At 28.6% G+C, this 41,684-nt stretch carries 38 protein-coding genes; 31 read left to right on the plus strand and 7 right to left on the minus strand.

The genetic code is table 11. The annotated features are described in order from the left end of the window. Positions 1-150 precede the first annotated feature (150 nt). The 5 genes from pyrB (at position 151) to Q1J78_RS05685 (ending at position 3,576) form a co-directional block, all read left to right on the plus strand. A complete protein-coding gene (pyrB, locus tag Q1J78_RS05665; protein ID WP_300276392.1) occupies positions 151-1,074 on the plus strand; it encodes an aspartate carbamoyltransferase in 924 nt (307 codons plus the stop codon). Positions 1,075-1,103: 29 nt separating this feature from the next. Beyond that, the gene (locus Q1J78_RS05670; RefSeq protein WP_300276394.1) at positions 1,104-1,790 is read left to right on the plus strand and encodes a dihydroorotate dehydrogenase electron transfer subunit; all 687 of its coding nucleotides are present in this window, start codon (positions 1,104-1,106) and stop codon (positions 1,788-1,790) included. Then, positions 1,790-2,692, plus strand: coding sequence for a dihydroorotate dehydrogenase (locus Q1J78_RS05675; RefSeq protein WP_300276396.1), 903 nt, complete (start codon positions 1,790-1,792; stop codon positions 2,690-2,692). The genes Q1J78_RS05670 and Q1J78_RS05675 overlap by 1 nt, the downstream gene beginning before the upstream one ends. 70 nt (positions 2,693-2,762) lie before the next feature. Continuing rightward, positions 2,763-3,347, plus strand: a complete 585-nt coding sequence (gene pyrE / locus Q1J78_RS05680; RefSeq protein ID WP_300276398.1) for an orotate phosphoribosyltransferase — start codon at positions 2,763-2,765, stop codon at positions 3,345-3,347. 4 nt (positions 3,348-3,351) lie between these two features. Beyond that, on the plus strand, positions 3,352-3,576 hold the full coding sequence (locus Q1J78_RS05685) for a hypothetical protein (protein WP_300276400.1): 225 nt from the start codon (positions 3,352-3,354) through the stop codon (positions 3,574-3,576). A 129-nt stretch (positions 3,577-3,705) separates the two neighbouring features. On the opposite strand, the gene Q1J78_RS05690 is transcribed toward Q1J78_RS05685, so the two are convergent. Further along, positions 3,706-4,596, minus strand: coding sequence for a LysR substrate-binding domain-containing protein (locus Q1J78_RS05690; RefSeq protein ID WP_300276402.1), 891 nt, complete (start codon positions 4,594-4,596; stop codon positions 3,706-3,708). A gap of 176 nt (positions 4,597-4,772) precedes the next feature. On the opposite strand from Q1J78_RS05690, the gene Q1J78_RS05695 reads away from it, so the two are divergent. The 5 genes from Q1J78_RS05695 to guaA all read left to right on the plus strand — a co-directional run bounded on the left by Q1J78_RS05695 (position 4,773) and on the right by guaA (position 10,193). Then, positions 4,773-5,648, plus strand: a complete 876-nt coding sequence (locus Q1J78_RS05695) for a DNA-3-methyladenine glycosylase family protein (protein ID WP_300276404.1) — start codon at positions 4,773-4,775, stop codon at positions 5,646-5,648. Between the two features lie 172 nt (positions 5,649-5,820). Beyond that, positions 5,821-6,105 (plus strand): co-chaperone GroES, encoded by a 285-nt coding sequence (locus tag Q1J78_RS05700; protein WP_300276406.1) that lies wholly within the window; start codon positions 5,821-5,823, stop codon positions 6,103-6,105. Positions 6,106-6,248: 143 nt separating this feature from the next. Continuing rightward, complete coding sequence (groL, locus tag Q1J78_RS05705; RefSeq protein ID WP_300276408.1) at positions 6,249-7,868, plus strand: chaperonin GroEL; 1,620 nt, start codon at positions 6,249-6,251, stop codon at positions 7,866-7,868. A gap of 162 nt (positions 7,869-8,030) precedes the next feature. Then, complete coding sequence (locus Q1J78_RS05710; protein WP_300276410.1) at positions 8,031-8,456, plus strand: DUF2871 domain-containing protein; 426 nt, start codon at positions 8,031-8,033, stop codon at positions 8,454-8,456. Between the two features lie 198 nt (positions 8,457-8,654). Beyond that, on the plus strand, positions 8,655-10,193 hold the full coding sequence (guaA, locus tag Q1J78_RS05715; RefSeq protein WP_300276465.1) for a glutamine-hydrolyzing GMP synthase: 1,539 nt from the start codon (positions 8,655-8,657) through the stop codon (positions 10,191-10,193). A 146-nt stretch (positions 10,194-10,339) separates the two neighbouring features. On the opposite strand, the gene Q1J78_RS05720 is transcribed toward guaA, so the two are convergent. Beyond that, complete coding sequence (locus Q1J78_RS05720; RefSeq protein WP_300276412.1) at positions 10,340-10,840, minus strand: helix-turn-helix domain-containing protein; 501 nt, start codon at positions 10,838-10,840, stop codon at positions 10,340-10,342. Positions 10,841-11,158: 318 nt separating this feature from the next. Between Q1J78_RS05720 and Q1J78_RS05725 the strand changes: the two genes are divergently transcribed. From Q1J78_RS05725 to Q1J78_RS05770, 10 genes are all read left to right on the plus strand, one after another. Beyond that, entirely contained in the window at positions 11,159-11,311 is a 153-nt protein-coding gene (locus Q1J78_RS05725; protein ID WP_300276414.1) for a hypothetical protein, read from the plus strand. Between the two features lie 55 nt (positions 11,312-11,366). Next, a complete protein-coding gene (locus Q1J78_RS05730) occupies positions 11,367-11,591 on the plus strand; it encodes a hypothetical protein (protein ID WP_300276416.1) in 225 nt (74 codons plus the stop codon). Positions 11,592-11,610: 19 nt separating this feature from the next. Beyond that, positions 11,611-11,742 carry a hypothetical protein gene (locus Q1J78_RS05735; RefSeq protein ID WP_300276417.1) on the plus strand — a complete coding sequence of 44 codons (132 nt, stop codon included), beginning with the start codon at positions 11,611-11,613 and terminating at the stop codon, positions 11,740-11,742. A gap of 134 nt (positions 11,743-11,876) precedes the next feature. Then, on the plus strand, positions 11,877-12,095 hold the full coding sequence (locus tag Q1J78_RS05740) for a helix-turn-helix domain-containing protein (RefSeq protein WP_300276419.1): 219 nt from the start codon (positions 11,877-11,879) through the stop codon (positions 12,093-12,095). Next, the gene (locus tag Q1J78_RS05745) at positions 12,096-13,040 is read left to right on the plus strand and encodes a restriction endonuclease subunit M (RefSeq protein WP_300276421.1); all 945 of its coding nucleotides are present in this window, start codon (positions 12,096-12,098) and stop codon (positions 13,038-13,040) included. It abuts the gene before it with no gap. Then, positions 13,027-17,094: an Eco57I restriction-modification methylase domain-containing protein gene (locus tag Q1J78_RS05750; protein WP_300276423.1), complete on the plus strand. Its 4,068-nt coding sequence runs from the start codon at positions 13,027-13,029 to the stop codon at positions 17,092-17,094. The genes Q1J78_RS05745 and Q1J78_RS05750 overlap by 14 nt, the downstream gene beginning before the upstream one ends. A 14-nt stretch (positions 17,095-17,108) precedes the next feature. Further along, complete coding sequence (locus Q1J78_RS05755; protein ID WP_300276425.1) at positions 17,109-18,128, plus strand: nucleotidyltransferase domain-containing protein; 1,020 nt, start codon at positions 17,109-17,111, stop codon at positions 18,126-18,128. 3 nt (positions 18,129-18,131) lie between these two features. Further along, positions 18,132-19,847, plus strand: a complete 1,716-nt coding sequence (locus Q1J78_RS05760; protein ID WP_300276427.1) for a ThiF family adenylyltransferase — start codon at positions 18,132-18,134, stop codon at positions 19,845-19,847. Positions 19,848-19,849: 2 nt separating this feature from the next. Then, positions 19,850-20,347, plus strand: a complete 498-nt coding sequence (locus tag Q1J78_RS05765) for a Mov34/MPN/PAD-1 family protein (RefSeq protein ID WP_300276429.1) — start codon at positions 19,850-19,852, stop codon at positions 20,345-20,347. Continuing rightward, the gene (locus Q1J78_RS05770) at positions 20,344-21,180 is read left to right on the plus strand and encodes a hypothetical protein (protein WP_300276431.1); all 837 of its coding nucleotides are present in this window, start codon (positions 20,344-20,346) and stop codon (positions 21,178-21,180) included. The genes Q1J78_RS05765 and Q1J78_RS05770 overlap by 4 nt, the downstream gene beginning before the upstream one ends. A gap of 320 nt (positions 21,181-21,500) precedes the next feature. Here Q1J78_RS05770 and Q1J78_RS05775 read toward each other — a convergent pair whose 3' ends face one another. Both Q1J78_RS05775 and Q1J78_RS05780 read right to left on the minus strand, forming a co-directional pair. After that, positions 21,501-22,181 carry a fructose-6-phosphate aldolase gene (locus Q1J78_RS05775; protein ID WP_300276433.1) on the minus strand — a complete coding sequence of 227 codons (681 nt, stop codon included), beginning with the start codon at positions 22,179-22,181 and terminating at the stop codon, positions 21,501-21,503. A 122-nt stretch (positions 22,182-22,303) separates the two neighbouring features. Then, positions 22,304-24,715, minus strand: a complete 2,412-nt coding sequence (locus Q1J78_RS05780; RefSeq protein WP_300276435.1) for a glycyl radical protein — start codon at positions 24,713-24,715, stop codon at positions 22,304-22,306. A 278-nt stretch (positions 24,716-24,993) separates the two neighbouring features. Between Q1J78_RS05780 and Q1J78_RS05785 the strand changes: the two genes are divergently transcribed. Beyond that, positions 24,994-25,890 carry a glycyl-radical enzyme activating protein gene (locus Q1J78_RS05785; RefSeq protein WP_300276437.1) on the plus strand — a complete coding sequence of 299 codons (897 nt, stop codon included), beginning with the start codon at positions 24,994-24,996 and terminating at the stop codon, positions 25,888-25,890. 82 nt (positions 25,891-25,972) lie between these two features. On the opposite strand, the gene Q1J78_RS05790 is transcribed toward Q1J78_RS05785, so the two are convergent. The 3 genes from Q1J78_RS05790 to Q1J78_RS05800 all read right to left on the minus strand — a co-directional run bounded on the left by Q1J78_RS05790 (position 25,973) and on the right by Q1J78_RS05800 (position 28,684). Beyond that, positions 25,973-26,725 carry a DeoR/GlpR family DNA-binding transcription regulator gene (locus Q1J78_RS05790; RefSeq protein WP_300276439.1) on the minus strand — a complete coding sequence of 251 codons (753 nt, stop codon included), beginning with the start codon at positions 26,723-26,725 and terminating at the stop codon, positions 25,973-25,975. A gap of 182 nt (positions 26,726-26,907) precedes the next feature. After that, entirely contained in the window at positions 26,908-27,450 is a 543-nt protein-coding gene (locus Q1J78_RS05795) for a hypothetical protein (RefSeq protein WP_300276441.1), read from the minus strand. Beyond that, entirely contained in the window at positions 27,443-28,684 is a 1,242-nt protein-coding gene (locus tag Q1J78_RS05800; RefSeq protein ID WP_300276443.1) for a helix-turn-helix transcriptional regulator, read from the minus strand. The genes Q1J78_RS05795 and Q1J78_RS05800 overlap by 8 nt, the downstream gene beginning before the upstream one ends. A gap of 509 nt (positions 28,685-29,193) precedes the next feature. On the opposite strand from Q1J78_RS05800, the gene baiB reads away from it, so the two are divergent. From baiB to Q1J78_RS05850, 10 genes are all read left to right on the plus strand, one after another. Further along, positions 29,194-30,720, plus strand: coding sequence for a bile acid--CoA ligase BaiB (gene baiB / locus Q1J78_RS05805; RefSeq protein WP_300276445.1), 1,527 nt, complete (start codon positions 29,194-29,196; stop codon positions 30,718-30,720). Positions 30,721-30,793: 73 nt separating this feature from the next. Then, positions 30,794-32,713, plus strand: a complete 1,920-nt coding sequence (gene baiCD / locus Q1J78_RS05810; protein ID WP_300276447.1) for a bile acid Fe-S flavoenzyme BaiCD — start codon at positions 30,794-30,796, stop codon at positions 32,711-32,713. A gap of 25 nt (positions 32,714-32,738) precedes the next feature. Further along, positions 32,739-33,239 (plus strand): bile acid 7alpha-dehydratase, encoded by a 501-nt coding sequence (gene baiE, locus Q1J78_RS05815; protein ID WP_300276449.1) that lies wholly within the window; start codon positions 32,739-32,741, stop codon positions 33,237-33,239. A gap of 33 nt (positions 33,240-33,272) precedes the next feature. Further along, entirely contained in the window at positions 33,273-34,022 is a 750-nt protein-coding gene (locus Q1J78_RS05820) for an SDR family NAD(P)-dependent oxidoreductase (RefSeq protein ID WP_300276451.1), read from the plus strand. A 56-nt stretch (positions 34,023-34,078) separates the two neighbouring features. Next, the gene (gene baiF / locus Q1J78_RS05825; RefSeq protein ID WP_300276453.1) at positions 34,079-35,359 is read left to right on the plus strand and encodes a bile acid CoA-transferase BaiF; all 1,281 of its coding nucleotides are present in this window, start codon (positions 34,079-34,081) and stop codon (positions 35,357-35,359) included. A 90-nt stretch (positions 35,360-35,449) separates the two neighbouring features. Then, positions 35,450-36,871 (plus strand): MFS transporter, encoded by a 1,422-nt coding sequence (locus Q1J78_RS05830; protein ID WP_300276455.1) that lies wholly within the window; start codon positions 35,450-35,452, stop codon positions 36,869-36,871. 237 nt (positions 36,872-37,108) lie between these two features. Further along, the gene (locus Q1J78_RS05835; protein ID WP_300276457.1) at positions 37,109-39,094 is read left to right on the plus strand and encodes an NAD(P)/FAD-dependent oxidoreductase; all 1,986 of its coding nucleotides are present in this window, start codon (positions 37,109-37,111) and stop codon (positions 39,092-39,094) included. Between the two features lie 156 nt (positions 39,095-39,250). Next, positions 39,251-39,694, plus strand: coding sequence for a GNAT family N-acetyltransferase (locus Q1J78_RS05840; RefSeq protein ID WP_300276459.1), 444 nt, complete (start codon positions 39,251-39,253; stop codon positions 39,692-39,694). Between the two features lie 81 nt (positions 39,695-39,775). Beyond that, positions 39,776-40,675 carry a ribokinase gene (gene rbsK / locus Q1J78_RS05845; RefSeq protein ID WP_300276461.1) on the plus strand — a complete coding sequence of 300 codons (900 nt, stop codon included), beginning with the start codon at positions 39,776-39,778 and terminating at the stop codon, positions 40,673-40,675. Between the two features lie 245 nt (positions 40,676-40,920). Next, positions 40,921-41,559, plus strand: a complete 639-nt coding sequence (locus Q1J78_RS05850; protein ID WP_300276463.1) for a 4Fe-4S binding protein — start codon at positions 40,921-40,923, stop codon at positions 41,557-41,559. Positions 41,560-41,684: the final 125 nt, after the last annotated feature.

Consider the following 41,684-nt stretch of genomic DNA (forward strand, 5'->3'; position numbering starts at 1 on the left):
AAACTTAAATAAATATATAATAATTAGTATAGTATGTGGTAAAATATAAATGATATAAACTTATTGACATTAGATAGGTAAAGGTGATAAGCTACTAAAAGAATTATAAGCTTTAAATTCGGTTCAGTGAGGCCGAAAAGGAGGTAAAAAATGTTAAAATCAAGAAATCTAATACAGCCAGAAGATTTTACTGTTGAAGAAATAGAGGAAATACTAGCTCTTGGACAGAGAATAATGAAAAATCCAGAAAAATATATTCATGTATGTGATGGAAAACTTTTGGCAACTCTATTCTATGAACCATCAACAAGAACAAGACTAAGCTTTGAATCAGCTATGAATAGACTTGGAGGTCGTATAGTAGGATTTTCAGATCCTAATGCATCATCTACATCTAAAGGAGAAACTTTACAAGATACAATGAGAACTGTATCAAATTATGTAGATATAATAGCTATGAGACATCCAGTAGCAGGTGCAGCAGCAGAAGCAGTAGAAGCTTGTAGTGTTCCTTTCATAAATGCTGGAGACGGTGGAAATCAGCATCCAACTCAAACTCTTACAGATTTACTAACAATAAAAACATTAAAAGGTAATTTAGAAAACCATACAATAGGTCTTTGTGGAGATTTAAAATATGGAAGAACAGTACATTCACTTGTAAAAGCTATGTCTAGATATTCAAATACAAAATTTGTATTTATAGCTCCAGATGAATTAAAGATGCCTGATAGTGTAAAAGAAGCTATAAAAGGACACGACTTTGTTGAAACTAATGATTTAGAATCAGCTATACCACAACTTGACATACTTTATATGACAAGGGTTCAAAGAGAGAGATTTGATGATATAGAAGAATACGAAAGATTAAAAGATACATATATATTAAATAAAGAAAAATTATCAGAAGCAAAAGAAGATATGTTAATACTTCATCCTCTACCAAGATTAAATGAAATATCAACTGATGTAGATGATGATAAAAGAGCAGTTTACTTTGAACAAGCAAAATTTGGAATGTATGTAAGAATGGCTTTAATAATGAAACTTTTAGGAATAAAAGACCCAGAGTAAACTATTAGAAAATGTGAAGGAGAATATAAATGTACGAAATAATAGAAAATAATTATATCGGCGATGATATGTATAGAATGAAAGTAGCCGGAAAATTTGAAGGAAAAATGGGGCAATTTTATATGTTAAGAGCATGGGATAAATACCCTGTACTTTCTAGACCTATAAGTATACATGATATAGATGAAGAAGGAATAACTTTTCTTTATAAAGTAGTAGGAGAAGGAACTGAAATATTTGCAAAACTTGAAAAAGGCGACAAAATAAAACTTCAAGGACCTTATGGAAACGGATATGAAAAAGTAGAAGGAAAAGTTGCTTTAGTAGGTGGAGGAATAGGTGTAGCACCACTTTATCTAGTAGCAAAAAATATTCCTGGATGTGATGCTTATCTTGGATTTAGAGAAGAAGCAATACTAGTAGAGGAATATAGCAAATACTGTAATGAAGTAAAAACTACTACAGGAAATACTTTTATAACAGATATCTTAAATGTAGAAGATTATGACTATATTCTTTCTTGTGGACCAACACCTATGATGGAAAAATTAGTTAAAATGTGTGAAGGAACAGATACAAGAATAATGATATCTCTTGAAAATCATATGGCATGTGGAGTAGGTGCATGTCTAGTATGTACTTGTAAAACAAAATTTGGAAATAAAAAAACTTGTAAAGATGGTCCAGTATTCTGGGGAGAGGATGTGATTTTCTAATGGCAGATTTAAGAGTTAAATTTGGAGAAATAGAATTCAAAAATCCTATAGTAATGGCTTCAGGTACTTTTGGATTTGGAAAAGAGTACAATGAATATTATGATATAAATACTCTAGGAGGAGTTAGCAGTAAAGGACTTACATATAATCCAAAACCAGGTAATAATGGACTTAGAATATATGAAACTCCATCAGGAATAATGAATAGTGTTGGACTTGAAAATCCAGGAGTGCAAGGATTTATAGATAACGAAATGCCATTTTTCGGTTCTTTAAACTGTGTAAGAATCGCAAATGTTGGTGGTGGATGTTTAGAAGATTATGTAAAAGGTGTAGAACTTTTAAATGATCAAGATATAGATATAGTAGAACTGAATATATCATGCCCTAATGTAAAAGCTGGAGGAATGGCTTTCGGAATAAAAAATGAAGTTGCTAGAGAAGTTGTAAGAGCAGTTAGAAAAGTTTGTAAACATCCTCTAGTTATCAAATTATCTCCTAATGCAGAAGATATAGTTGGTATGGCAAAGGTATGTGAAGAAGAAGGTGCAGATGGTGTATCTTTAGTAAATACTTTTAAAGCACTTGCAATAGACATAAAAAGAAGAAAACCAGTTTTTGAAAATGTAACAGCAGGACTTTCAGGACCAGCTATAAAACCAATAGCATTAAGAATGGTATATGAAGTAAGCCAAGCTGTAAATATACCTGTAATAGGAATGGGTGGAATATCAACAGCAGAAGATGTAATAGAATTTATAATGGCAGGAGCTGCTTTAGTGCAAGTAGGAACTGCAAACTTTATGGATCCAGAAATAGGAACTAAAATAATAAAAGATCTTAATGATTTTATGGATAAAGAGGGAATAAAATCTCTTGATGAAATAAGAGGGATAATATAATAAAAATATAGTATAATATATATAATTAATAAAAAGACTAAAAATAAAACAAAATTTTGGAGGAAAAAATATGAGCAATGTAGATGTAATAGAAATACTTAAAAAAAGTGATGCGTTATTAGAAGGACATTTCCTTTTATCATCAGGAAAACACAGTAATAGATATATACAGTGTGCAAAAGTTTTAAGATTCCCAGAATATGCAGAACAGGTATTAAGCACAGTTGTAGAACAAATAAAAGACCTTGATATAGACCTAGTAGTTGGACCAGCTATGGGTGGAGTTGTTGTTTCTTATGAATTAGGAAGACAGCTTGGAAAAGAAGCAGTATTCACTGAAAGAAAAGATAATACTATGGAACTTAGAAGAGGATTCGAAGTTAAACCAGGGGCTAAAATAATAATAGCAGAAGATGTTGTTACAACTGGTAAATCAACTAAAGAAACAAAAAGAGTTCTTGAAGAATTAGGTGGGGAAGTAGTAGGTGTTGCTTGTATAGCAGACAGAACTAGTGAAGATATAGGAATGCCAATATACAGTGCAATAAAATTAGATATACAGGTATTTGAAGCTGATGAATGCCCTCTTTGTAAAGAAGGAAAAGAAGCTTTAGTAAAACCAGGAAGCAGACAGTTCAAAGAATTAGGAATGTAATTTTATGAATAAAATATATAAATATAGACATCAAGTAACTGCTATATTTTGGGGAGTTATATTATGTGTAATGCTATTTTTATATAAAGTAAAAGAAACAAAAATAAGTGCAGTAGCATTTTTGACTGTAGCTATATTAATGTTTACATCTTTAAAATATGCAAAAGTAGTAGCTGATTATGAAAAGCAAAATAAAGAAGATGAAAAATTGAACAAAGAAGTCAAATAAATTATATTTGATTTTTGCATAAGAATTAAAAAATCGCTCCTTATGATTAATTCATTTGGAGCGATTTTTAATTATACTTAGTTTTTCATAAATCAAAAAATATAATTATAAAAATATATAATCTAATATCTAAACTATAGATTGAGCTATTTTTAATTCATTTAAAAATAATTCGATAGCTTTTTTAGGTTTAAAAGATTTTTGACAAATAGCATAAAAACTTCTAGAAAATTCGCTATCTATATCCATAGAAAAAATTTCCTTACTATCTTCAAAATATTTACATACTGAATTTGATAATATTGAAATTCCAAGACCATTTTTAACAGCTTCTTTAACAGCTAAACTGCTGCCCATAATAGAAATTGAACTTGGAACAATTTGTTTTTTATTTAAGAAATATTCGGTTAAAAATCTTGTACCAGAACCTTTTTCTCTCATAATCCAAGTTTTACCACTTAAATTATCATAAGAATGTATATTAGATATATAGTTTTGATAATTATAAGGAAATACAAGTTTCATACTCTCTTTAAAAAATTCAAACTGAGAAAAATCATCAGATATAATTTTTCTATCTATAACACCAATATCATAATTTAACTTCAATAAATCCTCTGAAATAGAATCGAAATCTTTTATATACAATTCGATCTCTACATCAGGATATTTTTTAGAAAATGAAGAAATAACTTTTGGAAGTATATAATTTGCAGCTGAAGGAACAGCAGCAATCTTTATATTTCCATAAATATTTTTTTCGTCTAATTTCACTTCTAATTTAGCAGATTCTACTATTGAAACAATCTCTTTAGCCCTTTTATACAATAAATTTCCCTGTTCAGTTATTTTTATAGTTTTTTGCCTAATAGACCTATCAATTAGCTTTTCTCCAAAATAATTTTCAAGATTCTTTACATGTACACTAACACTAGGTTGAGATAAACTTAAAAATTCAGCAGCTTTTGTAAAATTTTTAATCTCAACAACAGCAATAAAAGTTTTTAATTCTTCTAACAAAATAACCACCCCCCTCTAAATAGTTAAAATTAGAATTTGAATTAATTATAATCAATTAATTATAACATAGTGAGATAATAGATATTTAAAAATAAAGTGGATTTTTCTTTCTAATATCTAATTAATGGGGTATTATATAATAAAATAACAATAAATATATGAAGATGAGGTAGAAAATGAAAATAATAGAAAATAAAAATGGAATTATATTAGAAGATGTTGAAGATTTCGATCCTAAACATATATTTGAATGTGGTCAATGTTTTAGATGGAAATTAGAAGATGATAACTCTTATACAGGGGTTGCTATGGGAAAGGTAATAAATGTAAAAAGAGAAGATAAGAAAATATATATAGATAATACAAATAAAAAAGACTATGAAGAAATATGGAAAGACTACTTTGATATGGATACAGACTACAAACAAATAAAAAGTAATCTAAAAGAATTTGATGAGTATTTAGATAAAGCAGTAGACTTTGGCTGGGGTATAAGAATATTAAGACAAGATAGTTGGGAGATGTTAATATCATTTATAATATCTTCAAACAATAGAATACCTATGATACAAAGAGCTATAGAAAATTTATCTGAAAAATATGGGAAATATATAGGAGAATATAGAGGTAAAAAATACTATGCATTTCCAACACCGGAAGAATTAAATAAAGCTACACAAGAAGAAATAAGAGAATGCAAAACAGGATTTAGAGATAAATATATAAAAAGTACTTGTGAATCTATTGTAGAATCTGGAATAGATGTAAAAGAATATAGAAATATAAGTACTGAAGAATGTTGTAAAGAGCTGAAAAAATTTAATGGAGTAGGACCAAAAGTGTGCGATTGTATAGCATTATTTGGAATGCAGAAAATAGATACTTTTCCAGTCGATGTGTGGGTAAAAAGAGTTATGCAAGAATTTTATGTTGATGAAGATATGAGTCTTCCTAAAATAAGAAAATTTGCAATAGATAAATTTGGAGATATGGCAGGGTATGCACAACAATATTTATTCTATTATGCAAGAGAGCTTGGAATAGGTAAATAAGATATTATATATCTATATAAAAAAACAAAAAATTTATAAATAAAAAAATATATATAAACTATTGAAAAATGAAAATAAAAGGTATATTATAATAATTGTTAGCACTCATACTAATAGAGTGCTAAATAAATTCAACAATAATTTTTTACATATAATAGGAGGCGCTAATAAAATGAAAATAAGACCATTAGCAGACAGAGTAGTTATAAAAAGAGCTGAAGCAGAAGAAAAAACTGCAAGCGGAATAATACTTGCAGGGGCTGCAAAAGAACAGCCTCAAATAGCTGAAGTAATAGAAGTTGGACCAGGTGGAGTGGTAGACGGAAAAGACGTGAAAATGGAATTATCTAAAGGAGATAAAGTTATATATTCTAAATATGCAGGAACAGAAGTTAAAATAGAAGGAGAAGACTATATAATAATTAAACAGTCTGATGTATTAGCAGTATTAGAATAAATAAAAATATAGATTATTAGTGAGCCAAATACTCTTGCTTTTAGAATAGTTGGTTCAAATAAATATAAATTGGTAACATAGATAGATTTAAATTTAATTTAATAATTAGTTTTGACTAATTTTTATGTTGGGAGGAATTTAAAATGGCAAAAGAAATAAAATTCTCAGAAGATACAAGAAAAGCATTAGCAGCAGGTGTAAATAAATTAGCAGATACAGTAAAAGTTACAATGGGACCAAAAGGAAGAAATGTAATACTTGATAAAAAATTTGGTACTCCACTTATAACTAATGACGGTGTAACAATAGCAAAAGAAATAGAACTTGAAGATAGATTTGAAAATATGGGTGCTCAGTTAGTAAAAGAAGTTGCTGTAAAAACAAATGATATAGCAGGTGATGGTACTACAACAGCAACAGTATTAGCACAAGCTATAATAAGAGAAGGTTTAAAAAATGTAACAGCTGGTTCAAATCCTGTTCTTTTAAGAAAAGGAATACAAAAAGCTGTAGAAGTTGCAGTTGAAGAATTAAAAAAACATTCAAAAGATATATCTACTAAAGAAGAAATATCTCAGGTTGCATCAGTTTCATCTGGAGATGAAGAAGTTGGTAAATTAATAGCAGAAGCTATGGAAATCGTTGGAAAAGATGGAGTTATAACTGTTGAAGAATCAAAAACAATGCATACAGAACTAGATGCAGTAGAAGGTATGCAATTTGATAGAGGTTTTGTTTCTGCATATATGGTAACAGATGTAGATAAAATGGAAGCTGTTTTAGATAACCCTTATATATTAGTTACAGACAAAAAAATATCTAATATACAAGATATCTTACCAATACTTGAACAGATAGTTCAGCAAGGAAGAAAATTATTAATAATAGCTGAAGATGTAGAAGGAGAAGCATTATCTACATTAGTAGTAAATAAATTAAGAGGAACATTTGATGTAGTTGCAGTTAAAGCTCCTGGATTTGGAGATAGAAGAAAAGAAATGCTAGGAGATATAGCTACTTTAACAGGTGCTCAAGTAATATCTGATGAATTAGGATATGATTTAAAAGATACAGAACTTTATATGCTAGGTAATGCATCATCAGTTAAAGTAACAAAAGATGCCACTACAATAGTAGGAGGAGCAGGAAATAAAGAAGCAATAGATGAAAGAATAAATCAATTAAGATTTATGATAGATCAAACTACTTCAGATTTTGATAGAGAAAAATTACAAGAAAGATTAGCAAAACTTGCTGGTGGAGTTGCAGTTGTTAGAGTTGGTGCTGCAACAGAAGTAGAAATGAAAGAAAAGAAATTAAGAATAGAAGATGCTTTAAATGCAACAAAAGCTGCTGTAGAAGAAGGAATAGTAGCTGGTGGTGGTACAGCATTAGTAAGCGTAATACCAGCAGTAGAAGAACTAGTTAATTCTCTTGAAGGAGAAGAAAAATTAGGAGCAAGTATAATCAAAAAAGCATTAGAAGAACCATTAAGACAAATATCTATAAATGCAGGTCTTGAAGGTGCAGTTATAGTTAGAAATGTTATGGATGCAGATTTACATGTAGGATTTGATGCTTTAAACGAAAAATATGTAAATATGATAGATGCTGGAATAGTAGACCCTACAAAAGTAAGTAGAACAGCTCTACAAAATGCAGCATCAATAGCAGGTGTGTTCTTAACTACTGAAGCAGCAGTTGCAGATATACCAGAAAAAGAATCAGATCCAATGGCAGCAGGAATGCCTGGAATGATGTAATAAAATCTAAATTGATTTACAAGTAAAATTAAAATTTAGATAAAAATATTTAAATTTAAAATATTATAATATAAAATAAAAATTGTTTATCCTCCATTTTAATGGGTATACTAATAAAGGGAATAGATATAATTAGTATAAATTTAAGTGGAGGATAATTTTATGGAAAGACGTTTTGTAAATACATCATTTTTCTATATGATTTTAGCGATGATAAGTGGTGTATTCTTTAGAGAATTTACAAAATATAATAATTTTAATGGAGTAACATCTCTTGGAAAACTTCATGTACATTTATTTGTACTTGGAATGATTTTTTTCCTAATAGTTACAATATTAGAAAAAGAATTTAGAATATCAAAAGATAGTAGAATAAATAATTTTTATATACTATATAATGTTGGAATCATTATGACTGTAATTATGCTTTTAGTAAGGGGAATTGTAGAAGTAAAACAAGTTGTAGTTACTTCAGTTATAAATGCATCTATAGCAGGATTTTCTGGAATAGCTCATATAATTATATTTATAAGTATGATAACATTCTTTATGATTCTAAAAAAAGCAGTGAATTCAGATATAAATTAAATATAAATCATAAAATAAAAAGAGGGAATTGTCATAAATCGATTTCCTTTTTTTATTTTAAAAATTTATAAAATAATAAGAGTATAAATTTGACAATTTAATGATAAATCTTTTATTTGTCGCTGATTTAAAGTATAATAAATATATTATAATAGTTTTAATTATTCAAAAAATAAATAACATAAGGAGAGAAAAATGATGAAACATGAATTAGTGCTAGTCATAGACTTTGGTGGTCAGTATAATCAGCTGATAGCTAGAAGAGTAAGAGATAACAATGTATATTGTGAAATACTTCCATGCACAACTGATATCGAAAAAATCAAAGCTAAAAACCCATCAGGAATAATATTTACAGGCGGACCTAACAGTGCATATCTTCCTGATTCACCAACTATATCAACTGAAATATTTGAATTAGGTGTACCAGTATTAGGTATATGCTATGGAGATCAGTTAATAGCTCATCTTTTAGGTGGAAAAGTTGAAAAAGGTGGAAAACAGCAGAAAGAGTACGGAAAAACTGAAATAAATTACGGAAAATCAGTTTTATTCGAAGGAATGACAACAAACTCAGTTTGGATGAGTCATACAGATTATATATCTGAACTTCCTGAAGGATTTGAAATAATAGCAAATACTGATGTATGCCCAATAGCTGCAATGCAGAATACAGAAAGAAATATATATGGAGTTCAGTTCCATCCAGAAGTTGAACATTGTTTAGAAGGGGATAAAATATTAAGAAACTTCCTATACAATGTTTGTAAAGTAAAAGGTGACTGGACAACAGATTCATTCATAGAAGATAAAATAAGAGAAATAAAAGAAAAAGTTGGAGATAAAAAAGCTCTTTGTGGATTAAGTGGTGGAGTTGACTCATCAGTTGCAGCAGTATTAATGCACAGAGCTATAGGTGACAACTTAACTTGTGTATTCGTTGACCATGGTCTACTTAGAAAAGATGAAGGTGACGATGTAGAAAGAATATTCAAAGATAAATTCGATATGAACCTAATAAGAGTTAACGCTGAAGATAGATTCTTATCTAAACTTAAAGGTGTAACAGAACCAGAAAGAAAAAGAAAAATAATAGGTGAAGAATTTATAAGAGTATTTGAAGAAGAATCTGATAAATTAGGAAAAATGGACTTCTTAGTACAGGGAACAATATATGCTGACGTTATAGAAAGTGGACACGGAAATGGTGCAGCTACTATAAAATCTCACCATAATGTTGGTGGTCTTCCAGAAGATGTTGATTTCCAGGAAATAATAGAACCATTAAGAGAATTATTTAAAGATGAAGTTAGAAAAATAGGTTTAGAACTTGGAATAGATGAAGATTTAATATACAGACATCCATTCCCAGGACCAGGTCTTGGAATAAGAGTTATCGGTGAAGTTACAAAAGAAAAATGTGACATATTAAGAGAAGCCGATGCAATATATATGGAAGAATTAAAGAAAGCTGGATTATACAAAGAAATATGGCAGGCATTTGCTACACTTCCAGATGTTAAAACAGTTGGTGTTATGGGAGATGAAAGAACATATGCTTACCTAGTAGGTATAAGAGCAGTTACTTCTTCTGATGGTATGACTTCTGACTGGTACAAAATGCCATATGATGTATTAGAAAAAATATCAAATAGAATAGTTAATGAAGTTGATGGAGCAAACAGAGTAGTTTACGATATCACTTCTAAACCACCAGGAACAATCGAGTGGGAATAGTTAAAAACAGGCTCTAAAGACTTATAAATAGTCATTTTGAAACTGCTATGCTTGCAAATTTTAGAAATTGGTCACCTGAAGAAGAATTCTTTGGGTGATTTTTTTGTATTTAGAAATGCTATAGGTGGTTCCTATAGCATTTCTTTTTATAGCAAATTATTTTCTTTCAGGTATTCAATTCTCTTTTTTAGAATCTCATCTATTGAAAGTTCTTCAAACTCTTTCTGTGTAAGTGGTAATGAATAGTATTCGATAGATTTATTTTTCATGGAATCAAATTGTTCTTTTGTAATAGAGAAAGACTCCAAGTCAAACAAATTATCAGATAGCTCTCTTAAGATATTACACACATCACTATTAAAAGGATATTCCTTGTCATTGCCATAGAATATAATTTTTGCATTCCATTTATTTTCTTCTGTTTCAATATCATTATTAGGAAACTTATTTTCCACAATAATTTCAAACTCTATTTCTTTTTTCATTGCTAATTCATACATAAAAAGCACAAAATCTCTTATACTTGAAAGATCGAAAGCATAATCGCTTTTTCCGGCAAGCCAATCTAAAGTTACATTGTACTTATCGGCAATATCTATCAATGCATCTATTGTGGGATTATTATTTCCGTTTTCGTATGCGGACATAGACAGTTGAGGTATTACCAAAAATTCAGCAAATTCTTTCTGTGTTTTTTATTTATAGAATGAAGATATTTCAATCGTTCCGATACAATTTTATTGTTCATATTATAATCTCCTGTATTTATTATTTCTTATTATATAAAATCGTATACTAAAAATAAATAGAAATATTGATAAAAATTATAAATAACTATTAATATTAGTTATAAAAATTATTATACTAATATATATCGTAAGTCTAAATACAGAAGAAAGGAGGAAAAATATGAGAAATAAGAGCTTTGGTAGATAAAACCAAATATAAAAATCAGGATTGGGGGAGTGCATACCAACATACAAGTAGTAGCTAAAATTATATTAAAAATAAGAGATAAAGGCTTTAACTCTATGGAAGCATTGGGAAAAGGAATCCCCAAAATATCATTTCAAAAAAATGAATTAAAACAAGAATTTGATAGACTTTCATGGAAGTAAAAGAGAACATTATGAAGGCTATCACAAAAATCCGAATGATAAAATTTATATGATTATGAACAGAAAAGATGTAGAAGCCTATCAGAAATCCTATGAGGAGATAGATATTTTTTTGAAACAGTTTCTATATTTGAAAGATACTGTATTGGAAGGATTGAATAAAAAATCCGGTAAAACCCTTTTTCGAAAGTTAAATGAGCATATCAAGAAGTTGCAAGTTAGACAAGAGGAGATTGCTAAGAAACATAATTCATTAGCAGTACAGTATGATGAACTATAACATTTGAAAAATAACATGGATGAGTATCTATCTTGGTAGAAATAAAGGGGAGAAAAAAGAATCAGTAATCGGTACGCTTAAGATGCATCGGGTGAAAGATAAGAAAAAATCTAAAGTAAGGAAGAAATCAATAAAAGAAATTGAGAGATAAATATATGATCGGTGTGGTCTTTGGGCTGCACTGATTATTTTTTTGTATCAAATTTAACTTTTGCAACTATATATAGTATGTGTTATAATATAATGTATAAAAAATCCATTTTTATGGAATAAGGAGAAATAAAAATGAAATTTAACTACAATGGATTATGGAAGTTGTTGATAGATAAGAATATGAAGAAGAAGGATTTAATTGATGAAACAGGAATATCACCAACAACGATATCAAAGATGGTTAGAGGTGATGCGGTATCTCTTTCTGTAATTGGGAAAATTTGTGAAGAATTAGATGCAGATGTGGGAGAGTTGATTTGTATTGAAAAAGATATAGAGGAAGATAAATAAATGGCATTTACGATTGATGTAGATGAGGGGAAATGGAGCAAAAAAGTTCTAGAAACTCTCCTTATTGATAGGACTACGAATAGAAATATTATCTGGGGAACCGATGACTATGAGATACTAGGTAAAGAGTACTATTCTCATTATCCTATTCTTTTTACTCTTATTACTGGTGATAATTCAAATGTTATTCAACCTAGAATACTAAAGACTAAAGAAAATCAAGGAAATAGAACAAAGGAAAAAGCAGAGGTGTTTACACCTAGCTGGGTTTGTAATGCTCAAAATAATTTGGTTGATGATGCATGGTTTGAAAAAACTTCTGTTTTTAATGTAGAAAATGGAAAGTCATGGATTGCAACAACAGATAAAATAGAATTTCCACATAAAAAGAACAAAACTTGGCAAAAATATGTTGATGAAAGAAGACTTGAAATCACTTGTGGAGAAGCACCTTATTTAGTGAGTAGATATGATACTGTAACGGGCAAGCCTATAGATTTATATGAACGAATTGGTATTTTAGATAGGAAAATGAGAGTAGTAAATGAAAATGCTATTAGTGAAGATGAATGGTTTAAATGGTCAGAAAGAGCATTTCAAAGTGTTTATGGTTTTGAGTTTCAAGGGGACAGCCTGCTTATAGCGAGAGAAAATTTACTCATTTCGTATTGTGACTATATGCAAGAAAGACTTAAAAGGGAACCGGAAGAGAAAGAGCTTTTAAGGATAGCCAAGATAATCTCGTGGAATCTATGGCAGATGGATGGTCTAACATATACTATTCCATATAGAGAACCGACTGAACCAAATGAACAGATGACACTATTTGATTTTATGAAGAAAGAAGAAAATACGTTATGTATTATAAAAGATTGGCGTGCAAGAAAAAACATTACTTTCCAAGACTTGCTAAATAAAGAGGATGATGAAAATGAAAGAAAATAAGATTAAAGCTATAGATATACTGGATAGGATTATTATTGGTCGTGTAGACCCTCATATCTACGCCTTTACGACAAATACAGTACCAAATTATCTAAAGGTTGGCGATACATACAGGCCAGTATCAAAAAGATTAAACGAATGGAAAGAATTTTTTCCAGAATTAGAGAAGCAATATGAAAATAAAGCAATAATTGATGAAGAAACTTATTTTAGAGACTATGCAATTCATCAATATCTTGAGAATGATTTAAACAAAGAAAGATTAAAACAAGGTGATTTAGAAGATGGCATTTATTACAGTAGAGAATTTTTTAAAGAAACAGAAATAGAAGATATTGATAATGCAATTGAAGATATAAAGAAAAATTATCAAGCTAATTCAAGTAAGTATGAATACTATAGTTCTAATAATAGACTACCCCAAACATATCATTACGAGAGGGGAGGAAATTGGGATTTAAGACCAAATCAAGAAGCTGTTGTAGATAGCTTTATTAAGGCTGTTAAAAATGGACGAAAAAATTTACTAATGTATGCAGTTATGCGTTTTGGAAAGTCATTTACATCACTTTGCTGTGCTTTAGAAATGAATGCTAAAACTGTCCTAGTTGTATCAGCTAAGGCAGATGTTAAAGATGAATGGAAAAAGACAGTTGAAAGTGCAGGGAACTTTTTCGAGTATGTATTCTTAGAATCATCTGATTTATTAGCTAATGAGAATATGATTTCTGAAAAACATTTAGAAGGAAAGAAAGTAGTTATATTTCTAACTCTTCAAGATCTTCAAGGGGATAGCATTAAAGACAAACATAAGGAGCTTTTTGGAGAACAAATTGACCTTCTTATTGTTGATGAAACGCATTTTGGAGCAAGAGCAGAAACTTTTGGAAAGATTTTAAAGAACGCGGGTTATGATAAATCAGATGAAAAGAATATCAGTAAACTTGAAGATGAAAATATAGATTTAGTTGAAGCAGATGTTGAAATAAAAAAAATAAATGCAAAAATTAGATTGCATCTATCAGGAACGCCCTATCGTATTTTGATGGGGAGTGAATTTGAAAAAGAGGATATTATCTCTTTTGTTCAGTTTTCAGATATTGTGAAGGAGCAAGAAGAGTGGGATAGGAAATATCTTAATAATGATGATGTGAATGAATGGGACAATCCATATTATGGTTTTCCTCAAATGGTTCGATTTGCATTTAATCCAAACAAATCTTCTCGTGAAAAAATGGAAGCTTTGAGAAAAAGTGGAGTTAACTTTGCTTTTTCAAAATTACTTGAACCGATTTCTATAAAAAAAGATGCGATTAATCAAGGACACAAGAAATTTATAAATGAGCCTGAAATTCTTGATTTACTTAAGGTAATTGATGGAAGTAAAGAAGATGAAGAACTATTAGGCTTCTTAGACTATGACAAAATTAAAGAAGGTAAAATGTGTAGACATATGGTTATGGTTTTACCTTATTGTGCTTCTTGTGATGCAATGGAAGAGCTTATTAGTACAAGTAAAGATACATTTAAGAACTTGGACGAATATGAAATTATAAATATTTCGGGTGTTGAAGCTAGAAGAGAATATAGTAAGCCTGATGATATTAAGAGAAAAATTAAAGAGTGTGAAGAACAAAATCAAAAAACATTAACACTAACGGTAAATCGAATGCTAACAGGCTCTACTGTAGAACAGTGGGATACCATGCTTTATTTTAAAGACACAGCTTCCCCTCAAGAATACGACCAATCTATTTTTAGACTGCAAAATCAATATGTTAGAACCTTATCTAGTGAAAAAGGATTTATCAAAGAGAATTTGAAACCACAGACTTTGCTCGTTGACTTTGATCCAAACAGATTGTTTAGAATGCAGGAGCAAAAGTCTCTTATTTACAATGTAAACACGGAAGAAAATGGAAACAGTAAGCTAAAAGAAAGAATTGTAGAGGAACTTCGTATTTCTCCGATTATTATGATGAATCATAACAAAATAAGACAGGTAGATGCTACGAATATTTTAGAGGCAGTTAGTGAGTACAATAATCAAAGAAGCGTATCAGATGAGGTAGTTGATATACCAGTAGATTTAGCTCTTTTAAATGATACTGATATACGAAAGGTTATAGAAGCTCAAGCCGAATTTAATTCAAAGCAAGGATTAACCATAGATCCAAATCAAGGTGATGGTGAAGAATTGGATATAGAAGATCCAAAAGATGATAAAAAAGATAGTGGTGATAAAAAGTATACACCAACTGAAGATTATACTGAAACAAAAACAGATGATGAGGTTAAAAAACTAGAAAGTCAAATTAAGACATACTATCAAAGACTACTTTTTTATTCTTTCTTAACAAAGGATAAGGTATCTTCCTTAGATGATATTTTGAATACACTTGAAAAATATGATAACCAAAGAATTGCAAAAAACCTACATTTGGACAAAGGTGTATTGCAAAAGATTGGTGATAGGATGGATCCGTTTAAGAGAAGCAGTTTGGATTATAAAATTCAAAATATCTCTAGGCTTGCATCAGATGAAAGTGTTGCACCTCTTGATAGAGCGATGACCTCAATTAAAAGATTTAATCGAATGTCAGAATCTGAAGTTATTACTCCATCAAAATTGTGTGATGAGATGATAGCTATGTTACCCGAAGAAGGCTTAAGAAAAATAGTAGATAAGCAAGAGCGGCTACTTGATATAGCTAGTAAATCAGGAGAATACGCTGTATCTCTATATAAAAGATTTACATCTGAGCTAGGATATTTTCATGAAGATGTAAAGGATATTATTTACTCTATTCCGACATCATCTATAGCTTATGAATTTACAAGAAGATTTTATGAAATATTGAATTTGAATGTAGATAATATAGCTAGTGGGTTTAATGCATATGATTTGATTGAAGTAAAAGATGAAAATGGAGAAGTAGACAGCACAAAAATTAATAACTTGCTTAAACAATATAAAACATTTAGTGAAATTACTTTAAAAGATGAGATAAAGGTAGGTGATAGGAAAGTGAGATTTGGAGCGATAGTTGGGAATCCACCGTATCAAGAAATTATTAGTAAATCTAAAGGAAATAAATCATTAGGAAAACAACTTTTTCCGAACTATATAAAATTATCAATGGATATTACAGATGAGTATGCAACATTAATAACTCCATCAAAGTGGTTCACTGCAGATGCACAAGACAATTCTTTTCCTAAGTTAAGAGAATATGCGAAGAGAAACAATCATTTTAAAAAAATAAAAACGATGGCTAATGGTGCATCTGTTTTTGAAGGAACAGAACTAGGATCAGTAAATTATTTTTTATTTGAAAAACAATATACTGGAAATACTGAATTTATTCATGATAAAGAAGAAAATAGTGCATATAGACCATTATTTGAAGAAAATATGGAACAAATAATATCTATGAATTCTATGGTATCCATACTGAATAAAGTCAGAAATCATGCAGGTTTTAATACATTGATGACAATTACAAAAGGAAGAAATGCTTTTGGTATTACAGGTAAGGAGGCTACTAGCAAGACTTCTGAAACATATTTTGATGGTTCATATTCGGTAAGGTGTTCTTATGAGAGGATAAGATACATAAAAGAAGAAGAAATCACAAAGAATAAAGAACTAGCTAACAGATATAAAGTGTTTATGTCTAAGGCTAACGGTGCTGCTGGTATTTTAGGTGAGAGAGAAGAAGTTGCAATATTAGGAAAGCCATATATTGGTTCTAATCGTTCCGTTTGCACAGATTCTTTAATTCCTATTGGAGATTTTTCAACAGAACAAGAGGCTATTAATCTATCTAAATATTTATTAACTAAATTTTTAAGATTTATGGTTGGCATTCTAAAATCATCTCAAAATATTTACCAAATTGTATATAAATTCGTGCCAATGCAAGACTTTACTAATCAGTCTGATATTGATTGGGAAAATACTATCGATGAAATAGATAAACAGTTATTTGATAAGTATGGTTTATCAAATGAAGAAAGAGAATATATAGAATCATCAATAAGAAAGATGTAAGGAGTAATATAAAAATGAGCGTACAATCTGAATTAAAAAAATTCAACGATAAAATCAGAGCAGATTTTGAAGTAAAAAAAGAATTAAGTGATAAGAGAGATATATTACTTAGTAAACTGAGGAATAACAATACTTTACCTTCATTTAAGGAACTAAATCAAGGTAGTTATGCAATGTGTACAGGTATCGAACCTGAAGATGACAGCGAATATGACATTGATGTAGCTTTAAGATTTTCTACAAACAAGGATAATTATGATCCGATTGAACTAAAAGAAAAAATTTGTGAAATTCTAAAAAATCATACAGACTACGGTGCTGAAATTAAGAAACCGTGTGTTACAGTTACTTACAAAAAAGATGGAGAAGCCAAATTTCATGTTGATTTAGTTACTTATATTTATGCTGATAAAGATGATGAAAATAGTCAATTGTATATAGCTAAAGGAAAAAATAAAGACTTACAAGAATGGGAAGTGGCAGATCCTAAAGGATTAGTTGACTATATAAACGATAGTGTGGAGATTGGAGAAAAAAGAAATCAATTTAGAAGAGTTGTAAGATATTTAAAGAAATGGAAAAATAGAAAATTTTCAAATACTGGTCATGCTAATCCACCAAGTATAGGAATCACATTGATTGCTGCTGATAATTTTAATTATTTTGAAGAGGATGACTTGAGATCTTTAATTGATGTTGTCGACACAATAATTAATAAGTTTAGTTATATTAATACAAATGATTCTGGTAGAGATATGTATAGGATGTCTTTATCGTTACCTTACTTTTTAAAGTTTAAACTTGGTAATGATATTTTTGAAAAAATGAGTGATGCTCAGATGACAGATTTTAAAGATAAAATTGAAAAACTAAAAAAAGATCTAGTAGAAGTCAGAGATGAAGCGGATGAACTAGAACAATATAAGAAATTAAATAAAATTTTTGGAGATGATTTTGAAATACCTGAAGCAAAGAATTCAGCTAAAAAACAATTTGATTATATTCCATCTTCTAGTGCTTCTGGAATGGAGTAATTAATGATTAACTACACTGATATTAACAATGCTGTATTGGATAATAAGCATATTTCTGAATCAGATGTTAGGCAAAATGAAATATTTAATGGACAAAGTTATGCTTGGATTATTAGATGCAAACTTGATGTATTGAAGAAGTGGATACCTATTGTAATAGGTATCCCTGATGACTGGGAATTAAATTTGTTTGATTTCTATTTGATTGACGAATTGCCGTTTATACCTCATATAGATAAAAAAGGGAAATTATGTCTATTTGATTTAGAAGGAACAATAATTTATCCGGAATTTGAAGGGCTTTTTGAGCAATGTATTTTAAAGGCGAAAGAGTTAATTGAAGATGGAATTTCAGGTAAAAATCAAAAAGATTTTATAAAGGAATTTGATTCATATTTTGCATTGCTCAGGGATATATTGATTGCTCATGTTTCACTTCCAACTGAGAAGAAAGATACAAATATAAAGTTTTGTGAAATAGCATCGAAAAGTAAAAAAAGAAAGAATGAGTCGTTTGCAGCGTATATAAAAAGAAAAAATGATGTAAAATATTTTGCTTCTAACAATCAAAAAGATTTTGATACTTGGGGGAAAAAAGGTACACAAAAAAACGGCATATACCTTTATATTAATGCACTTGAGGATATATATCCTCCTAATATTTTTGATTATAAACTTGACGATTTCTTAAATAAATTGTTGAGCTTCATAGACGTTGAGTGTTTCAATAAATTGAAAGGTAAATGCAGTAGTAAATTAATGTTTATTTTTGAAATAAAACAAGATGATGATACGGTAAATACTTGCGGATTTATGGTTGAAAATCCAAAATTTTTAACAAAAGATAAGGTTCAACTTGTATCTTTTAACAGAATAATCCCCCTTTCAATTCACAGACTAGATGTAGATTATTTATCTAGTAGAACTTCTTTTTTACCAAAAGAGGTTGTTAATAAATCTATTTTATTGATTGGGTGTGGCTCTATTGGTGGTTATGTATTTCATGATTTAATTAAATCGGGATGTAAAAATATTACACTTGTTGATAACGATATATTAAAACCAGAAAATATATTCAGGCATTTTCTTGGAACAGAATCAACTTATGCTTATAAGGCAGTATCTTTAGTTAACTATGCAAAGAATACATTGCCAGAAATAAATGCAAAAGCAATTTCAGAAAAAATAGAAGATGCAATAATTGATTGTAATTTAAATTTTGATGATTTTGATTACATTGTATCTGCCACTGGGAACCATACGATAAATATATGGTTGAACAAATATCTATTAGAAAATAAAATTTTGAAAACAGTATTTTACATATGGAATGAACCTTTAGATATTGGTTGCCATGTTGCGAGAATTAATATTAAAGACGGAAATGATTATCAAGATATTTTTAGAATCAATAATGACGGAATAATAGACTTATCCTCATATGTTAAAAACGGACAATCTTTTTCTAAAACATATTCTGGATGTAATGGCACATTCATACCTTATGGTTCAACATTATCAGTTGAAAGTTCGATTTTGTTCATGGATTTATTTAAGCGAGAGATAGATGGAAGGGTAAGCAATAATATTATTGCTTCTAAAAAGGGAGATGATTACTATCTTACTAAGGCAGGTTTTTCCGTTTCGGATAGATATATAAATCAAAAAGGAAAATATCTAGAAGTGTCATTATGTGATTTAGGAAAGGATGATATATAGGGGTGAGCAATGATATTGCGATTATTGTAAATAAGAGAAAAATCAAAGTATGTCACAACATAACACATATTTTATTTGAATACATACAAAAAGGCTTTTTCTCAAAGGAAGCTGGTGGGATTTTAATAGGAAAAGAAAATAAATCTAATGAAAATATAATAATTAATCATATAACTTTTCCAATGCCTAAAGATGAAAGGAAACACAACAGATTTATAAGAAAAGATAAAAAGCATATAGAATTGTTTGAAAATCTTTATAAAAAAAGTGATGAAACTTTAAGGTATATAGGCGAGTGGCATACTCATCCTGAAGCAATACCTAATTTTTCATGCATAGATTTAAAAAATTGGAAGAAAATTAGCAAAGATTCAAAGGACGATGTTAAATTTTATCATATAATAGTAGGATATGAAGCCATCAGAATATGGGAAATAAATGATACATTACAAGTCAGATTAATAAATACTATTTTCTGGAAGGATGTGGATGGAAGTTGATAGTAAAAAAATATATAAAGAACTTTATATTAGATTCAGCAAGAGAATTAATTCAAATATTATCTCTAATTATTTGTTTAATAGCTCCAACGATTGTTAATTTAGCTGGAATAATTAAAATGCTTTTGGGTGATGTGAGACCTACAATAGAAAATGCAAAATATTATTATTTAATGATTTCTGGAAATTGGACTATGGGATGTCTAATTGCAGTATATATTTTATTTCATGTCATTAGAAAATCAAATAAAGATAAAATTTATAATAAAGGGAACATTTATCACAATAAACCATATTGGTGGTATTGGTTGTGTTCAAAGATATTAGGATATGAAAAATGCAACTTAATCTTAGTGCCAATATATACTCAATATAAGTTGATTCTTAGAGACACCTTTGAAGAATATCCTTTTGAAGAAAGTGCTTTTCCACATAAAGAATACAAGATTAATGTTGAAAGAAAAATGAATGAAACAAATCCTAATTCTAAAGATATTAATTTAATAATACAAGACACTTATCCTATCTCTTACAACCAAATACCTTCCAATTTCAAAACCAATATGACTATTTCGGTGAAAAGAGATTTTTTAAGACTTGGTGAGAGAGTTTATTCTAAAGAACTTGTTAATACTATTGTTGAAGAGATAAGAGAATTAAGCGACGGTGTAACCATTAATATTTTTTCGACGACGAATCCTAAAAATACATTTGAAATTGTAAAAAAAGCTATATCTCTTGCAGAAAGAGGAAATGTTAAACATGTTAATGTATTTCAACAAAATAGGGATGGAAAAAGAAATTTTGAGAATAAACCATATAAAGTTATGTAGATGTTTTCAATAATATGAAGTTTGTGCTTGCAATATACTTGCAAAAAATTGAATAACCAGAAGTAAAATTGATAATAAGGCTGAATCTGATATTAATAATCTTGATTTTATGCTATTTATATATAATAACATCAATGGAGATATCAAGTTGGAATAAGATTAATATAGAATTATAGAGATGTTGCAGTATTTTCTGTATACATCTCTTTTTTTATATAAATAATAATAAATTTTTAAACAATATTAGAAAAAATAAAATAACACAATTAATTTTACAAATAAAAAAGGTACAGTTTAAAAACTATACCTTTTATACTTTCTTATAAATCACAAATACCTACATTTTCTCCATACATTGCATACCAATCTTTATTAAAATCATCTACTGCTTTTTCTATACTAGGATTTGCAAATATCTGTTTTAATACTGCTACAGGAGCTGTTATAGCCTGTGCACCGTGGTTAAATGAATCTCTAACCTGTTGAACACCTTTAAATGATGCAGCAACTATTTTAGTATCATATCCATCTTTTTCTATTCTCTTAGAAAGTTCATCTATTAAGTACATTGGATCTGCACCAAGATTTCCTATTCTATTAACATAAGGTGCTATATAGTCTGCATTTGCAGCTAAAGCCATATACGCCTGCATTAAATCATAAACTGCAGTAGCAGTAACTTTTATACCTTCTGATTTTAAAACTTTTATAGCTTTAATACCTTCATATGAAACAGGAACTTTTATATATACCTGATCATCTATTTCTTTTAATATTCTATGAGCTTCTTTTACCATCTCATCACTATTTTTAGATATTACCTGAACATGAAGACTTCTATCCATACCTATTATCTCTCTTATTTTTCTCATATGTTCAAAGAAGTTTTCAGGGTTTGTATTTTTAACTATTGAAGGATTACTAGTTACCCCAACTATTGGCATATGCTCAACAGCATCTTTTATTTCCTCTAAATTAACTGTATCTACTATAAATTCCATTTTAAATATTTCCTCTCTTAAGACTATAATAGTTATTATAGCTCATATAAATTTAAAATTCTAATATATAACTAATTTTTATGAAATTATATTGTCTATATTAGAAAACTAAATAATATAAATTATAATGTTTGTTCAGTTCTTCCGATTATATCATCTTGTGTTGCTTTTGATAATACATTGAAGAATGCACTATATCCTGCAACTCTAACTATTAAATCTCTATGTTTTTCTGGATGTTTCTGAGCATCTATAAGCGTATCTCTTGAAACAACATTGTATTGAACATGATATCCATCTAATCTATTGAAGAATGTTTTTATTAACATTTCTAATTTTTCTTTGTTTTCTTCATTTGATAATAATTGTGGTGTTACTTTTTGATTTAATAAAACACCACCAGTTATTTCGTGTGTTGGTAATTTTGAAACTGATTTAAATACTGCTGTTGGTCCTTTTTTATCCATTGAATGAGAAGGAGAGCAACCTTCTGCAAGAGGAGTTCTAGCATTTCTACCATCAGGAGTAGCCATAGTTGAGAACCCTTGTCCTACATTTGCAGATATAGAAGATGTTCCAGCATATCTTATACCACCAATTGGACCTCTTCCATGTCTTGTGTTAGGATATTTTTTCATTTCATCTATGTATATGTTATAAACATCTACAACTAAATTATCAACATAGTCATTATCATTTCCATATTTTGGAGCATCATTTATTAACATTTGCTGAATTTTTTTGTTTTCTTCACTTGTAAAATCATCTAATAATGCATTCCATAATTGTTCTGGAGATATTTTCTTTTCATCAAATACAAGTTTTTTAATAGCTGCTAAGCTGTCTGCCATATTAGCTATACCAACCTGTAGTCCAGATATGAAATCATATATAGCTCCACCTTCTTTAAGAGTTTTACCTCTACCTATACAATCCTGAGTTAATGCTGAGCATAGTATATCTGGAACATCTCTTTCAAGAGCTAAATCTATTGTATTTTCAACTATAACACTCATTCTAGTTAAATATCTCATAGCTTTTTCGATAGCTTGTTCTAATTCTTCATAAGATTTCATATCTTTAAAGTATCCGCTACCTTCAAAGAATCTTTTTCCACTTGTCATATCGACACCATCATTCATAACCATAAGAAGTATTCTAGGGAAGTTCATATAAGACATACCTGTACATCTATAGCCCCATTTTCCAGGAACAGCAGTTTCAACACATCCTATAGCAGAGTAGTTATATGCGTCTTCTTCTTTAACTCCTTTTTCTATAAATGAAGGTATTATAACTTCATCAGAGTTAAATGCTGGCATACCTGTTCCAAGTTTCATAACTTCTACAGCTTCATCTAAGAAAGCTTTTGGTATATTTCTATGGTATCTTACTGTTAGGTTAGGCTGTGGTAGTCTAGTCTGTGCAACAGATTTTAATACTAGATATGATAATTCATTTGTAGCATCTTTTTTATCTACAGTCTGTCCACCGATAGTTACATTTTGATACATTGGACTACCAGCACTACTGAATGTATGAGACTGACTACGAACTTTATTTATAGTTAAAGTTTTTATCCACAGATTGTCTAATATTTCAACAACTTCATCATCATTTATTAATCCTAAATCTTTATCATGTTTATAGTAAGGATATAAATACTGATCAAAACGTCCATAAGATAGAGAATGTCCATTAGATTCTATCTGTAATATTAACTGTATAAACCAAGTAGATTGTATTGCTTCTTTAAATGTTTCTGCTGGTTCATAAGGAACTTTTGCACAAATACGAGATATTTCAAGTAATTCTTCTTTTCTTTGTCCATCAGTTTTTTGAGCCATTTCTAAAGCTAATTTACTAAAGCGATTTGCATAAGTTTTTACAGCATCAATCACTATTAAAACTGCTCTATAAAAATGATATTTATCTATATTTTCTGCAACACATAAATCTAATTCATCTTTTAATTTTAAAACTCTCTTTTCATATCCTACTAATCCTTGTTTTAAAACTGTTTCATAATCAACTGCTAAGTGAGCATCACCAGAGTTTAATTTACCTTCCATTCCAAAGAAGCCTGTTTCCATATATACACTAACTTCTTCAGGAAGCATTGCTCCACCTTTACTTCTTAAATTATTGTTTTCCCAAAATGGTGCAATACTTCTTAAGTCCTTTTTTGTCTGTTCTGTTATATAGAAGACATCACCATCACGTTTTTCAAATAAATCTAGTTCATTCATTACAAATTCTAGTGTATATTCAGGGAATATAGGAGCATTTCTATCTGCAGAAGCTTGATTTCCTACTATTAAAGTTTCATCTTCTATGTAGATAGTCATTTTTTCTAATATATTTTTTAACATCAAAGCACGTTTTATAACTACGGGCTGATTAAGATTTTCTTTATATGATTCTGTAGCTAATAATGCACGCTCAGCACATATATAAGGTTTTTTATTAAGTACATTTTCTCTAAATTTGTCCATTCTAGGTGTTAAGTCACCGAAATGTTCTACATTTTTCATAATCTAGTCTCCTTTTAGTTTCATACGTAACTATTTTTTATTTCATTATAACAAAATTATATACCATATTCATACATTAAGTCAAATTAAAATTTCGTATAAAATATATAAAGATTTCAAATGAAACAATAATATTTACTTTTTAGCTTCTAAATGATATTATTTTATTAAAAGAGAAGGATACTTTGGACTTTAATTGTAACAGATGTAGATATAATTAAATAAAAGTAATAATGATAAAAATTTATAAAAAAATTTATACAAAAGGAGATGATTTTTTGGAAAGAGGAATTACATTTAATATTCAAAAATTTAGTATACATGACGGACCAGGAATAAGAACAACAGTATTTTTTAAAGGATGTCCACTTAGATGTGAATGGTGTTCAAATCCTGAATCACAGATAAAAAATGTGCAGATTTTGCATGAACAAGAAAAATGTTCTCATTGCTTATTTTGTGTAAATTCATGTCCCAATAAAGCAATAATTCATGATAATAATAAAATAATTATAGATGAAGATAAATGTGTTGGTTGTTTAACTTGTGTAAATTCATGTCCAAATAGAGCATTATCTTATGAAGGAGATTATCATACAATAGATGAAATAGTAGATATATGTATGCAAGATATAGACTTCTATAAAGAGTCTGGTGGAGGAGTGACAATTTCTGGTGGAGAAGGGATGAGTCAACCAGAATTTTTAAAAGAGCTTATATTGGAATTAAAAAAACATTCTATCCATGTTGCGATTGAAACTACTGGATATATAAAAAAAGAAATATTTGAAGAATTATCTAAAGAATTAGATTTACTATTGTTCGATGTAAAGCATTATGATAGAGATAAACATTATAAAGGAACAAAAGTGTACAATGACTTAATAATAGAAAATTTAAAATTTGCTATAAATAATGAATTAAATGTATTACCTAGAATACCAGTTATTCCAGATTTTAATGATTCAATAGATGATGCTAAAGGACTTGCAGAATTATTAGTAAAAGTTGGAGCAAAAAGAGTACAACTATTACCATTTCACCAATTTGGAGAAAAGAAATATGAACTGTTAAATAGAAGTTATAAATATAAAAATAAAAAAGCACTTTATCCAGAAGATTTAAAAGAATATCAGAAAATATTTTTAGATAAAGGTTTAGAGTGTTTCTTTTAAGGATAAAATAAATAAGGATAAAATAAATAAGGATAAAATAAAAAAATAGATAAAATAAAAAAGGTGATAATATTCACCTTTTTTATTGTTCAGTTTTAATAACATCTATTTCGTTTTGTATTAAATATTCTTCTATTTCATAAGGAATATTTGAGTCTGTATATACATGAGACACTTTATCAGTATCTAATAAACTTACAACACCTTTTTGTTCAAACTTCACAGAATCAGTTACAATTATTACATTACTAGCTTGTTTAGCCATATCCTTTACTGTTTCACTTCTCATATAATCATTTCCAGTAAATCCAGTTTCTTTTGTAAAACCATCAGTTCCTATAAATAGTTTATCTACAAAAAATCCTTCTGCACATTTTCTAGTAATAGGTCCAACCATAACTTGAGATTCTTCTTGATATTCTCCACCAAGAAGTATTATTCTAATATTTCCTACTTTGCGAATGTAATCAGCTATAAAAGCAGAGTTTGTTATAAGAGTTATATCTTTTTTTGTTTTTGCAATCTCTAATGCAACTAAAGCACAACAAGATCCAGATTCAATCATAATGGTTTCACCATCATCTATACTTTTTACAACTTTTTCAGCTATTTTTTGTTTAATATCATAATGGTATGCAAGTCTATTATTAATATCGTCACTTTCATTTAATTTTGCATAACCATGTTCTCTTATTATAATTCCACTATCTTCAAGTGTACATAAATCTTTACGTATAGTAACTTGAGAAACACTTAGAATATCAGATAACTCAGTTACTTTCATTTTTTTATTTTGTGTAAGCAAATCCAATATTTGCGATTGTCTTCTATTCATATTTTCACCTCGTTTTTAGATTATCATATATAAGTTTCATTAGCAATATAAAAAAGTTTCGATTGATAAAAAAATTAAAGGTAAGTGTAAAAATATTTTTGATTTAGATATTATTTGAGAATCAAAAAAGGAACTCTTAATAAAATATAAGAATTCCTTTTAATTGTTTATTATGAAAATAATTATTTAAAAATATTTTTATTATTAGTATATTGAAGTATGCCTATCAACTTCATGCATAATAAAAAATCAATTTCATTAAATTTATTATTATTTTTAGCAGTTGATTTTACAAGTCTTTCAAATAAAATTTCAGTTCTATCAAGTAAATGACCTTCTAAATGAGAAGTTAATGGGATACTTGATAGTGTAATTTCTGAAAATAAGTAATATGGATTTGCTGCTATATAAAGAAAAGTGTCATAACTCAATCTACATTCTATAAAATCTATAGATTTATTAATATCTGGAACTATTTTGAAATAATGATAATTAGCTAAACAGATAAAAGTACCTCTTTTTACAGAAATTTCTGTAGAATTAACGATTATTTTACCATTGTTGTTTTTAAAAAATAATAATGTAATTCCTTTATTGTTTTTTAAAAATGTAGATTTATTTACAGTTTTTTCTTTAGTTGTAATAGGAAATTTAAATTCACCTTTTGAAAAATATCCTTCACCAGAAAAAAGAGGTGGATAGAAAATATTATTTTTTTTACTCATCTTGTTTCACCTCACAATGTAGTTTTCGATATTCACTAGGGGTCATATTACAAATTTTTTTAAATGCTCTAGAAAAAGATCTATCACAATTGAATCCTACATTTATAGCTATATCCAAAATTGTTAAATCTGTTGTCAATAGTAATGCTTCTGCATGTCTAATTCTATTAAATAAAATTATAGACTTATAACTAGATTTAAATTTTTCATGAATGATATTTCTTATTGTATTTTCTGATAAAAATAAATCTTTAGAAACTATTTTCAAGTCTATAGGAGATGAAAAATTATCATAAGTATAATTTAGAATTTGCATAAGACATGATGACATAATCATACCTCTATAAACAGAATTGTTATTTTGTGTTATAAGTTTATTTCTATATTCTATAGGTGTAGTATGCATATATTGTTTAAAAATTCTATAAAAAACTACTTCAGATGAAAATCCAGAATGTAGAGCGATATAGGATAAAGATAAATCTTCATATAAAAGAGCACTTGATGCTATATTAACCCTTATTCTATTTAAATTTTGAATAAAATTATATCCACTAACATTTCTTAAATCTCGATTTAAAATAGTAGCAGTTGTATTAAATATTTTTGCAACACTATCTGCGGTTAAATCCTTATAGAAAAATTTACTCATATATAAAATAGCCTTCCAAGCTAATGGCTTAGGAGAAGAAACATTATTTGAAGAATGATTTTTTATGCTAATATCAATAAAAATTTTAGCTAATTCTCCTAATATAGAAACTTTTATTAAAGATGCACCAGGAGTGAAAATTTCATCAAATTCAGAAAATTCATCAATAAGATCATTTACTCGTTCTGAATACTTATCATCTAAATATATAATTGGTATTGCATCTACAATAGTATCTATAGCATTATGAGAAGGTTCTTTAAAAGCTAAAAAAGAAGATAAAGGATAGTCATATACAAATAATTTAAATTCTAAAGGTTCATATGAATTACATTTTATTGTAAAAGTATGGTAAGACTGCAACCAAATAAAAGTATTAGTTTTTAAATTAAATTCAACTCCATTAATAATAATACTACCAGAACCATTAGTTATTAGAATTAGTAAAGATTCATTTTCAGAAATTGGTGGAGTAATGTCATTTATTTTGTGAGTCTGTAAACGAAGATATCTGTCTTTATTTACAAAAAATGAATTAGTTGGCTTACCACAAATTGGTTTGGATCTAGGTATATCTTCCATAAAAATCTCTCCTTTTAAGATTAATATATAAATTCTAATACAAAATATATTATATCACGATTGATAAAAATTATATCAGAATTGATAAAATATAATTATTAATATTATTAATAATTTCTATATTAAAAAAATTATAGATTTTAAATACTAAAAAAACATACATTGTTAAAAATATATTTCTAAAAACGATTTCAAAAAATAAATAATCTCGAATAAATAAAAATTTTTTTCATTATAACACAATAAATACTTAAAAGTATTAAAGTGTCAATATCAATAGAATATAACATCAATATTATGAAATATCTATAAATCGAATCTAAAAGTTATAAAAATATCATATTTTGTCCGTTAGTTGATTATAAAGTGATTATCAAAAATGTATATAGTGTGTTATGAAATGAGAGGTTATTATAACTTTACTCATTTATAAAAATGTTAAGATAATATCAAGACAAAGATAAACGAACTAATTAAGCTCATATAAAAGGAGGGACAAAGTTTTAGATATGGGAGAAAAAAAATACAATAAATATTTTAATAAATTTAATTCTGGGATATCAGATTTTGTCACTCCAGGAAAGCAACTAGAGTACATATCAAATGTAAAACCTAATGAAACAGCAATTATTTACATAGATAAAGAAGATAATGTAAAAAATATTACTTGGAAAGATCTTCATATCTACTCAAATAAACTTGCTTGGTATCTTATAAAAAAAGGGTTTGGAAAAGGAAAGGTTGCAATGGTATCTTTTCCAAATGGGATAGAACATATTTTGTCTACTCTTGCAATTTGGAAAACAGGTGGATGTTATATGCCAGTATCATGCAAAATAACAGACACCGAGCTAAAAAAGATATGTAAAATTATTAAACCATCAGTTTCTTTTATAGACAAAGAAATGCCTTGTAAAACAGAAATTATAAATATTGATTCTATAATAGATATTTGTAAAGATGAATCTGAAAAAATGCCAAAGGATGTAGAAGCAAATCCAAATATGATATCTCCATCAGGAGGAACAACTGGAGATTTCAAATTTATAAAACAAAATATGGCAAGTGGAATGTCTGATGAAATTATAAAAAATTGGTTTAAAATGTCTGGAATGGAATTTGAACAAAGACAATTGCTTGTTGGACCGTTGTTTCATGGAGCACCACATACGGCAGCATTTAATGGACTTTTTGTAGGGAATACTATTATTATACCTAGAAATTTAAGACCAGAAAAAATAGTGGAGTATATCAAAAAATATAAAATAGAATTTATTCAGATGATACCTACATTGATGAACAGAATAATAAAGTTACAAGATTTTAATAAAGAAGACTTTAAATCTATAAAAGCATTACATCATACAGGAGGGTATTGTTCTCCATATTTAAAGGAAAAATGGATTAATACAATAGGAGCTAAAAAAGTTTATGAAATGTATTCTATGACAGAAGCAATAGGAATTACCTATATAAGAGGAGATGATTGGTTAAATCATTATGGAAGTATTGGTAAAGCTTTTGGAGATAGCAAAATATCAATAAGAGATGAAAAAGGAAATGAACTAGGTCCAAATGAAGTTGGAGAAATATATATGACATCACCAGATAATTATTGTATGACAGAATATATAAATCATAAACCATTGGAAGTAAAAGATGGTGGATATAGAAGTGTTGGCGATTTTGGATACTTAGATGAAGATGGATACCTTTATTTTTCTGATAGAAGAAGCGATATGCTTGTTATTGGTGGAGAAAATGTATTTGCAACAGAAGTTGAGACAGTACTTACATCTAATGAAAAAGTAGTTGATGCAGTTGTAGTGGGAATACCAGATGAAGAATGGGGAAGAAGACTACATGCAATAGTACAAAAAAAAGAAGAAATTACAGAAAATGAATTGATAGAATATTTGAAAAAAAATTTATTACCATATAAAATCCCTAAAAATTTTACATTTGTAAATTGTATACCTAGAGGTGAAAATGGAAAATTAAATAGAAGTATGGTATTAAAAAAAATAATTGGTTAAGAGATACTTTAGCGAGATATCTGCAAAATGCAGTAATAATAATTATAAAATAGAAATTAGGAGGCTTAATGCAATGAGTTATGATGCACTTTTTTCACCATTCAAAATTAGAGGGCTTGAACTAAAAAATAGAATAGTTCTTCCTGGTATGAATACAAAAATGGTAAAAAATAAACATAAAATAAGTGATGATATGATAGCTTATCATGTGGAAAGAGCAAAAGCAGGATGTGCACTAAATATATTTGAATGTGTTGCTCTATGTCCAGCACCACATGCATATATGTATATGGGACTTTATACAGATGAACATGTAGAACAATTAAAAAAATTAACAGATGCAGTACATAAAGTAGATGGAAAAATGGCTATCCAATTATGGCATGGAGGTTTCAGTCCACAAATGTTCTTTGATGAAACAAACACACTTGAAACACCAGATACATTATCTGTAGAACGTATACATGAGATAGTAGAAGAATTTGGAAGAGGTGCAAAAAGAGCAGTAGAAGCTGGATTTGATGCAGTAGAATTCCATGCAGCACACAGCTATTTACCACACGAATTTTTAAGTCCAGGAATGAATAAACGTACAGATGAATATGGAGGTAGTTTTGAAAATCGCTGTAGATTTTGCTATGAAGTTGTAAAAGCTATAAGAGATAATATTCCAGAAGAAATGCCATTTTTCATGAGAGTTGATTGTATAGATGAATTAATGGATGAAGTTATGTCAGAAGAAGAAATAGTTAAATTTATAAATAACTGTGCTGACTTAGGTGTTGATATAGCTGATTTATCTAGAGGTAATGCTCAATCTTTTGCAACAGTATATGAAGTACCACCATTTAACTTACAACATGGATTCAATATAGAAAATATATATAACATAAAGAAACAAATAAAAATTCCAGCTATGGGAGTTGGACGTATAAATACTGGAGAAATGGCTAATAAAGTAATAGCTGAAGGAAAATTTGACTTAGTAGGAATAGGAAGAGCACAATTAGCAGATCCTCACTGGATAGAAAAAGTTAGAAATGGAAAAGAAGATTTAATAAAACATTGTGTAGGATGTGACCAAGGTTGTTATGATGCAGTTATAAATCCTAAAATGAGTCACATAACTTGTACTCGTAATCCAGGATTATGTTTAGAGTATAAAGAAGTAAAAGAAGTAGATGAACCTAAAAAAGTAATGATTATAGGTGGAGGTATGGCTGGTATATCAGCAGCAGAAGTTCTAAAAAAACGTGGTCATGAACCAGTTATTTTTGAAGCTTCAGACCGCTTAGGTGGACAATTTATATTAGCAGGAAAAGCTCCAATGAAAGATGATTGGGTTAAAGCAGTAGAATGGGAAAATAAAGAAGTTGAACGCTTAGGAATAGAAGTTAGATATAACACAAAAGTAACACCAGAATTAATAGAAGAATTTAAACCAGATCATGTAGTAATCGCAATTGGTTCTGACTATGTAGCACCAGATATTCCAGGAATAGACGGAGAAAATGTATATTCTCAATATCAAGCACTTAATGAAGATGTTAAATTAAGTGGTCATGTTGCAGTTGTTGGTTGTGGTTGGGTAGGAGCTGAAGTAGCTGAATATCTAGCTGCTAGAGGTGCACAAGTAACAGTAATAGAAAGAAAAGGTGTTGGAACTGGATTAAGTATGCTTCGTAGAATGTTTATTGGACCTGAGTTTAAATACTATAAAATTAATAAAATGTCTGGAACTAATGTAGTAGGAATAGAACCAGGAAAACTAAACTATATAATGACAGATAGAAAAACTAAAGAAACAATAGAAGGAAGTTTAGAATGTGATTCTGTAGTAATTTGTACAGGAATAACAAAAAGACCAAGTGAAAATCTACAAGAAAAATGTAATGAATTAAAAATACCATTCAATGTAATTGGTGATGCAGCAAGTACAAGAGATTTAAGAATAGCTGCTGCAGAAGGATATGAAGTTGGTATGGATATATAATTAAATTATTTTGGAGGAAGGAAAAATGAATTTAGAAGAAAGAATAGAAATTTTAGAAAAAGAAATTCAAAAAATGAAAGACATAGAAGCTATAAAAGAATTAAAAGCTAAATATTTTCGTTGTCTAGATGGTAAATTATGGGATGAGTTAGAAACAACTCTTTCTCCTAATATAGAAACATCTTATTCTGATGGTAAATTAGTATTTCATAGTCCAAAAGAAGTAACTGATTATTTAAAAAGCACTATGCCAAAAGAAGAAATCAGTATGCATATGGGGCATACACCTGAAATAACTATAGAAGATGAAAATACAGCTACAGGAAGATGGTATTTAGAAGATAAATTAATATTTACTGATGGTAAATACAAAGATGTTGGAATAAATGGTGGTGCATTCTATACAGACAAATATGAAAAAATAGACGGTAAATGGTATATAAAAGAAACTGGATATGTTCGTATATATGAAGAACATTTTATGAGAGATCCTAAAATACATATAACTAGAAATATGCATAAATAAGAAAAATATATAAATAATTAAGGAGGAAAGATTATGAATTTAGTACAAGATAAAGTAGTTATCATAACAGGAGGAACAAGTGGAATAGGACTTTGTGCAACAAAAATATTTATAGAAAATGGTGCAACAGTATCTATATTTGGTAAAACTCAAGAAGAAGTAGATACTACAATAGCTGAATTAAAAGAATTATACCCAGATAAAGAAGTATTAGGTTTTGCTCCAGATTTAACTAAAAGAGAAGAAGTAATGGCTGCAGTAAGTACAGTTGCTCAAAAATATGGAAAACTTGATGTCATGATAAACAATGCTGGTATCACAAGTAATAATGTATTTAGTAGAGTAAGTGAAGAAGAATTTAAAACATTAATAGATATAAATGTTATAGGTGTATTTAATGGAGCTTGGGCTGCATATCAATGCATGAAAGAAAGAAAAGAAGGTGTAATAATAAATACAGCATCAGTAACAGGTATATATGGTTCATTATCAGGAATAGGATACCCAACTAGTAAAGCTGGTGTAGTAGGATTAACTCATGCTTTAGGAAGAGAAATAATACGTAAAAATATAAGAGTTGTAGGTGTTGCTCCTGGTGTTGTAAATACTCCAATGGTTGGTGGAATGCCAAAAGAAATATTAGAAGGATATTTAAAAACATTCCCAATGAAAAGAATGTTAGAACCAGAAGAAATAGCTAATACATATTTATTCTTAGCTTCTGATTTAGCAAGTGGTATAACTGCTACAACTATAAGTGTTGATGGAGCTTATAGACCATAAATTTAATTTAGAAAATAATACTATTACATAAATTGTTTATCAAAAGGAGAAGAAAAATGGCTGGATTAAAAGATTTTCCTAAATTTGGGGCACTTTCAGGATTAAAAATATTAGATAGTGGATCTAATATAGCAGGACCTTTAGGAGGTGGACTTTTAGCAGAATGTGGTGCTACAGTAGTTCATTTTGAAGGGCCAAAAAAACCAGATAACCAACGTGGATGGTATGGATATCCTCAAAATCATAGAAATCAATTATCAATGGTTGCAGATATAAAATCTGAAGAAGGAAGAAAAATATTTTTAGAATTAATAAAATGGGCCGATATATGGGTAGAATCATCAAAAGGTGGACAATATGATAGATTAGGACTTTCTGATGAAGTTATATGGGAAGTAAATCCTAAACTTGCTATAGTACATGTATCTGGATATGGTCAAACTGGTGATCCATCATATGTAAAAAGAGCTTCATATGATGCTGTAGGACAAGCATTTAGTGGATATATGTCATTAAATGGAGTTAATGAATCTTTAAAAATAAATCCATATTTAAGTGATTTTGTATGCGGTCTTACTACATGTTGGACAATGCTTGCTTGTTATGTTAGTACACAATTAACAGGTAAAGGTGAATCAGTAGATGTTGCACAGTATGAAGCACTAGCAAGAATAATGGATGGACGTATGATTCAATATGCAACAGATGGAGTAAAAGTACCTAAAACAGGTAATAAAGATGCTCAAGCTGCACTATTTAGTTTCTATACTTGTAAAGATGGAAGAACTATATTTATTGGTATGACTGGTGCAGAAGTTTGTAAAAGAGGATTCCCTATAATAGGACTTCCAGTTCCAGGAAGTGGAGATCCAGATTTCCCAGAAGGATTCAATGGATGGATGATAGATTCACCTGTTGGTCAAAGAATGGAAAGAGCTATGGAAAAATACGTTTCAGAAAGAACAATGCCAGAAGTTGAAAAAGCAATGCAAGAAGCACTTATACCATGTCAAAGGGTATATGAATTAGAAGATTGTTTAAATGACCCACATTGGAATGCTCGTGGAACAATAATGGAATGGGATGATCCTATGATGGGACATATAAAAGGTCTTGGTTTAATAAATAAATTTAAAAATAATCCTTCAGAAATCTGGAGAGGTGCTCCATTATTTGGAATGGATAATAGAGATATACTTAAAGATCTTGGATATTCAGAAGAAGATATAGATAGCTTATATGAAAGAGGAATAGTAAACGAGTTTGATTTAGAAAAAACAATAAAACGTTATCAATTAGATAAAGTAATACCTCATATGGCTAAAAAAGACAAATAATATTTAATCAAAAAGTAATATCAAGCCTGCCAAATGTTATTTTGACAGGCTTGATGTGTAAATAAATAAAATTCTTAAAAGGAGAAAAAAATGTTATCTACTAAAGAAAACTATAAAAGAGGATTTATACCATTTGCAATAGCAGCATTATTGGTAGGATTAGTAGGAGGGTTTACAGCAGTACTTGCACCAGCTTTTGTTGCAGATATGGGGCTTAATGATAACAATACAACATGGATTTCATTATCACTAGCAATGTCAACAGCTGCTTGTGCACCTATATTAGGGAAATTAGGAGATGTTCTTGGACGTAGAAAAACTTTATTATTAGGAATGATAATATTTACAATAGGAAATATATTAACAGCAATATCTTCTTCTTTAGTGTTTATGCTAGGAGCAAGATTTATTGTTGGGATAGGAACAGCCGCAATAGCACCTATAATAATGGCTTATATAGTAACTGAATATCCACAAGAAGAAATGGGAAAAGGATTTGCTTTATATATGTTAATATCAAGTGGAGCAGTAGTTGTTGGACCAACTTGTGGTGGATTAATAATGCAATTATTTGGCTGGAGAATGATGATGTGGGTATGTGTTGCACTATGCATAATTACATTTTTTATATGTTCAGTCATGATAAAGAAAACAAAATTTGAAAAGAAAGATCTTAGTGATTTTGATAAAAAAGGTTCAATATATGTATTAATATTCTTCAGTTTATTATTATGTATACCATCATTTGGTCAAAATATAGGATGGGTATCTAAACCATTTATATTAGTAAGTATAGTATCAATAGTAGTATTAATATTATTAATAAAAGAAGAGAAAAAAGCAGAAAATCCAATATTAAGTGGTAAATTTATGAAACGTAAGGAATTTATTTTACCAATTATAATACTATTCCTTACTCAAGGATTAATGCAAGCGAATATGACAGATGTAATATTATTTGTTAGAGCGACACAACCAGAAAATACAATAATATCAAGTTTTGCTATATCAATACTTTATATAGGAATGTCATTAGGTGCAGTATTTATAGGGCCTATGGCAGATAAGAAAGAACCAAAAACAGTTCTTACTGGTTCACTTTTATTTACAGGTATTGGATGTGCAATGATGATTTTATTTAATGAAACATCTAAGTTTGCTATATTTGCTGGGTCTTTAGGAATGTTAGGTATAGGACTTGGAGGAAATGCAACAATATTAATGAAAGTATGTCTTTCAGGCTTAAATCAATCAGAAGCTGGCTCAGGAACAGGAACTTATGGACTATTTCGTGATATATCAGCTCCATTTGGAGTAGCAGTATTTGTACCATTATTTGCAAATACAGTAACTAATAAAATGGAAAGCATATTATCTAGTGGTGCTACAAATGAAGTAGCTAAATCAGTAGCTTCTGTTTCATCTATTCATACATTAGCATTAGTTGAAATAATTTGTATAATCATAGCTATAGTAGCAGTAAGGATGTTACCGAAGATACATAATAAATAGTATGTTAAAAAGGGGACAGTTGTTCCCCTTTTATTTTGAAAATTAATAAAAATTTACAAACTTAGAATATAAATTTAATAATAATAAATTTATAAAGTAATACAGTATTTGATAAGATTTTGTCGAATGTTAAAAAAGATTTTTTGATATTATAAACTCAAAGAAAGATACTTTGCAAAGTCAGTAAAAAATAAAGATATATAGAAAATAAATTAAATCTTGAAAGGAAAAATAATTATGGACATGAAAGAATCTAAACTATTTTCACCATTGAAAATAGGATCATTAACATTAAAAAATAGAGTAGGTATGGCTCCTATGAGTATGAATTATGAAGCAGAAGATGGATCAGTACCAAAAAGATTAGCAGATATATTTGTACGTAGAGCAGAAGGTGGTACAGGATATATAACAATTGATGCAGTTACAATAGATAGTAAATATAAATATATGGGAAATACAACTGCACTAGATTCAGATGATTTAGTACCACAATTTAGAGAATTTGCTCAAAGAATAAAAGATGCAGGAAGTACATTAATACCTCAGATTATACATCCTGGACCAGAATCAATATGTGGATATAGACATATAGCACCACTTGGACCATCAAAAAATACAAATGCAAACTGTCATGTTAGCCGTGCAATAAGTGTAGATGAAATACATGATATAATAAAACAATTTGGACAAGCTGCTAGAAGAGTGGAAGAATCAGGATGTGGTGGAATAGGATTACATTGTGCACATGCATATATGTTACCGGGTTCTTTTTTATCACCATTAAGAAATAAAAGAATGGATGAATATGGTGGATGTCTAGATAATAGAGCTAGATTTGTAATAGAAATGATACAAGAAGTTCGTAAAAATGTAAGTCCTGATTTTCCTATAATGCTTAGAATATCAGGAGATGAAAGAGTAGTAGGAGGAAATACTTTAGAAGATATGTTATACTTAGCTCCAAAATTTGTTGAAGCAGGTGTAAATATGTTTGAAGTTTCTGGTGGAACTCAATATGAAGGACTAGAACATATAATACCAAGTCAGAATAAAAGTATAGGGGTAAATGTACATGAAGCATCTGAAATTAAAAAAGTTGTTGATGTTCCAGTTTATGCAGTAGGAAAAATCAATGATATAAGATATGCTGCTGAAATAGTTGAAAGAGGACTAGTTGATGGAGTGGCAATAGGTAGACCTTTATTAGCGGATCCAGATTTATGTAATAAAGCAAAAGAAAATTTATTTGATGAAATAACACCATGTGCAAGTTGCGGTGGAAGTTGTATAAGTCGTACAGCAGATAGACCACAGTGTCGCTGTCATATAAACCCAAGAGTTGGATTTGAATATGATTATCCAGAAATACCAGCTGAAAAATCTAAAAAAGTTTTAGTTATTGGTGCAGGTCCTGGTGGTATGATGGCAGCAGTTACAGCAGCAGAAAGAGGTCATGATGTAACACTTTGGGAAGCTGATAATCAAATAGGTGGTCAAATTAATTTAGCAGTAGTAGCTCCTGGTAAACAAGAAATGACTAAATGGTTATCTCACTTAAATTATAGAGCAAAAAAAGCTGGAGTAAAAATGGTATTTGGAAAAGAAGCTACAGTAGAAAATATAAAAGAATTTGCTCCAGAAGCAGTAATAGTTGCAACAGGAGCTAGACCATTAATTCCACCAATAAAAGGAACAAAAGAATATCCAGTGCTTACTGCACATGATTTCTTAGGAGGAAAATTTGTTATACCAAAAGGAAAAGTTTGTGTTCTTGGAGGAGGAGCAGTTGCCTGTGAAACTGCAGAAACAGTGATAGAAAATGCAAGACCAAACGCACACACAAGAGGTTTTGAAGCTAGTATAGGAGATATAGATGTTACATTAATAGAAATGTTACCACAGTTATTAACTGGTGTATCTAGTCCAAATAGAGAACCTCTAATAAGAAAATTAAAAAATAAAGGTGTTCATATAAATGTAAATACAAAAATATTAGAAGTTACAGACCACGATGTAAAAGTACAAAGAGCAGATGGAACAGAAGAATGGTTAAAAGGATTTGATTATATATTATTTGGATTAGGTTCAAGAAATTATGATCCAATATCAGAAGAAATAAAAGAATTTGTTCCTGAAGTATATGTAATAGGAGATGCAAAAAAAGCTAGACAAGCAAGCTTTGCTATGTGGGAAGCATTTGAAGCTGCATATAATTTATAAAATAAAAACTGCTATATCAAATATTTTATGATATAGCAGTTTTTTTAATATAATTTTAACATAATAATTACCTATAGCTTATATACGAAATAAAATTTTTTTGATATATTTAAGTATAAAGTTGGGAGTTATTAGTATCCTGGATGAGGTGTTAAAATGATTATATTGAAAAAAATAACAGAAGAAAATAGAGAAGAAGCTGAAAAACTACAAGTAGAGGATTTTCAAAAGGGTTATATAGAAAGTATAAAAGAATGTTTACAAGAGGCAGATTTGTTAGAAAATTGGAATCCAGTTGGGATATATGATAATAACATAATGATTGGATTTGCTATGTATGGAAATATTACAGAATCAAAATATACAAGACTTTGGTTTGATCGTTTGTTGATAGATAAAAAATATCAAAACAAAGGATATGGTAAAAAATCATTTGAGATTGTGTTAGAAAGAATAAAGCGAGAATATAAAAATCTAGATATATATCTAAGTGTGTATGAGGAGAATAAAATCGCAATAAATATTTATAAGTATTTTGGATTTGAATTTACAGGTGAATTAGATACAAAAGGTGAAAAAATAATGAAGTATATAAAATAACTTTAATAATTATCTTTATTAGTATTAAAATTAGATATATAATTAAATCAAATTTAATGATATTAATAAGGACGTGAAAAAATGAGTAAAATTTTAGTTATAGGAAGTTTAAATTTAGATTATGTTATAGATGTTGAAGAAATGCCAAAGATTGGCGAGACAATAATAGGAAATAGTATAAAAAAAGTTCCAGGAGGAAAAGGTGCAAACCAAGCCTATGCAATAGGTAAATTAGGAGGGGATGTATCTATGATTGGAGCTGTGGGAAATGATGATGCTGGAAAAATTTTAATAAACAATCTAAAAAATGTAAATGTAAATACAAAAGGTATAGAAATTATAGATAATGAAGTTACAGGTCAAGCATATATACATGTAAATAAAAAGGGAGAAAATTCAATAACAGTAATATCAGGAGCAAACTCTTTAGTAGATAAAGAATTAATAGATAGAAATATAAATCTAATAAATGATGCTGAATATATTATAATGCAATTTGAAATACCACTAGAAATAGTAAAATATGTTAAAGAAATTGCTATATCAAAAGGTAAAAAAATAATTATAGACCCAGCACCTGCAGTAAAAAATATAGATAAAGATTTATATCAAGGAAGCTATATTTTAAAACCAAATGAATTAGAACTAGCTACATTAAGTGGAAAAGAACTTAATAATATAGAAGAATATAAAACTGAATTGATAAAAATGCAATCAAATGGTGTAAATCAAGTAATATGTACATTAGGAGAAGAGGGTTGCCTACATTATAATGGAGAAGAATTTAAAAAATTTGATTGTAAAAAAACAAAAGTTGTAGATACAACAGCAGCAGGAGATACTTTTACAGCAGCACTCGTAATATCTCTAAGTGAAGGAAAAAATATTTATGAATCAATAGATTTTGCACAAAAAGCAGCTTCTATTACAGTATCAAAAAGAGGAGCTCAAAGCTCAATTCCATCTAGAGATGAAATATAATAAATAAAAAGACTATAGTTATAAATTTTAACTATAGTCTTTTCTTTTATAAAAATACATATACTCTATTTTAAATACTTTGTAAATTTCATATAATTTTGCAATTAACTATAAAAATAAGTACCATAAGAAAATAAAATGCAAACAAATAAAATCATTATATATAAAAATTATACAAAATGAAGTTTTTTTAAATAAATAGTATATAATAGATATATTAAAAATAAGTAATTGCGAGGAATATAATGAAATCAACAATAGAAATATTTAAATATATAGTAGAAGAAATACATTCAACAATAGGAGCAACAGTAGATAATAAAAATTTACCTGTAACATGTGCAATAAATATAATGGATTATGATGAAACAGGCATATACTTTTCTATATCAAAAGGGATGCTTTTTTACGAAATATTAAAAAATAAAAAATATTTATCTCTAACAGCAGCAAATGGAAAAGATATTAAAGATGTTGTATATATAAATATATCTGGTGATGTTGAAGAAGTAAACAAAAGTAAAAGAGATTTAATATTAAAACGAAATGATTATATAAAAAGAATATATCCTACTGAAAAATCTAGAATGAATTTGACAATTTTTAAAATAGTAAAAGGAAAGGGAGAATGGATAGATCTTAGATATAATCCTATTGAAAGATATGAATTTTCTTTTGGTGGGGAAAAAATAGAGAAAAAAGGATACTTTATAACTGCTAAATGTTTAAATTGTGGAAGATGTAGAGAAATTTGTCCACAAGGATGTATAGATGTAGAGAAATTTGATGATATAAATCAATCCACAATTAATCATATAAACTGTATAAACTGTGGAAATTGTGCAGAAATTTGTCCAGTAGAAGCAATATTAAAACGGATATAAAAAGAAGGAATATAAAGTAGCAACTTTTATTTTTTATTTTAAATTAATTAAAGAGTACTTTATGAAAAAATTAAAATAGTAAACTAAATTTAAAAAGTAGAATCTATGGTTAGATTCTACTTTTT

It is taken from the genome of Peptacetobacter sp., assembly GCF_029264495.1.
GTDB lineage: Bacteria > Bacillota > Clostridia > Peptostreptococcales > Peptostreptococcaceae > Peptacetobacter.

What these genes read in the sequence shown, in the direction of transcription:
- pyrB (WP_300276392.1), top strand. Translation starts at nt 151, where the DNA reads ATGTTAAAATCAAGAAATCTAATACAGCCAGAAGATTTTACTGTTGAA.
- baiB (WP_300276445.1), top strand. Translation starts at nt 29,194, where the DNA reads ATGGGAGAAAAAAAATACAATAAATATTTTAATAAATTTAATTCTGGG.
- Q1J78_RS05800 (WP_300276443.1), bottom strand. Translation starts at nt 28,684, where the DNA reads ATGGAAGATATACCTAGATCCAAACCAATTTGTGGTAAGCCAACTAAT.
- Q1J78_RS05695 (WP_300276404.1), top strand. Translation starts at nt 4,773, where the DNA reads ATGAAAATAATAGAAAATAAAAATGGAATTATATTAGAAGATGTTGAA.
- Q1J78_RS05710 (WP_300276410.1), top strand. Translation starts at nt 8,031, where the DNA reads ATGGAAAGACGTTTTGTAAATACATCATTTTTCTATATGATTTTAGCG.
- Q1J78_RS05775 (WP_300276433.1), bottom strand. Translation starts at nt 22,181, where the DNA reads ATGGAATTTATAGTAGATACAGTTAATTTAGAGGAAATAAAAGATGCT.
- Q1J78_RS05820 (WP_300276451.1), top strand. Translation starts at nt 33,273, where the DNA reads ATGAATTTAGTACAAGATAAAGTAGTTATCATAACAGGAGGAACAAGT.
- baiE (WP_300276449.1), top strand. Translation starts at nt 32,739, where the DNA reads ATGAATTTAGAAGAAAGAATAGAAATTTTAGAAAAAGAAATTCAAAAA.
- Q1J78_RS05780 (WP_300276435.1), bottom strand. Translation starts at nt 24,715, where the DNA reads ATGAAAAATGTAGAACATTTCGGTGACTTAACACCTAGAATGGACAAA.
- baiF (WP_300276453.1), top strand. Translation starts at nt 34,079, where the DNA reads ATGGCTGGATTAAAAGATTTTCCTAAATTTGGGGCACTTTCAGGATTA.
- Q1J78_RS05720 (WP_300276412.1), bottom strand. Translation starts at nt 10,840, where the DNA reads ATGTCCGCATACGAAAACGGAAATAATAATCCCACAATAGATGCATTG.
- Q1J78_RS05755 (WP_300276425.1), top strand. Translation starts at nt 17,109, where the DNA reads ATGAGCGTACAATCTGAATTAAAAAAATTCAACGATAAAATCAGAGCA.
- Q1J78_RS05750 (WP_300276423.1), top strand. Translation starts at nt 13,027, where the DNA reads ATGAAAGAAAATAAGATTAAAGCTATAGATATACTGGATAGGATTATT.
- Q1J78_RS05735 (WP_300276417.1), top strand. Translation starts at nt 11,611, where the DNA reads ATGAGTATCTATCTTGGTAGAAATAAAGGGGAGAAAAAAGAATCAGTA.
- Q1J78_RS05745 (WP_300276421.1), top strand. Translation starts at nt 12,096, where the DNA reads ATGGCATTTACGATTGATGTAGATGAGGGGAAATGGAGCAAAAAAGTT.
- Q1J78_RS05740 (WP_300276419.1), top strand. Translation starts at nt 11,877, where the DNA reads ATGAAATTTAACTACAATGGATTATGGAAGTTGTTGATAGATAAGAAT.
- Q1J78_RS05840 (WP_300276459.1), top strand. Translation starts at nt 39,251, where the DNA reads ATGATTATATTGAAAAAAATAACAGAAGAAAATAGAGAAGAAGCTGAA.
- Q1J78_RS05850 (WP_300276463.1), top strand. Translation starts at nt 40,921, where the DNA reads ATGAAATCAACAATAGAAATATTTAAATATATAGTAGAAGAAATACAT.
- Q1J78_RS05760 (WP_300276427.1), top strand. Translation starts at nt 18,132, where the DNA reads ATGATTAACTACACTGATATTAACAATGCTGTATTGGATAATAAGCAT.
- Q1J78_RS05730 (WP_300276416.1), top strand. Translation starts at nt 11,367, where the DNA reads ATGAACAGAAAAGATGTAGAAGCCTATCAGAAATCCTATGAGGAGATA.
- Q1J78_RS05790 (WP_300276439.1), bottom strand. Translation starts at nt 26,725, where the DNA reads ATGAATAGAAGACAATCGCAAATATTGGATTTGCTTACACAAAATAAA.
- Q1J78_RS05700 (WP_300276406.1), top strand. Translation starts at nt 5,821, where the DNA reads ATGAAAATAAGACCATTAGCAGACAGAGTAGTTATAAAAAGAGCTGAA.
- Q1J78_RS05830 (WP_300276455.1), top strand. Translation starts at nt 35,450, where the DNA reads ATGTTATCTACTAAAGAAAACTATAAAAGAGGATTTATACCATTTGCA.
- guaA (WP_300276465.1), top strand. Translation starts at nt 8,655, where the DNA reads ATGAAACATGAATTAGTGCTAGTCATAGACTTTGGTGGTCAGTATAAT.
- groL (WP_300276408.1), top strand. Translation starts at nt 6,249, where the DNA reads ATGGCAAAAGAAATAAAATTCTCAGAAGATACAAGAAAAGCATTAGCA.
- rbsK (WP_300276461.1), top strand. Translation starts at nt 39,776, where the DNA reads ATGAGTAAAATTTTAGTTATAGGAAGTTTAAATTTAGATTATGTTATA.
- Q1J78_RS05685 (WP_300276400.1), top strand. Translation starts at nt 3,352, where the DNA reads ATGAATAAAATATATAAATATAGACATCAAGTAACTGCTATATTTTGG.
- baiCD (WP_300276447.1), top strand. Translation starts at nt 30,794, where the DNA reads ATGAGTTATGATGCACTTTTTTCACCATTCAAAATTAGAGGGCTTGAA.
- Q1J78_RS05835 (WP_300276457.1), top strand. Translation starts at nt 37,109, where the DNA reads ATGGACATGAAAGAATCTAAACTATTTTCACCATTGAAAATAGGATCA.
- Q1J78_RS05675 (WP_300276396.1), top strand. Translation starts at nt 1,790, where the DNA reads ATGGCAGATTTAAGAGTTAAATTTGGAGAAATAGAATTCAAAAATCCT.
- Q1J78_RS05795 (WP_300276441.1), bottom strand. Translation starts at nt 27,450, where the DNA reads ATGAGTAAAAAAAATAATATTTTCTATCCACCTCTTTTTTCTGGTGAA.
- pyrE (WP_300276398.1), top strand. Translation starts at nt 2,763, where the DNA reads ATGAGCAATGTAGATGTAATAGAAATACTTAAAAAAAGTGATGCGTTA.
- Q1J78_RS05670 (WP_300276394.1), top strand. Translation starts at nt 1,104, where the DNA reads ATGTACGAAATAATAGAAAATAATTATATCGGCGATGATATGTATAGA.